Source organism: Paenibacillus xylanilyticus, assembly GCF_047246825.1.
In the GTDB taxonomy this organism is placed as follows: Bacteria; Bacillota; Bacilli; order Paenibacillales; family Paenibacillaceae; genus Paenibacillus; species Paenibacillus xylanilyticus_B.
On the sequence record NZ_JBFOLB010000001.1, the window covers coordinates 3,120,606 to 3,178,276 of the forward strand.

General features: G+C 46.7%; 46 protein-coding genes and 1 pseudogene (2 of these 47 cut by a window edge). 10 read left to right on the top strand and 37 right to left on the bottom strand.

The window, feature by feature from the left end:
- On the bottom strand, positions 1-486 hold the 5' portion of the coding sequence (locus AB3N00_RS13910; protein ID WP_175397771.1) for an SDR family oxidoreductase. It extends 417 nt beyond the left edge of the window; 486 of the gene's 903 nt are visible here — the first part of the coding sequence; its start codon is at positions 484-486; its stop codon lies beyond the left edge, outside the window.
- 361 nt (positions 487-847) lie between these two features.
- Between AB3N00_RS13910 and AB3N00_RS13915 the strand changes: the two genes are divergently transcribed.
- Entirely contained in the window at positions 848-1,840 is a 993-nt protein-coding gene (locus tag AB3N00_RS13915) for a MerR family transcriptional regulator (RefSeq protein ID WP_413035046.1), read from the top strand.
- A gap of 26 nt (positions 1,841-1,866) precedes the next feature.
- Here the strand turns inward: AB3N00_RS13915 and AB3N00_RS13920 are convergent, their stop codons facing one another.
- The 4 genes from AB3N00_RS13920 to AB3N00_RS13935 form a co-directional block, all read right to left on the bottom strand.
- Positions 1,867-3,381: an alpha/beta hydrolase family protein gene (locus tag AB3N00_RS13920; RefSeq protein WP_413035047.1), complete on the bottom strand. Its 1,515-nt coding sequence runs from the start codon at positions 3,379-3,381 to the stop codon at positions 1,867-1,869.
- Positions 3,382-3,586: 205 nt separating this feature from the next.
- A complete protein-coding gene (locus AB3N00_RS13925; RefSeq protein ID WP_175397773.1) occupies positions 3,587-3,934 on the bottom strand; it encodes a hypothetical protein in 348 nt (115 codons plus the stop codon).
- A 15-nt stretch (positions 3,935-3,949) separates the two neighbouring features.
- Positions 3,950-4,369 (bottom strand): hypothetical protein, encoded by a 420-nt coding sequence (locus AB3N00_RS13930; protein WP_175397774.1) that lies wholly within the window; start codon positions 4,367-4,369, stop codon positions 3,950-3,952.
- 315 nt (positions 4,370-4,684) lie between these two features.
- Positions 4,685-6,064 (bottom strand): amino acid permease, encoded by a 1,380-nt coding sequence (locus AB3N00_RS13935; protein WP_413035048.1) that lies wholly within the window; start codon positions 6,062-6,064, stop codon positions 4,685-4,687.
- A 442-nt stretch (positions 6,065-6,506) separates the two neighbouring features.
- Between AB3N00_RS13935 and AB3N00_RS13940 the strand changes: the two genes are divergently transcribed.
- A complete protein-coding gene (locus tag AB3N00_RS13940) occupies positions 6,507-7,502 on the top strand; it encodes a DUF4003 family protein (protein ID WP_413035049.1) in 996 nt (331 codons plus the stop codon).
- A gap of 108 nt (positions 7,503-7,610) precedes the next feature.
- On the opposite strand, the gene AB3N00_RS13945 is transcribed toward AB3N00_RS13940, so the two are convergent.
- Positions 7,611-8,600 carry a phosphotransferase gene (locus tag AB3N00_RS13945; protein ID WP_413035050.1) on the bottom strand — a complete coding sequence of 330 codons (990 nt, stop codon included), beginning with the start codon at positions 8,598-8,600 and terminating at the stop codon, positions 7,611-7,613.
- Positions 8,601-8,787: 187 nt separating this feature from the next.
- Here AB3N00_RS13945 and AB3N00_RS13950 point away from each other — a divergent pair, with 187 nt between their 5' ends.
- Positions 8,788-9,711, top strand: coding sequence for an alpha/beta hydrolase (locus tag AB3N00_RS13950; protein ID WP_413035051.1), 924 nt, complete (start codon positions 8,788-8,790; stop codon positions 9,709-9,711).
- A gap of 45 nt (positions 9,712-9,756) precedes the next feature.
- Here the strand turns inward: AB3N00_RS13950 and AB3N00_RS13955 are convergent, their stop codons facing one another.
- The 7 genes from AB3N00_RS13955 to AB3N00_RS13985 all read right to left on the bottom strand — a co-directional run bounded on the left by AB3N00_RS13955 (position 9,757) and on the right by AB3N00_RS13985 (position 17,610).
- Positions 9,757-10,488 carry an SMI1/KNR4 family protein gene (locus tag AB3N00_RS13955; protein ID WP_413035052.1) on the bottom strand — a complete coding sequence of 244 codons (732 nt, stop codon included), beginning with the start codon at positions 10,486-10,488 and terminating at the stop codon, positions 9,757-9,759.
- A gap of 1 nt (position 10,489) precedes the next feature.
- A complete protein-coding gene (locus AB3N00_RS13960; protein ID WP_413035053.1) occupies positions 10,490-10,933 on the bottom strand; it encodes an NUDIX hydrolase in 444 nt (147 codons plus the stop codon).
- Positions 10,934-10,937: 4 nt separating this feature from the next.
- A complete protein-coding gene (locus tag AB3N00_RS13965) occupies positions 10,938-12,458 on the bottom strand; it encodes a serine hydrolase domain-containing protein (protein WP_413035054.1) in 1,521 nt (506 codons plus the stop codon).
- 18 nt (positions 12,459-12,476) lie between these two features.
- Positions 12,477-13,571, bottom strand: coding sequence for an ATP-binding protein (locus AB3N00_RS13970; protein ID WP_413035055.1), 1,095 nt, complete (start codon positions 13,569-13,571; stop codon positions 12,477-12,479).
- Positions 13,556-14,230, bottom strand: coding sequence for a response regulator transcription factor (locus AB3N00_RS13975; protein WP_413035056.1), 675 nt, complete (start codon positions 14,228-14,230; stop codon positions 13,556-13,558). Before AB3N00_RS13975 ends, AB3N00_RS13970 begins: the two co-directional genes overlap by 16 nt.
- A 166-nt stretch (positions 14,231-14,396) precedes the next feature.
- Positions 14,397-16,577 (bottom strand): 1,3-beta-galactosyl-N-acetylhexosamine phosphorylase, encoded by a 2,181-nt coding sequence (gnpA, locus tag AB3N00_RS13980; RefSeq protein ID WP_413035057.1) that lies wholly within the window; start codon positions 16,575-16,577, stop codon positions 14,397-14,399.
- Positions 16,578-16,590: 13 nt separating this feature from the next.
- Entirely contained in the window at positions 16,591-17,610 is a 1,020-nt protein-coding gene (locus AB3N00_RS13985; RefSeq protein ID WP_413035058.1) for a glycoside hydrolase family 88/105 protein, read from the bottom strand.
- 400 nt (positions 17,611-18,010) lie between these two features.
- Here AB3N00_RS13985 and AB3N00_RS13990 point away from each other — a divergent pair, with 400 nt between their 5' ends.
- Entirely contained in the window at positions 18,011-18,952 is a 942-nt protein-coding gene (locus tag AB3N00_RS13990) for a helix-turn-helix domain-containing protein (RefSeq protein ID WP_413035059.1), read from the top strand.
- Positions 18,953-19,056: 104 nt separating this feature from the next.
- Here the strand turns inward: AB3N00_RS13990 and AB3N00_RS13995 are convergent, their stop codons facing one another.
- The 16 genes from AB3N00_RS13995 to AB3N00_RS14070 all read right to left on the bottom strand — a co-directional run bounded on the left by AB3N00_RS13995 (position 19,057) and on the right by AB3N00_RS14070 (position 38,861).
- Positions 19,057-20,415: an LLM class flavin-dependent oxidoreductase gene (locus tag AB3N00_RS13995; protein ID WP_413035060.1), complete on the bottom strand. Its 1,359-nt coding sequence runs from the start codon at positions 20,413-20,415 to the stop codon at positions 19,057-19,059.
- Positions 20,416-20,684: 269 nt separating this feature from the next.
- On the bottom strand, positions 20,685-21,695 hold the full coding sequence (locus AB3N00_RS14000; RefSeq protein WP_413035061.1) for an ABC transporter substrate-binding protein: 1,011 nt from the start codon (positions 21,693-21,695) through the stop codon (positions 20,685-20,687).
- A gap of 97 nt (positions 21,696-21,792) precedes the next feature.
- On the bottom strand, positions 21,793-22,548 hold the full coding sequence (locus AB3N00_RS14005) for an ABC transporter permease (protein WP_413035062.1): 756 nt from the start codon (positions 22,546-22,548) through the stop codon (positions 21,793-21,795).
- A gap of 90 nt (positions 22,549-22,638) precedes the next feature.
- Positions 22,639-23,448 (bottom strand): ABC transporter ATP-binding protein, encoded by an 810-nt coding sequence (locus AB3N00_RS14010; RefSeq protein ID WP_413035063.1) that lies wholly within the window; start codon positions 23,446-23,448, stop codon positions 22,639-22,641.
- 307 nt (positions 23,449-23,755) lie between these two features.
- Positions 23,756-24,463: a DNA alkylation repair protein gene (locus tag AB3N00_RS14015; RefSeq protein WP_413035064.1), complete on the bottom strand. Its 708-nt coding sequence runs from the start codon at positions 24,461-24,463 to the stop codon at positions 23,756-23,758.
- Positions 24,464-24,884: 421 nt separating this feature from the next.
- On the bottom strand, positions 24,885-25,271 hold the full coding sequence (locus AB3N00_RS14020; RefSeq protein ID WP_413035065.1) for a hypothetical protein: 387 nt from the start codon (positions 25,269-25,271) through the stop codon (positions 24,885-24,887).
- A 75-nt stretch (positions 25,272-25,346) separates the two neighbouring features.
- Positions 25,347-26,525, bottom strand: coding sequence for a DUF4317 domain-containing protein (locus AB3N00_RS14025; RefSeq protein ID WP_175397790.1), 1,179 nt, complete (start codon positions 26,523-26,525; stop codon positions 25,347-25,349).
- A gap of 181 nt (positions 26,526-26,706) precedes the next feature.
- Positions 26,707-26,919 (bottom strand): hypothetical protein, encoded by a 213-nt coding sequence (locus AB3N00_RS14030; RefSeq protein ID WP_413035066.1) that lies wholly within the window; start codon positions 26,917-26,919, stop codon positions 26,707-26,709.
- Between the two features lie 130 nt (positions 26,920-27,049).
- The gene (locus tag AB3N00_RS14035; RefSeq protein WP_413035067.1) at positions 27,050-28,639 is read right to left on the bottom strand and encodes an ROK family protein; all 1,590 of its coding nucleotides are present in this window, start codon (positions 28,637-28,639) and stop codon (positions 27,050-27,052) included.
- Positions 28,636-29,751: a DUF917 domain-containing protein gene (locus tag AB3N00_RS14040; RefSeq protein ID WP_413035068.1), complete on the bottom strand. Its 1,116-nt coding sequence runs from the start codon at positions 29,749-29,751 to the stop codon at positions 28,636-28,638. The genes AB3N00_RS14035 and AB3N00_RS14040 overlap by 4 nt, the downstream gene beginning before the upstream one ends.
- A gap of 4 nt (positions 29,752-29,755) precedes the next feature.
- Positions 29,756-31,045, bottom strand: coding sequence for a cytosine permease (locus tag AB3N00_RS14045; protein WP_413035069.1), 1,290 nt, complete (start codon positions 31,043-31,045; stop codon positions 29,756-29,758).
- Between the two features lie 38 nt (positions 31,046-31,083).
- Positions 31,084-31,665, bottom strand: coding sequence for a TetR/AcrR family transcriptional regulator (locus AB3N00_RS14050; RefSeq protein ID WP_413035282.1), 582 nt, complete (start codon positions 31,663-31,665; stop codon positions 31,084-31,086).
- 262 nt (positions 31,666-31,927) lie between these two features.
- Positions 31,928-32,737: an AAA family ATPase gene (locus AB3N00_RS14055; RefSeq protein WP_413035070.1), complete on the bottom strand. Its 810-nt coding sequence runs from the start codon at positions 32,735-32,737 to the stop codon at positions 31,928-31,930.
- Between the two features lie 105 nt (positions 32,738-32,842).
- A complete protein-coding gene (locus AB3N00_RS14060; protein ID WP_413035071.1) occupies positions 32,843-36,214 on the bottom strand; it encodes a HEAT repeat domain-containing protein in 3,372 nt (1,123 codons plus the stop codon).
- Positions 36,215-36,556: 342 nt separating this feature from the next.
- Complete coding sequence (locus tag AB3N00_RS14065; protein WP_175397794.1) at positions 36,557-37,717, bottom strand: cobalamin-independent methionine synthase II family protein; 1,161 nt, start codon at positions 37,715-37,717, stop codon at positions 36,557-36,559.
- A 244-nt stretch (positions 37,718-37,961) separates the two neighbouring features.
- A complete protein-coding gene (locus AB3N00_RS14070) occupies positions 37,962-38,861 on the bottom strand; it encodes a DUF5655 domain-containing protein (protein ID WP_413035072.1) in 900 nt (299 codons plus the stop codon).
- Positions 38,862-38,941: 80 nt separating this feature from the next.
- Between AB3N00_RS14070 and AB3N00_RS14075 the strand changes: the two are divergent.
- A pseudogene (locus AB3N00_RS14075) lies at positions 38,942-39,013 on the top strand (putative holin-like toxin); the annotation flags it as partial.
- A 219-nt stretch (positions 39,014-39,232) separates the two neighbouring features.
- Here the strand turns inward: AB3N00_RS14075 and AB3N00_RS14080 are convergent.
- Positions 39,233-39,802 (bottom strand): hypothetical protein, encoded by a 570-nt coding sequence (locus AB3N00_RS14080; protein ID WP_413035073.1) that lies wholly within the window; start codon positions 39,800-39,802, stop codon positions 39,233-39,235.
- Between the two features lie 227 nt (positions 39,803-40,029).
- Here AB3N00_RS14080 and AB3N00_RS14085 point away from each other — a divergent pair, with 227 nt between their 5' ends.
- Positions 40,030-41,085, top strand: coding sequence for an ankyrin repeat domain-containing protein (locus AB3N00_RS14085; protein ID WP_413035074.1), 1,056 nt, complete (start codon positions 40,030-40,032; stop codon positions 41,083-41,085).
- 168 nt (positions 41,086-41,253) lie between these two features.
- Here AB3N00_RS14085 and AB3N00_RS14090 read toward each other — a convergent pair whose 3' ends face one another.
- Positions 41,254-42,243: a tRNA dihydrouridine synthase gene (locus AB3N00_RS14090; protein ID WP_413035075.1), complete on the bottom strand. Its 990-nt coding sequence runs from the start codon at positions 42,241-42,243 to the stop codon at positions 41,254-41,256.
- Between the two features lie 549 nt (positions 42,244-42,792).
- Between AB3N00_RS14090 and AB3N00_RS14095 the strand changes: the two genes are divergently transcribed.
- The gene (locus AB3N00_RS14095) at positions 42,793-42,999 is read left to right on the top strand and encodes a DUF2536 family protein (protein ID WP_413035076.1); all 207 of its coding nucleotides are present in this window, start codon (positions 42,793-42,795) and stop codon (positions 42,997-42,999) included.
- Positions 43,000-43,215: 216 nt separating this feature from the next.
- On the opposite strand, the gene AB3N00_RS14100 is transcribed toward AB3N00_RS14095, so the two are convergent.
- From AB3N00_RS14100 to AB3N00_RS14110, 3 genes are all read right to left on the bottom strand, one after another.
- Complete coding sequence (locus AB3N00_RS14100) at positions 43,216-44,889, bottom strand: GTP-binding protein (protein WP_413035077.1); 1,674 nt, start codon at positions 44,887-44,889, stop codon at positions 43,216-43,218.
- Position 44,890: 1 nt separating this feature from the next.
- Complete coding sequence (gene cysD, locus AB3N00_RS14105) at positions 44,891-45,790, bottom strand: sulfate adenylyltransferase subunit CysD (RefSeq protein ID WP_110755561.1); 900 nt, start codon at positions 45,788-45,790, stop codon at positions 44,891-44,893.
- Positions 45,791-46,122: 332 nt separating this feature from the next.
- Complete coding sequence (locus AB3N00_RS14110) at positions 46,123-50,103, bottom strand: endo-1,4-beta-xylanase (RefSeq protein WP_413035078.1); 3,981 nt, start codon at positions 50,101-50,103, stop codon at positions 46,123-46,125.
- A gap of 270 nt (positions 50,104-50,373) precedes the next feature.
- Between AB3N00_RS14110 and AB3N00_RS14115 the strand changes: the two genes are divergently transcribed.
- The 3 genes from AB3N00_RS14115 (at position 50,374) to AB3N00_RS14125 (ending at position 52,930) form a co-directional block, all read left to right on the top strand.
- Positions 50,374-50,616 carry a GNAT family N-acetyltransferase gene (locus AB3N00_RS14115; RefSeq protein WP_413035079.1) on the top strand — a complete coding sequence of 81 codons (243 nt, stop codon included), beginning with the start codon at positions 50,374-50,376 and terminating at the stop codon, positions 50,614-50,616.
- A 78-nt stretch (positions 50,617-50,694) separates the two neighbouring features.
- Positions 50,695-50,880, top strand: coding sequence for a hypothetical protein (locus AB3N00_RS14120; RefSeq protein ID WP_413035080.1), 186 nt, complete (start codon positions 50,695-50,697; stop codon positions 50,878-50,880).
- Between the two features lie 283 nt (positions 50,881-51,163).
- On the top strand, positions 51,164-52,930 hold the full coding sequence (locus AB3N00_RS14125; RefSeq protein WP_413035081.1) for a leucine-rich repeat domain-containing protein: 1,767 nt from the start codon (positions 51,164-51,166) through the stop codon (positions 52,928-52,930).
- Positions 52,931-54,039: 1,109 nt separating this feature from the next.
- On the opposite strand, the gene AB3N00_RS14130 is transcribed toward AB3N00_RS14125, so the two are convergent.
- The 3 genes from AB3N00_RS14130 to AB3N00_RS14140 form a co-directional block, all read right to left on the bottom strand.
- Positions 54,040-54,864 (bottom strand): hypothetical protein, encoded by an 825-nt coding sequence (locus AB3N00_RS14130; RefSeq protein WP_274359512.1) that lies wholly within the window; start codon positions 54,862-54,864, stop codon positions 54,040-54,042.
- A 70-nt stretch (positions 54,865-54,934) separates the two neighbouring features.
- Complete coding sequence (locus tag AB3N00_RS14135; protein WP_413035082.1) at positions 54,935-56,434, bottom strand: TnsD family Tn7-like transposition protein; 1,500 nt, start codon at positions 56,432-56,434, stop codon at positions 54,935-54,937.
- A protein-coding gene (locus tag AB3N00_RS14140; RefSeq protein WP_274359509.1) for an ATP-binding protein crosses the window boundary here: on the bottom strand, positions 56,431-57,671 show its 3' portion. 232 nt of this gene lie beyond the right edge of the window; 1,241 of the gene's 1,473 nt are visible here — the last part of the coding sequence; the start codon falls outside the window, past its right edge; its stop codon occupies positions 56,431-56,433. Before AB3N00_RS14140 ends, AB3N00_RS14135 begins: the two co-directional genes overlap by 4 nt.

Here is a 57,671-nt window from a genome sequence, read left to right on the forward strand (position 1 = left end):
TGTCGCATCGAATTGTTCTGTCGTCAGATCGGCGATCTGTTCAACAAACTGCTGTTTACCTGCCACGTTCGCAAGGATATCAATCCCGCCAAGCTCTTTTACGGCAGATTCAATGAGCTGCTCGCAATATTTCTCATCCTTCAGGTCACCTGGAATCGCAACAGCCTTGCGGCCTGCTTCTTCAATCAGCTGCACCACTTCTTTGGCGTCGGCTTCTTCCTCCGGAAGGTAGGACAGCACAACATCCGCGCCTTCACGGGCAAAAGCAATCGCTGCCGCACGGCCAATCCCGCTGTCCGCCCCGGTAACTACGGCTTTGCGTCCAGTCAGACGTCCGCTGCCTTTGTAGCTCTTTTCCCCTGCATCAGGTACAGGTGTCATCTCGCGCTGAAGTCCAGGCTCTTCCTGCTGCTGCTTCCACTCGGGTGTTGCCTTCGGATATTGTGTCGTCGGATCTTGTACAGTATGCTGGTCTTGATTAGCCATGTTCAATTCCTCCTCGGTCATTTACAGATGATCACTACGATCACAGAACAACCTTACGATCGCTGTTATCCCCAGATTTTTTTCTCTCCCTTTTATTAAGGGGAAAATCCAGGGATGGCGTATGCTTCCGATGCAGCTTTCTTGCAGAAAGCTTTTAAGCGAGCACTTCGTTTCTCCAGGTTATTTCTGTTCTCTTCGTGACCATGCAAATTTAAATTTATTTATTGTTGTTTTCATAAAAGTTGCACTCTTTTCTTTGTAACCGAGATGGGCCAAATTTAAACTGGGCCTGCTCAATTCCTTATAGCCATTGTTCCGCATTGAATCTCCAGTGACTGGAGGTTATATAATCAATCATGAGGTGATCTCATTGAATTTAAACCAAGATACATATTCGATCGGTGAAGCTGCCAAAATGATCGGTTCAACCGTTAAAACCATTCGTTATTACGACGAAATCGGACTGGTCCATCCCTCGCTTTATACGGAAGGCGGGCACCGTCTCTATACACCGCAGGACCTGTGGCGGCTGGAGCTTATCACTACGCTGCGCTATCTGAATTTCGGCATACCGGATATTCGCAGGCTCATGTCCGGTGAACTGGGCATGTCACAGGCGCTGGACCTGCAGATTGAAGCTCTGGAAACCCAGATCAGCACCATGAGCTCCATGCTCTCCATTTTGCAGCAAGCCAAACAGCATGAAGCGGAAGCTTCACTGAATTCCGGTCAGTCTCTCACCTATGTATCCAGCCTGGTGGATTCACTAACGGCCCATGCCAAGAAACGGAAGCAATTTGTCTCCGCCAAGATGGAAGAATCTCATCTCCTGGACGAGATCCCGCAGGAATGGAGAGTCTCGTTTTTGCACTTTTTTGATAAATACCTGATGAAAGATACGAAATTATCTGCCAAACAAACAATGGCCTGGAAGGAAATTCAGGAGATCATTAATGATCCGGCCTATATTGCCGATCTGGCCCGTCTCGAACTGCCCTTCTTCACCATGGCAAACCATCCACAGGTTGAGGCTGACGCCTGGGTGAGAAAAATGGAGGAAATCCGTATTCGTACCACCGAGGCTCTGACCAAGCAATGGCCACCAGACAGCCCTGCGGTTCAGGCTATGGTTTGGGATTTTGTAATGATGTACGCCAGCAATGAACATACCGGAGACCCAGAAGCCTTTTTTAGCAAACAAGCCCGGTACATGCTGGACTTCGTTACAGAGAGCATCCTTCGTTTTAATAGACTGTGTATGGTGCTGAACCCCGAATGGAGCGAAATTGTTAACGGTATTAACCTGCTTCAGGAAGGCATGAGGCTGCGGTTAAAACAAATGGAAGAAGACTGAACGTCAGTCTCCTTCCATTTTTCGTTTTAGCCCTTTTTTAACGAATAGGATGCATGTTCCCCCACTTCACTATCCATACGGAGCGATTGCCCTTTTAAATAGTGATTGAAGAAGTCGATCGTTGTATCGTTTATCAATTGTTGTGCCCCACGTGCGTCTACACCCTGTGACCATTCCAGAATGGGAGATATCAGATAAAGATCCGAGAAACTCAGATGTTTGGTGTTGCTCAGCTCCATCCAGAAGTTCCCTCCTGCGGTCACTGGCTCATATCGGGCATATACTTCCTCGTAGTATTTCTCGGCTTCCGGACGGGTCGTGCCCATGGCCGCGATCTCTTCGTTACTCATTACACTTGTACCTGCGACCGTTGTGTCCGCACTCATCATCAGAAACGGTTTGCCTACCCCTTCAGCGGGAATGCGCTTCTCTCCAAACAATACACCATCCATGTTCATCCCTGCTTTGACACGCGGATCATCCATTAACATCTGTACCGTTGTCGCCCCGCCAAATGAATGTCCAAACATGCCGATGTTGTCCAGATCCATATGTCCGGTAAAACGCCCGTTTGGATCTCCTGCGGCTAATTTCTCCACCTCATCCAGTACAAACTGCGCGTCCTTCACCCATGTCTCGTTGAGCTTGTCCATATAACTGAATTGCAGCTGTTCGAAACCTTCTTTCCCCTCCGATTCAAACTGGGCCACACGTCCATCCGGAAATACAGATACCAGACTGCTATACGTGTGATTAATGCCAACAACAATGTAACCTTGACTAACCAGCTGCTCCACCTGGAACGTATTCTGATTTTCATAGCCATGCAGACCATGAGAGAAAAGGATTACCGGGTATTGCGCTTCCGCATCTGATAATGAAGCTTCCTGAATCGCATGTGTTTTGACTTGGTCCAAACTTGAAAATAACAGCTTCGGCTGCTGCAGCACTTCATTGAAGGCTGCTGCATATACGGCTGGATCGTTTACATAAGGGGCTGTTGTTCCCTTGGCATCTGGATCTGTGGGATACCAGATCTGCACCATCAGTTCCCGTTTGTCCCCGGCTGTACTTGTCAGTAATTCCTCCCGACTATTGTCTGTCCAGTCATAGGATACTGTTCCGATTCCATAGGGACCTGTAAGCTTTTCAAATGAAAATACCGGAAAAAGCAGCGGTAGCCCAACGGTTACGGCAGCGTATACCAACACCAACATAGACGTTGCGATGATTCGAACACGTCCAGTTTTTTGTACTGCAGACGTGCTGGAAGACGATGCTGCAGCATGTTTGCCCACTGTCGTCACTGAGCGCTGCTGTCTTCTTGCTTCTGCCATTATCCCAATCAGTGGAACCAATGTGAGCAGGTACGCTGGAATCATCGGCCAACGCATGCCCTCTACCCATCCATGAATCAGCAGCAGCACACCCGATATGACGAGTCCTCCCCATACCCTTTTCTGCGGCTTATTCCGCCCTCCGATCAACCACACCAGCATTACGACGTTGAAAATAAGATAGATCCATTCTACTGTCCTCATGATACTAGTTCCCCCTTGTCTGTTTGCTGCGTTTCGAATTGCAAGCTGTACAGCAATTCTTCTAGTTGCAATCATAAAACCTCCAGTAACAGGAGATTCAAGGGGGATTTTTTAAGAAAACGAACCTAAACTACTTTAAAACAATAAAAAAAGAGAGGGATTCCCCTCTCCTTCCACATATCCTAATTTCGAAAACAACGTAAAATCACCATGATGTACGCGGTTTTTGAATTGCATCTGTTTCTTTTTCGATATCTGTCATCATATCTTTAATCCGATCCAATGCCAGTTGAAGCTGCTTTTGATGTGCATCGAGACGGTGGGCCATGGATCGAACCTGTTCTTGTGTAGGAGGCTGAGGCGCATGGGAGATTTCAATCAGTTCTTTTTCAATAGCATCTATGCCGTCCAATCCTGCACCCAGCATCTCAATGCCAAACTTGGCCTTGTCTGCGATATGATCTATTTTTAAAGCCGTTTCTTTTGCTTGTTTGTTGCCCCAGCCACCCGATATGTAGTTGGGTTGACCTACAGGTGGTGTGTAATCGCTCATAGAGACCGAACCTCCCTATTTCTGATACTTATCAGTAATTTCATCAATCTTGTCTGTCAACTTGTCGATCTCGTCAGTGAGACTATCAATTTCGTTTGTTAATTTGTCCACATCTTTAATGTTCTTCTGAACTTCGTCAATGTTGCCACTAGTAGCAATTACTTTGGACATCACTTCTTGTGCAATCGATGTCACAAGTACTTGTACATGATCGGGAGCGTCTTGTCCAACCTGTGCAACCAGTCTGTCAATCAGAGGTTTGATCTGAGATAGCGTAGTAGCTGCATTGGCAAGCTCACGACCACAAGAGTTCAATTCGGAATCAATCTTGTCCGACACCCGGTCAATTTTAGATTGAGTGATTTGGTCGATTTCTCGGATAACCTTGTCGATATCATTGGACATCTCACGTACTGCGCCTTTTCCTACTAACATTAGCAAACTCCCCCAGTATGTTTTACAAATTCTTCAATCCTCTTGATTATAAGGTAAGCCACCATGCTGAGCAATAAATTACGTTGTTATTTCGACGCTTTTTTACAAATAAAAGGGCATTACTGCAATTTCCGCTTCTCTCTTCTACGGATGCTGCATAGTTTGAGGGAAGTATGCTCGCACATAGCACGTTTTGCTTCTGTAAGACAAATAAAAATGCACTCCCTGAATGACATGTGACCCCCTTAAAGGTTCTCCGATGTATTCAAGGAATGCATGAAATGGAAGTTTAAATTCAGAAATTCATATAAAAGACTACTGCCCTTCTTCGCCATCTACCCGCTGTCTCTTGCCTATGCCAAATACGAAATATCCGATCACCACGATCGCCATAAACGTGGCACCAACAATCAGGGGTAAGCGCGTATCCGGGTTAAACGCCATGCCGATGATGACGAGGATCAGATACACGATGATAATGTAGTTGCTGATCGGGAACCATTTGGACTTGAAATTATGATCGGCCATCTCACTACCCCAACGCTTTCTGAATCGGAACTGACTGAATGCCAGTGCGAACCACGGTACCATCCCCGGAAGAACACTCGCGCTGTAGATATACAGGAACAGTTTGGAGTCCGGCATCAGGTAGTTCAGTATAACGCCAATCAATAGCAAGGAAATGGTGACAATGATACTGTTGCGAGGAACTCCGCCTTTGGACAGCTTTTTGAAAAAGGCAGGTGCCTGTCCATTCTCCGCAAGCGTGTATAACATACGGCCCGCACTATAGATTCCGCTGTTACATCCCGACATTGCCGCCGTGAGCACCACGAAGTTGATAATCCCCGCAGCAGCTACGATACCAACCTTCGCAAACGTCAGTACAAACGGGCTTCCCGTCTGTCCGACTTCATTCCAAGGGTACAGCGTTACGATAACAAAGATGGCACCTACGTAAAAGATCAGGATACGCCATACGATATTTTTGATTGCTTTACGCAGCGTCTGCTTCGGATTCTCTGCTTCCCCTGCCGTAATGCCGACCATTTCAACACCCTGATAGGCAGCCGTTACAATACATAGGGCGAATAAAAATCCTTTGATCCCACCAGGGAAAAAGCCCCCATGACTCACCAGATTCGATAGTCCAATCGGCTCTCCGCCGTTACCAAGACCGAAGAAGATTAATCCGGTTCCGATCACGATCATGAAGACAATGGCCGTTACCTTAATCATGGCAAACCAGAATTCGAACTCACCGTAAAACTTAACCGCAGCCAGATTCGCTGCCGCAATAATGAGTACTCCAGCGAGTGCAGGCAGCCACTGTGGAATATCCGGAAACCAATAACCGACATAAATGCCGATTGCCGTGACTTCCGCCATCCCAACCGTTACCCAGAGGAACCAGTAACTCCAGGCAGTCAGGAACCCGGCAAGCGGACTGATATATTTGTGAGCAAATGTGGCAAATGAACCGGTGACAGGCTCCTGAATCAACATTTCACCCATAATACGCATGACAAAAAAGATAATGATTCCGGCCAGCAAATAGGCCAGCAGTACCGAAGGACCTGCCCATTTGATCGTACTTGCCGATCCCATGAACAATCCGACGCCGATTGTACCCCCGAGTGCAATCAGCTCTACATGGCGGGGCTTAAGCCCTCTAGATAGTTGCTTCGATTCCAAACGATTCTCCCCTTTTCTTGTGTGCAGCTTCGTGTTGTAACTTACATTGTTATACTCACATTAACGCAATGCAGAATTGCTTCACCAAATTGTACGAGATGTGCCGCAGAAATACAACAAGGAATGTAAGGAAGCGTTTGAATTGAGAATTATTATCATTTATAATGAACACCAAAAATCACTTTTCTGGCTTTTACTTTGGATATGACGGGTTTAGTCCCCTCCAAAAAAGAATCTCTTAAATCAGAGAGAAGGACTTTTGTTACCTCTACCCTTAGTTTACTGGAACTACCTCAGGACTATTCCCGTATTGTATCAGAAGATCACATATGGGGTACTGGTTATATTTCCTATATTTTCTTATTCATTTGATATTATAAACGAGATCGGTCGATGTTAGACCACGACCCAAACCATGTAATAACATCCGGGAGGTCTGCATATGGAGCAGCAACACGCAGTACGAGTTGAATTATTCGTTTCCAACACCCAAATCATCAAGAAGTCGTTCAAGTGGCAAAATCCGATGATGCACCGCCTGAGTGCCCTTCTCTATGCGGCGGAAAATAAAATAGCCGATGGCGAGACAATTCGCCAGAGTCATGAGTTGATTAAGCAAAACACAAACCTCTTTTCCGCATTCAGGGGCAATTCGGCCGTCAGTATCGCCGCCATGCTCTCCCTTACTACGGATCAGGAAACGAAGCTGGCGGATACCTTTCATGTCTACGACCTGATGAAGCAGATCAAGTTCCGCACTTCCGATTTCCTGGCCGTTGCCGCCTATCAGATTGCTGTGCAGGCAGCACCTGATCAATTCCAGCATGTCGTAGAGCGTGCCAAAGCCTTTTACGATCAGATGAAAGCAAACCACCGCTTCCTTACCGCACAGGATGACTATATTTTTGCAGCCATGCTGGCTCTCTCCGATCTGGATGTGGATTCTGGTGTGGCCCGCATGGAACAGCTCTATCGTGAATTGAAGCCGGAGTTCTCTTCAGGCAACAGCGTACAGGCATTAACACAAGTATTGGTTCTTGGGGACGACAGTCCGGAATCGAGTCATCGCGTGTTGAGATTACAAGAGGCGTTCCGCAAACGCAGCATCCGACTGGATAAGACGTATACCTTATCTTCCCTGGGTGTACTCTCTTTATTGCCTGTGGACCAGGAAACACTTGTGGATCAGGTCCAGGAAACGTATGACTGGCTGCGTGATCAAAAGGGCTTCGGGGCATGGTCGATCACCAAACAAGAATTGCTGCTATTCTCATCTGCTCTTGTGGCAGTTCAGCATGTTGAGAATTTAAGAAATGACGTTCTGACCACAACTCTCTCAACAAGTATCACTAACATTATCATCGCACAGCAAGCTGCCATGGCCTCTGCTGCCGCGGCATCGGCTGCTGTTGCCGCTTCATCATCTTCATCAAGCTAACGTTTGCCAAGGCAGATTTATTACGAGACAAAAAGACCCATCTGAATCACTCAGATGGGTCTTAGATTTATTTAATTCAGTATCAAAAAAATAAATCTTTTTCCGAAACTATACGATTCCCGTTTCACGGAACTCCTCCATAAAACTGTCCAGCCAATCGTCGCCATAATCCAGCGCACCCATATCACTTTCGATAAATGCAGCATCCAGACCCATGACCCAAAATCTGCGAGCAATCATAAACAAATCCACTGCTTGCTCGTCCTCTGGAGAGAAGCTTCGTATCGAACGATAACCCGCCATGAGTGCCTTCCATAATGCTTCTTTTTGCTCACCAGACTGTCTCTTCCTAGCTTTCACCTGAGCCAAATCATATGCACGCCAGCCATTAGCCGTCCACTCAAAGTCATAGTGTGTAAACGAGTTTTCCTGCTGAAAAGCATTATTGTTTCCATGCATATCGCCATGGCACAATCCCCATTCCAGACCATCGCTGGATGCGGTAATACGCTTTTTCAACTCCTGTGTAAACGTATGCAAAAATGGCACTGCTTCATGCGATTCCCCGATATACGCCACAATCCGTTCCAACGGCTGATCAATTAGAAATGGTGTATTCAGCTCATATCTGGGCTGCTCCAGCACCACCTGATCCATAGCTTCGTGCAGCTCAGCCGCAGACTGGCCAAAAGCATAACAGGACTCTTCATCCTCCAGGTTGTTCTCTATCCCATCAATATAGCGGAACATCACAGCCACCCGTTTGCCTTCCGGCGCATCCAGATCGGTATATCCACTGTTGTCTTTCTTATTGAGATGCTCTCCAACATCAGCGCGCGCTGAAGAATTCAATATTGCTTTCAATTGAGATAATACGGACAATTCCGTGATTACTTCGGCCTCTCTGATCTCTGTTCGGTATAGCCGAAGGATATACAAGCCTGTGGACGTTTTTACCCTATATGTATCATTTAATCCTCGCAGCCAAAACAAACATTCTTTCCATTGCCCGATGTCATATTGATTACTTAGAGCAAATTCCAAATATTTCGGATTCAAAACGGAACGCAAAGCTGTTGGTTGATCAAATTTCAGCATGGATATGCTCCTTCAGTTTATTTTTTCCAGAATCTATATAGTTCGTGATCAAGTCCCTGACTCCTTTTTAGAGTAGTTTAGAGAAGTTTACAAATGTCTCTTGCTGTTGGAATTCATCCTTGACCTTGAAGTACACTTCAACCTTTATACTGTAGATATCATAATCAAGGCGAGAGGCGGAACACAGATGAGTATGACTATTTATAACAAAAGACGCTCTCTAATGAGCTATCTATTTGAAAAATTTATTCTTTTATCAGGTACCAAGAAGAATTTCTCCACGAGGGAAAACACCCGGAAGCACATTGACCAAGTGGGTCTTGAAAATATTAAGCCTTATCAGGTGGGAAAGGTAAAACTCACATCTTCTCGATCCGAACGTTCCTTTGAAGACATGCAGGTATTTACATTGAACGACCAGAACTCTGCCGATCAAAAAGTCATTCTATATATACACGGCGGCGCTCATACGCACCAGCCACTGAGCATGCATTGGAGATTCATGGACACCATGGCCCAGGCACTGAACGCCAAAGTGATTGCACCCATTTATCCCAAAGTGCCTCATTTCAACTATCAGCATACTTATACAAGACTCTTAAACTTATACCGTGAAATCGTTGAATCGATAGAGAGTTCCACAGAACTGACCATTATGGGAGATTCAGCGGGCGGGAATATTTCGCTAAGTCTGGCACATTACATTCAGATGAATCATCTTCCGCAGCCCAAAGACATCATTTTGCTGTCTCCATGCGTGGATATGGTTCTGGACAACCCGGTCATATTCGACTATGAAACCCGAGATCCCATGCTCGCTGTGGAAGGGTATGATGTGATTCGGCGGATCTGGGCGGCTGATAAATCTCTGGATGATCCGCTGATTAGTCCGATTTACGGAGACTTCGAAGGACTTGGGAAAATCACCATGTTTATCGGAACACATGAAGGCTTATTCCCCGACATTATGAGGCTCGACAAAATGCTTACGGACCAAGCCATTGACCATAATACCTTTGTTTATCCCAAGATGAATCATGTATTTGTACTGTATCCCATCCCTGAAGCCAAGGATGCGCAGCGCAAAATGATCGACATCATTAAGGGCTAAAAAGCTTCAGCTTCTCCTGACTCTATGAATCATAAATGATTATAACTACGCACCAAGATTGGTTCTGAAGTCAGGCAGCTGCTGTGCCTCCGTTGTACGTTCCAGCAGGCTCGCTATACTCTCTCGATCGAAAGAAGCTAAATATACAGCTAAAATATCATCTTCATTTTCCCCTATGGCCATTTCAAAGAGAAAGATGACACCCTCCCTACAAAAGATTCGCCAAGCCTGAAGAGAGGACGTTTCCTGGATCTCATACTGCTCGTCGCTCAATCCCCAATACGTTAGATAATCCGATAACCCCCACATGTTCTCATCAAAAATAACCCAGTAAGACAGCCTGTCCTCCACCCCCAGCTGAATGAATGCTTTGCTTACCAAGAAGTTGGTAAGTGATTCGTTCTCCAGCGACCAGTCGGGATTGTTCCATGCGCACAGATAAACAGGCGGGTCTTCCTTCGTCAGATCACTGAAACGAACGCCGCAATAGATCACGGATTCTTCACATTGATAGAACACCAGAAACTCCTTGTCCGTTGTAAAGAACTCCGAATCAGGTACAAAGATATCCTCCAAAAGTATCGGCTCATACTGATTGTTGCAATGCTGCGTAATATATTGGGACCGCCCAAACCTCTTATAGTATTCACGTAGAGCGGCTGGAAACGGCTTGCCGATACGACGCTCCTGCTCCTGAATGTCCTCCTCCGAAATGGCATCACTTACTTCATCATGACCTTGCAAAAACTCCGTCAATAATTTGAATTCCGCATTCAAGTTAACCTATTCCCCTCTCGAGAACGTATTTTTCAAAGAACAAACGAGCCTCGGGAAATAACAATGGAGCAACACAGTCTATGGATACCCAGCGAATATCATCAATCTCATCATCATGCGGCTCCAGGTCTGTTCCATCTCCCGTGTATTGAACCAGAAACATCGTCGTCTCCTGCCCCTTATATCCCAATCTCTCCTGCGTTACGGCATCGAAATCAAAAACGATTGTCTCCCCAATCTGCTTCGTAATCGTATACCTTGTTGATCCGGTTTCTTCCTCTAATTCCCTGAGCAGTGCCGCCTCCATGCTCTTGTCCTGTGCTTCCATGCCACCTTTGGGGAAATCCCATGTTCCTTTGATTCTCCCCTGTGCTCCCTTTACCTTATGAACCAACAGTAATTCGTCACCCTTTTGGATGACCGCGCCCACAGCCATACGTATCATCTATTCACCTCATGGATTTGGATATCCGGCCTTTCTTTGTATTCTGAACATAAATGGAATAATAACAAGCCAAATGCCCTAAATTGACAAGCGACCATACTACAAGCCATATGATTGGAGACGATAGTGTAGTCCAGATGCCGAACCAAGGCAGCACGCGCCCTCCGCCAATAAACGTCATTAAGGGAGACAGGGACAAGAGAATCAGGATTGGGATCAGCCTGCCGACCGTGATCAGAATCAATCTGTTGATCGTTAGACGTTGGTTCTTCCGACGGATGCGAAAATAGGCATAGACGCCCCATACAAACGTAGCTAGGATGAGCGCAATCATGATCATTTCCATGTTTCGGCCGTTCACAAAAGAGGTTTCGGGCTTCTCCCCCCTCATAATATCCGCGATTCCATCGATAAAAGCCGAGTAGTTCACAAAAGCATTGATACCGGAATTAAACATCACCGCGATGCCCAACTGCTCATTCAAATACACCGTTTCTTCCGACTTGTACGTCCAGAAAATACCGCTATGAGAGATCGTTCGACCCCCGGATTCATCTTGGGGATCTGCAAGCCATCCCATGCCGTACGGCCCGATGGCTCCGGCTGCATGATATTGTTTCATCAGATCGGGGGAAAGGAGGCTGCCGTGATATTGGGCAAGCATCCACAGGGACATGTCCTCTGCTGTTGAAACGATGCCTGCGGGGCCCTCAATAAACCACAGCGGTTCCGATTGACTTACAGAACGTCCCAAACTCAAGTAATGCCCTGACGGAACAGCTTCATTTCCATCGATTTGCAGCGTCGTGCTGACACTGTAAGTATGGTTCATTCCTAGCGGTTCAAAAATGTGACTTTTCAGGTAATCCGAAAAGCGCTCTCCGCTGACGCTCTCCACAAGGTTCGCCAGCAGCACATAATTGGGATTATGATAGCTGTAGGCGGTTCCGGGGCTATGGGCCAATTGAACCTCGGATATTAACCGGCTTGCCTCGTCCAGGGATTGGAATTGCGGAGTCCTCGTCATATCGGGATTTATTTTATCATTGAGACCACTGGTCTGATTCAATAGATGGCGGACCGTAATATCACGAAAGCGAGAGTCCCGTGGGGAAAGCTCGGGAAAATAGGAAACGTAAGCCGCATCCAGATCAATCTGACCGTTGTCCGCCAGCTGCAGAACAGCCAATGCGGTAAAGGACTTGCTTAACGAAGCAATGGGAAAAGGAGTTCCCCCCGTTACGCTTTGACCATTTTCAAATGTTCCGTAGCCTTTTGCGTAGAAGACCTCATCGTTATTGGCGATTGCCAGTGATGCAGCCTTGATATGATTGGCTTTCATACTCCGAGTCATAAATTCGTCGATGTCCCTCATGACTTCTGTCTTGTCTCGGGCTTCCGTGGCGGACACGGGGTTCACCCACATGGAACATAACAACAGTAAGCAGCTTATTGCGAAAAAAGTACTTTTTTTCAGTTTTGGCATCATAGCACTCCTTAAATCAAGATAAGGAAATGCTATCATGTCATTTTCAACTATTTATCAACTCGGGTCCCCAAACCCCAAACTTGCTGTCACAGTTCCGCCACCGCGAGGTCCGTTTTCAACATGCAGGCTCCCTCCATGTTTCTTGCAAAAAACTTTGCAAACGTAAAGGCCCAGCCCGCGATGTTCGGTAGCATCCCACACCTCACCGCGGTAAAAAGGGAGATCGGCCTTGTGCAAGGCCTCGTCCGAGAAGCCCGGCCCGTCGTCTGAGACGGTAATCTTAATAGAGCCTTCCTGTACGACGTAACGAACGTTCACTTGACTGACTGCGTATCGCACCCCATTGGCCACCACATTCTCGAAAATCTGCATGATGATATAGGGATCCACGTTAATTGCAGTATGATCACATTCCATGGAAGAGACGAAGCGTTTGCCGAATTTCCTTGCGATTTGTTCGCCGCTATCATTCAGCAAAGTCGTCAATGAGATTACATCCATCGACTGGCGATGCACCGGGACATCCTCCAGCTTCTGTATCGAGTTCATCGCCTCCACATAGCTCTCCAGACGTACAATGTGGAGGTTCATGGTATGGATCAGGTCCAGCACCTTTTCTTCCGACAATTTCTTCTCCGGCAGATAGGTGGCGAGAAGCTCGGCGTTTCCCTTCAACACCGCCAGCGGTGTTCTAAGGTCATGGGCAAAAATTGCATTGAGCTGCTTGCGCTCCTCTACCGAACGCCAGAGTGTCTTTACGTTTTTCTCCAACTGTGTGCGCATGCTTTCAAAGGCCCTGACCAGCTCTCCCATTTCGTCATGGCTGTCATAGGAGATACGGAAGCCCAGATCGTTGGCCGAAATGTTCTCGGATGCTCGCTTTAACAGCTCCAACGGACGTTTTAGTTTCAATCTGTAAAATAAAACGGCCATGGTGACAATCCCGGCGGCCACGGTTAGCAGCACCGCCGCGACGAGGGAAGGCAGTACCCAATCCGTTTCTCCATAACGCAGCCGCAGGTTCTCCGCCCAAGCGAACTCCAGGGTTATGACGGCCAGCACGGCAATGAGCGTGACCACGCATAACAGGATAAAAGATTGCAGCAAGGTAAACGGCTTCAGCAGCAGCCTGTTCATAAACTTGGCCATTTATATCCTACTCCCCAAACGGTCTCGATTCGGTTAGAGCAACCAAACTCCTTAAATTTGGAGCGAATTCGCCGGATATGCTCCGCCATCACACTGCTGTCACCTTCATTGTCCAAGCCCCATATCTTTTCGTATATGCGCTCCTTTTCGAACACCATACCTGGATGCATTGACAGCAGTTCAATAATAGCGAACTCTTTTTTGGCCAGAGGAATTCGCTCATCCCGGTAGTAGAGCTCCCGGGCCGTATAATCAATGACCAGATCATCGTTAAACCTCACCGAGGATTTAGTCTGGATTCGCCGTTCCCTGCGCAAATGCGCTTCGACCCTTGCCCCCAGCTCATGAATGCTGAAAGGTTTCAGAATGTAGTCATCGCCTCCAGCCTGAAATCCGGCTATTTTATCAGCATCTTCGATTCGAGCCGTTAAAAATACAATCGGGCAAGAGACAAAGTCTCGGATTTGCTCGCATAATTGAAGACCGTTCTGCTCAGGCATGTTGATATCTAGCAAAACGAGATCGGGTTGTTGTTCCACTTTCCGTAGCGCCTCCCGGCTGTTCTTGGCCGTCATAACGGTATATCCATTGATTTCAAAATAATCAGTCAGCAGCTTGAGCAGATCCGCTTCATCGTCAACGATCAGTATTTTAGGCATCCATGCTCTCTCCCGTATCCAGATATTTGGATTTAGCATAGCAAAAATGAGCTGGCTCATAAAGAAGGGAAGGGAATCCAAACAAAACATATTCATGGAGAGCATCCTTTTCATCTAAAATAGACCGCTCTCCGGTTTAGAGAATGCGGTCTATTAAGTCCATATTTTATGAGGATACCGATTTGGCTGCACCAATCTTGGTGATAACCGTATCATACGGGGCCAGTTCCAGCGTTTGTTTTCCATACTCTGTATCGATCGTTGTTTCTTGTACCTGGTCGCTATTGTTGATCACAACCAATATGTTACTTTCCGGATAGTAAGCACACTCGGTATACAGGTTATCCGGGATATACTTGGTTTCTTCGTACTCATGGCCGGCATAGCGAATCAGATTCAACAGCAATCTGGTATTCGCCCAATTGAACTCGAATGCAGAGAGATAGATCCCTGTTCCTTTGCCGAAGGCATGCGCAGATAGCGTAATGTGACCATCCGTTTCGTGCAGCACCTCAGCAGTTCCATCCGTAAGGTAGATGCCTTTCTTCGGCGATACGCTGGCCTCGTCCGGTACCAGACCATACTCATCCTGGGCCTCATACGACCATTTTCCGTGAACGACTCTTGCCCCTGTATCCTCATCCACCCCAAGAACATGTGCCATTCTGAAAAAGTTGTCGTATCCCTCGATCGCCGAAGGCTGATTGATGCCGATAAAGGTACCACCCTCATGCACCCATTGCGTGAGTAAATCCACACATTTGTGATCATTCCAGTGGTCTCCACCGCTCCATGCGGAACCGGCAGAACCGGCATTGATCACGACATCGCAATCTTGCAGTACGCCCTGACGAATGTCTTCAAAATCAATGAACCGCACTTCAACTGGCAATCCGGATAAGGCTTCATTGACATGAATCAAGTCATGCATATAGGTTTCATGGAAATGCCCGGACAACGTCCACGATCTCAGCTTGCCCCAGCTATGCAGAACAGCTACCTTGGTCTTGATCTGATAAGGCTTGCCAGCCTGGTGCAGCTCTTTCATTTCCCTGAATTCATTCGCAATCTTTTCAATGTAATCCACAAAATCCGGGTAAGGCTCGACCAGGTGCAGATAACCGCCCAGTCCGATCCGGTCAATCGGCTCCCTGAGCAGGGCACGCCGGATATTAATCCAGTATTTCTTGGCATCCAGCGTAGGGTCGCCGCCCTCCTTGAAAGTAGGGAGTCCGCCTAAACCAACCGGGAACAGGTATGGATGCAGCCGGATTTCATGTGTGTCCACGTCGATCCCCGAACACATCCTTGCCTCATACCCGGAGAATACACATTTGATCATGCCATCGAACCCAAATTCCTGGAAGCGGTCATTATAAGGCTCCATGCCGACCCAACTGTCATCGTAGAAAACATAGGCCAGCTTGTCATGTTTGTGTACAATATCAATCAGCTTTTTGCCGAATTCAATCACAAAATCATTGATGAATGCCATCCAGTCCAACTTGCGCTGGTCCGCAGGAATATGACTGACCCGATATTTCCCGCCATTCACGAAATCCTCGGCCGTGAGGGAATAGCCGACCTTTTTGGCAAACAGATCAAGTGCTCTTGAACTTACCGTAAAATCGTATGAACCCCAGTCCGAGAACAGATGGCGGTTGCGCTCACTGCTGCCCCAGATCCAGGCGAAATTATAGAACAGGGAGGTAAACCGAACAACGGTCGTTTCCTTGTGCTCCTGACACCAATTTTCCATCCAGTTCAGCAAGTATGCTTGTGTCTCAGGATAGATGGGATCAATCTGCATCAGGTGTTCTTTGTCCCAGTCATTGGTCGTGTGGTTGTACATGGAGATCTCTTCCCATATCCGGTAGACCATGAAGCTGACGGTGTATTTATGCCACGGAACAATGCCGGTAATGACCACATTGCCGGATTCCCGCTCATAATTCCACTGTTCTCTCGGCACTTCTTCCCCGGTCGTCCGGTCATAGACCTGCCAATACTTGAACGCTTCCCGGGAGTCGTTAACCCGGAATTGTTCAGCGAAGAAATCCTCCATCAGGTAGATGGACAGGTAATCCTGCACGGCCACCTTGGGGTTCGTAATCAGGAAACACTGCTGCAGTTTATCCGTATTGCGGGACGCCCACTCATTATGATCCCGGATAATACAGATCGTCGAATAAATGCCGTAACCTGCATTGATAATCTCATCCGACAATTTGGTACCGTCACTGTCACGAATGACATCGGCACCCCACCGTTCAGCAAGTTCCAATGTCAGCGCCTCATAACCCGATTCTCCGGGCAGGGTAAAGGCTCCGGTTGATTTTTTGGACAAATTGGATCTCCTCCTATCTCAACATGTCGGACAGAAAAGCGAGTGCCAGGCCCTGACCCCAGCCCTGAATCCAGTCTTTGGGGATATTACGATATCCTTCACGATCCTTCATGACAGCCGTGCCGCCGGATACACCCAGTACGCGCCCGTCTTCGGTGATGTTTTTCAGAACGCCATCCAAAGCCTTTTGCACATATTTGGTATGCAGCGGATTGCCGTTATTGATCATGGCTGCCGCAATACCGCAGGATGCCGATACTTCTTCATAGGATTCCTCGTCGTCCAGAACCGTCCGCCACAGGCCGTTCTCCGTCTGTACCAGCTTCAGTGCTGCCAGTTGATCCCGAAGTGAGCACTCGACGTCCATGCATTGCGGATACAAATACCAGTCCTTCAATTGCGGTTTCACCTGTGACATCGTATAGGCGCCCCAGGCATTCGCTCTGCCCCAGTAAAATCCGGACATGTGGTCCTTGTTGACGTTGTTATAGCCGTGATACCAGAGACTCGTGCTCGGGTCCTGCAGGTATTTGATATGCCAGTAATACTGATTCAAGGCATCTTGAATCATGGCCTCATCTTTTAGTTTGCTGCCCACGCGCAGCAGGAAAAATGCAGCCATAAACAAGGTATCCGCCCAAGCCTGTTCCGGAAAATCATTGGCAACGGATACGGTATGCTGCAGCACGTTGTCACCGAAGCGGAGCGCATGGTTCTGGAGATAGTCCACCTTGCTCAAGGCAATATCCCAATACTTTTGATCCCCTGTCTCTTCATACAAGGTGATCAGCATATGCCCCATGGCACAGGTGTTTACCGTCCAGCTTGGCAGACCCAGCTCTATGTACTCATCCGCCCACTGAACCAGCCTGTCCAAAACCTCCTTGTTCCCCGTCGTTTGATAAGCTCTGGTTACACCATAATAGGCTACGCCGCAAGGCCAATCCCATGTTAGATCCATGGCCAGCGTTTTTTGGGTGACGTTATCGATGACCTTTAAAATCTCTTCCCTGTCATATTTCACTTGAAGCATTGGTATTCCCCTCTCCTGCGCACACGCCCCCAAGTGCGCCCTGAGAGGTGTCCGTCCATTATTGTAAACGCTTTACTTATCTCATTCTACGCAGTAAAATAGTGTCAATCTAAGCATATTCACAACAAAACTGCGCAATTTCAACCATTTATGAATAATATCAAAGGTTTACACTAAGTCACTCCGCTGTCAGAACAATCTTCCGATCGCTGTTATCCCCAGATTTTTTTGATTCCTTTTCTATGGGGAAAATCAGGTGATAAAGGCGAACGCTTTGCTTCTCCAGATTTGTTCTGCCCTCTCCGTTACCGTGTAATTGTAGAAGTATCCTTTTTAAAGGTTACCTTTACTGTAGTTTCTAATTAAAATGGACTCCAATTAACAAATAGGGGGATCGTATATGCCTAAAAAAAAGAAGCCTGTCATTGAATATCGTCATTACAGCCTGCCCATTCACTTTCCCGTCCTGCTGTTAAGCGGTGAACGTTGGAAAATATCCGATATCAAGAGCGAGCATCTTCATTTTCATAACCATCTGGAGATTGGCATCTGTTATTCAGATAGCGGCATCATGGAAATCAAGGGAGAATCCGTTCCCTTTCAGGCCGGCGATGTGACCTTCATTCCCAGATATCTCCCTCATACAACTTACAGCACGCCTGGTACGGCCAGTTTGTGGGCTTATATTTTCTTCTCGCCAGAGGACCTTTTTCAGCACTCATTGAAAAGTACATACCGTGACTTTGAGCCGAATTTATGGGCAGTGCAGGGAACGAACTGTGTGCTAAGCAAGGAGCAGCATCCCAAGGTGTATACCCTTGCCACGTCGATCGTTGAGGAATTAAAACAGCAGAATCCCTACTATCAGGAAAGTGCCTACGGCCTAATGTTATCCTTATATATCGAACTCCTACGAATTCATTCCCGGAATCAGCCCCTGGCAGAACAGGGCCAAGACCATAGTCTGAAAGGCGATCTTGTTATTTCACCGGTGCTGGAGTACATCACCAAAAATTACATGACCCCCATTACCATCGATTATTTGGCCGATCTGTGCCACTTGAGCACAACGCATTTCCGCAGAAAATTTCACGAAATTATGGGGACGACGCCTCTCGAATTCATCAACAGCACCCGGATTGAAGAGGCCTGCAAGCAGCTGAAAAGTACGGATCATTCCATTCTGTCGATCTCGGAACAAGTCGGTTTTCATTCCATCTCCAGCTTCAACCGCTGCTTCTCCAAGCTGATGGGACAGTCCCCCACAGCATGGCGCAAAGGTGCAAAATCCGAAGTGCAGTCCGCAAAAGCATCCATACTGGAATTTACAGGTTGGGTGTAATTATTAAGCAGGAAGGTGGCTGGGTATCCTCCTCTAAATGGATAAACTCCAGTTCCCTAACGCAAAAAAACGCAACCCCGAAAGGTTGCGTTAACGTTCATCCCTTACACGTTCTCTCCAGTGTTCGCGCCGGTTAATGCCTTTTCGCGTGTTTTTACCGCAGGCACAGATAACCCCAGATTCCCTCGAAGGGTACTGCTCTCATATTCTGTACGGAATAAGCCCCTACGCTGCAATTCCGGTATCACCAATTCAACGATATCATTAAAACCCTCCGGGAAATGGGGTGGCATAATATTAAAGCCATCTGCCCCTTCATTCAAGAACCATTCTTCCAATTGATCCGCGATTTGTTCCGGGGTACCGACAATTTCCCGATGGCCGCGCGCTCCTGCAATTCGTTCATAGATGGCACGTATCGATTGCAGATTCTCCCGTTTCGCTATTTCGCGAATGATGTTGTAGCGGATTCGCGGATTCGTCTCATCTTCAATGGAACTCGCTTCCGGCAGTGGTTCATCAACATCATACCCTGACAGATCAATGTTTGTGAAAGCGGACAAATACGCTAATCCTACTTCAGGCAAGATATAGCTGTTTAATTGCTGCTGTTTCAATAAGGCTTCTGCCTCTGTTTTGGCCACCGTAATAAACACGCCAGGCATAATTTTCAGATCATCCGGCTTACGCCCGTACTTAGCCAGTCGCCCTTTAACATCTCGATAAAAGACTTGTGCTTCTTCAAGGGTTTGCCATGCTGTAAAAATAACTTCAGCCGTCTTCGCTGCTAACTCTTTTCCGGATTCAGAAGATCCGGCCTGAACAATTACGGGATGCCCTTGCGGTGTGGTTGGGGAATCAAGCGAGCCCTGCACCTTAAACCAGGCACCCTCATGGTTAACGGGATGTACCTTCTCTACATCTAAATACCGTGCTTTTTCCTTGTCGATGACAAGCGCCTCATCTTCTATGGACAACCAGAGTTGTTTGACAACATCCACGAACTCCTCAGCACGTTCATAACGGAGTGCATGCTGCAAATGCTTATCTTTACCAAACAGGAGAGCTTCTCCATCGTTGGCGGATGTGACCACATTCCAGGCGGCACGTCCCTTGGACAGATGATCAATAGCTGCGAATTTACGGGCTACATGGTATGGATCGTTATAGGTCGTGGTCAGCGTGGCCGTTAACCCAATATTTTTTGTCACGGCCGCGAGGGCCGAAATAATAATAACCGGATCCAGCTTCAGTGAGGATTGTGCATTCCCGGAAAGCCTCTGACCCAATACATCGGCAAAAAACACCATATCGAATTTGCCGCGCTCGGCTGTCTGTGCGATTTCCGTTAAATAGTCCAAATCAAATGCGCGGCCTGCACCTGAAGAAGGATGACGCCAGCTTGCTACATGATGTCCCGGCAGATTAATGAAAGCCCCCAATTTCATTTGTTTTCTTGTCATACGAACCACTCCCTTATCTCATATTAAAAACTAATCTATATAAACCGAACTACTCAATCACACAAGGACACTGCAAGTACAGTACCATCTTCCGATCGCTGTTATCCCCAGATTTTTTGGTTCCCCTTTTCTAAGGGGAAAATCCGGTGATAAGCCTATGCTTCCGATGCAGCTTTCATTCAGAAAGCTTTCAGGCGAGCGCTTCGCTTCTCCAGATTGGTACTGCCTTTCCGTTAACGTGTGTATGTTTTTGCGGTTTATATAAAAGATTATTTAGCAAATGGATTATATTCGTTCGTATATAAATCTTCCGGCTTCACCTGACCTTCTTTTAGCTCGCCATTAGCCACAAGCCAATCGATCCAAACCCCATATTCCGATGGGGTAATCACGCCTCCCTTTTCCGAAATGCCCGTACTCTTCCAATATTTCAGATTTTCTGTCGTTTCCTTTCGTTCACGCTTATTCACAATGTCCTCAAACCGCTTGATGACTTCTTCCCTAGGTGTCGTTTGGGCCCAATCGATGGCCTTGGCAACCCCGTCTACAAATTGCTTCACCGTGTTCGGATTCTCCCGGATATACGCTTCACTGAAGAAATAATCGCCCGCAGTAAACTCCGTTCCAAACACATCGATATCTCTAAAAATTTCAGTGATTCCGCCTGTTGCCAAAGCCCGGTCCCGGCCGATTCCGCTTAGTAACACCACATCGATCTGTTGATTCCGCAGAACCTGTTCCGCACTTGAACTTGGGACGGTCACCAAAGTGACCTGTTCAATCTCTTTTTCCGTCAAGTTTCCTTGTCGTAAATAGTCTTTGAGTACAAACTCCAGATGGGCACCGAGAATATTCACCCCTACCTTTTTCCCGATAAAGTCTTTAGCGGACTTGATTGGCGCCCCTTCGAGTGCATATGCCCCGATGTACGTATGTTCATCACTGCCGTATGAACCGATGACGGACTTTATTTTCACGTTTTGGGAGTAGGATTTGATAATGGCCCCATTAAATGCTGAACCAAAGTCAATTTGTTTTGTCGCGGTTAATTGAATACTTTCCGGTCCCCCAACACTGTCCCCTATAGATTCCAACTTCAAATCCCCTAAATAACCCAAATCCGCAGCCAGTTCCGGAAAAGAAACACTTCCAGGTGAAGACTGATATTGCAGAACTTGATCTTCTTCACCGCTCTTCGCGGAGGTCTTGGGATCTGAGCAGCCTGATAAAACACCACTTACCAAGCCTACAAGTACAAGGATTCCTAATGTTCGCTTCATCTCGTTTCTCCTCCTCCAAACGATTTCTTTCCATAACTCATTAATTACATCGATTTAGTAAGAATTAGCCTTAAAAAAAATCAATTCATAATCCGTACTATTCATTCACTTGCTGCTTCCATTTGGAAAATTTACGTTCAAGCATACTCAAGCCTTGGTTGATGATTAAGCCCAGCAAGGCAATGGTTAATATGCCAGCATACATTTGCGGGATCTGAAAGTTATATTGGGAATACGTAATCAGATAACCCAAGCCTTCTTTGGCTCCTACCATTTCTGCAGCAATTAACACTAATATCGCCCCTGTGCCTGCCATGCGAATACCGGTAAAAATGGTTGGTACGGATGCTGGTAGGATCACCTTCAGGAATAATGTAAACGACTTAATATTCATGGATCTTGCTGCCTTAATAAGCAAAGGATCCACGTTACCAACCGCTGCGATCGTATTGAGAAGAATAGGCCATGTGCAGGCAAACAGAACGATGGCAATCTTGGATGTTTCCCCGATTCCGAGCAGCAGCATGAATACCGGAAGCAGTGCTAATGCGGCAGTATTTCGAAACAATTCCAACACGGGATTTAACAACTGTCTGGCTAATGGATACCAGCCAATCAGTAATCCCAACGGGATCGCAATCAATAAGGCTAAGGCAAAGCCACTGAATGAACGAATAATGCTCGCCAGAAAGTGAGTGAAAAGTTCACCTGAGATGATCAAACTCCACAACGCTCTGATGACCTCGGAAAAGGCAGGGAAAAAAGCTGCATCTACCAAGCCCGTCCTTGGTGCGATTTCCCATAGCAAGATCAATGCAATTAACACGATAGACTGTTTGAACAACTTAAGCACACCGGAAAAGGCAACAGGGCTTCGTTTACCAAGCTGTAGGGTTGAACGAGCCGTCTTTACGGTTTCGATAGGAATACACTCCTTTATCCATTAGATATAAGCACCGCGATATTCGGGTTCGTGCAGTAGACTCCATACTTCATGGCGAGCCTTCACAAAGTCGGGATGGGAGCGAATATCCGCATCTTCCAATCGCGATTGGAGTGGAATATCCACAATTTGTCTCACCATACCGGGCCCTGGCGTCAATACGACGACCCGCTCTCCAAGATAAACGGCCTCATCAATACCATGCGTAATAAAAATGATGGTCTTTTGCGTTTTCTGCCAAATACGCAAAAGTTCACTTTGCAAGGATTCTCGTGTTTGAGCGTCCAATGCGGCAAAAGGCTCATCCATTAACAAGACATCCGGATTAAAGGCAAGGCTTCTGGCAATCGCCACACGCTGCTTCATCCCCCCGGACAGCTCGTGCGGATAACGGTCTCCGAAATGAGTAAGCCCAACTAACGCAAGATAATGCTCCACTTGCTCTCTACGCTCCTGCTTCGGGATGCCCTTGGCTTCCAATCCAAATTCAATATTTCCGCGCGCAGTCTTCCATGGAAATAATGCGTACTGCTGAAAGACAATGCCCCGATCAAGCCCTGGGCCAGTAATGGTTTGGCCATCGATTAAAATGCGTCCGTGTGTCGGTGAGGATAAACCGCTAATCATATCCAGCAAGGTTGATTTTCCGCAGCCACTCGGACCCACAATAGTTATGAATTCGCCTTTTCTTACCGAAAAGTCCAAGTCTTTTACCGCTGTAAAGGCTTGTGTTGCCTCCTTTTGCTTAGGATCGCGCACACTGAACGTTTTGGTGACACTCTCAAATCTGATTTTTTCAGCAGCAACCATTGACTTCACCTCTTCAATTATATTGGGAGAGTAACAAAAAAGGCTCAGGCGACAACGACAAGCGTTGCCCCCTGAGCCTCTGGATGAACCAGTCAGCTTACATTCAATTAACTAAAACTTAAATATTTCAAAACTTCATTAATCTGATGTGTTTACTATATTTTAGTCACACAGGATTGTCAACAACTACTTCAAAATAATGTAATTTCATCATGAGAACTCCATTCCACTTCAGTCAAAGGCAATACACATAAGGGCTAAACCTTGGATAACATTACGGTTTACTCACAACCCGTGCTGCCTTCCTTTAACATCTTACATACTTACGTTTGAAACCAATCCGATTTTTATCTACGGCATTTTGAATGGTTTCGGAAGCATTCAGGAACTTGCTCTTGGTTTTCTCCTTTTGAACTTCGACGGGACCAATGGCCTTCGCTGTTTCAACGGCCTTGTCATGCAGCGGAACGTAGGACACACCCACGGTGTATACGAAACTGTTCATCGAATATTGGGTTCGTTCGGGAGATTGGTGGATCCTCGCTTGCACGTCTTCCAACATCTTGCTCAGCTTCTCCTCAGAGAACTCGGAATCCTTTCGATTGCCAAGCAGCCAACAGTAACAGCTCCAGCCTGCCGACATTTTCAGCTCTTCGCCGCTGGCGATCCATTTATCTGCCACCTGCTGGGCGATATCCGTCTCGGACAACGTGACGGCAACGATGAAGTCGGAGATCATGTAAAAATAGGCGTCCTCAATCCATCGGTCGAAATCCGCTTCGGTCATCGCTTTCGGATCAGCAATGACCCCTGCAAAATACATCGCATCGTAATTCCTGGTGGCATATAGCTGCTCGGCCAAAGCCTGATCCTTTTTGATTTTGCGGGCGATCGGCTTCATTGCTCCTGTAGCCACACCGAAGAGTGGCTCGTGTGCACCATTCGACATATATATCTTTTTCGTGCGTTCCTTGCCGAGCGCCTCAAGCTCCTGCATCACTTCTTCCAGATTCATTTCGCAACACTCCCTCATGTATATTGAAATCTGATTTGTGTTCTCGCCATCTTATAAGGTTCATTGAACTATCCAAGCTGCTTGTATCACACCTTGTATTCTCTTCTTTTCACAATTCTATTCTATACTTTTTAGCGATTCAATCATATTGATCTTCGTGACTTTTATTCTAAGCATCAGGTTGCACAGAATGGTCAGTACAAACGCCAGAAGAACCGATATCAGCATGACGGAAAGATTCAACCGATCCGGAATTTGTTGATGGGTACTCGACAGCGCCTGTACGACCAGGGCATAAAAATGAATGCCTGCTGGAATCGTTACAACTACTCACTTTGGCTGGCTTTGAATTGCTTGGACGCAATAAAAACAAACAGACCACCATCCGACTGAGGGATTGTGGTCTGTTCCATTCTTCCAGCTATTCCAAAACATCATTGAAGAGTTGTCCATCACCATCGACATCAATGATTTTAAGGCGATTCGTGTTTTTGATAAAAATGGTCTTGTATTTCTCCTCACCATCTTGGTTCGCGAGTAGAAGGATGCGTTCGTTTTCGTTATCGGTTACCGTTCGAAAGGTATAATCCTGCGAATCAATAGTGCGAACAATCACATCATATTCGGGAAGTGAAGACCACTCACCGTGGTCTGGACTTTCCTCCACTGGTTCGTTATCTTGCTGCGCCGTCTCGTCCGGTGCGGATTGCTCATTACTGCCGATATCGTTGACGGGATTGGTCTCGTTCGAATTGCAGGCCGTCAGCATCGTTGCGGCTGCAATCAAGATCAAAAGCATTTTGTTCACCCTAAGTCATCTCCTGTTGCATAGTGCTTTTTATGGGTACGGTACCTGATCGTTGTCCTTCAAATTAAACGTGATTTAATTTATGAGCGTCTCAGAAGCTAGCGTAAAGCCCTCGATTGCGACATCTTCGTCGACTTCGATCATGATGCAGCGTTTACCTTGAAAATTAACCTGTTTTACGTACCTCAAATCCTGCGGGCTAACCGAAATTGTAGCTACCTTGGTTTCAATCTTAATGGATTTGGAAGTAAACTTTGGCATGACGCTGGTCGCTTTCATCTCATAGTTCTTGTTATCCACGATCGTTTCAAATGCCCGTTCTACCTTCTCGGTCGTCACGTCTTCCACGCCGCTTGCGTTCAGCACGCGCTCCAGATCTTTATAATCCAGCTTCGGAGGTTCTTCCTCCTTCGTCTCTTCGTTGATTTCGATTACCCGGTTAATTTCCTCATAAACCTGTGCAATCGTGGCTGAATCGAGCTCTTCGCCGGCCACTTCCTTGACGATATCTTCGAAGATCGCTCGTTCTTCCAGTGCCGTCACGGATCTTTCTCCGTTTAGGACCTGTTCGACAAAATGCGGATCCGGGAAATTCGATTTTCCCGTACAATACAAAATGCGATTCACATCGGAATAGTTGTCCGTCACACTCGGGTACAGGAATCCTTGCTCCGGCGTGCTTAATTTGATAATCGGATCGACAATGACATTGTATTTGAACTCCCGCTCCACATAATCGAACAAGAGAGTTTTCCGTTGTTTTTCCGTAGAATTCACGCTGCATAGAATGAACGGATGGGCGAAAACCTCGTTCTTCTCGCTCTCTTCCGCTTCATCATTTCTCGCCTTGGTCGGCAAATAATACTGTCCTCGAACGAACGTGACCACCATATCCCGCTCATACTTGGCATCTGCCAGCATTCGATCCACGAGCACCAGCATCAAGTCCTGCCATTCTTCCGGATCACCTGACACCAAAGCTTGGTGAAGCAGTACCTGCGCCGGTTCCTCCGCTTGCTCCTGAAACTTCAACTCGAACAATTTTTGATCCAGTTCGCCGGTCAGCAGTTTTTTGAAATTCCCCATGTATAACTCCTGCTTCTCCCGATCCACCAGTTCAAACGGATGGCGTTCCCAGTGATAGACTTCATTCGTTTCCTTCGTAATATAGACATTGAGGATATCGTAAATGTTCAGTAAATCGTGATCCATTTTAAATTGCTTGCGTATATTGGCGACTTCTTTTTTGTTCATATCGGATTCGGCAGCTCCTTAGATATATTCTGGCTTATTTAGTATAAATTATTGAACGCAAATTTGTTAGCAATCTTGCAGCTTGCAATGCTGTGCCTAGGGTTAATTCTCCTGTGCCCTGATCCTCTATTGTGGCATATTTGAATACCTGAGTCGAGGACATTTCTATGAAAAAAACATCTTACTTCACTGTGTGAATTTCCCTTTTTCTCGGACCCGCACCGTTGAAGTTATTATAAAAGGAGGCCCTGCCAGAAGGTGCTTCTTCGATCATTTCCATTGCACCATAAAAAAAAGGCGCTCCTGCTCGTCTTGATCCAAGCTCGGCAGGAAAGCCCTGTTCGCAGCATGAAAAATGGCAGTACGGGAAGCATTCCGTACTGCCATTTTTCATCCTCATTTGTTGCCGCGTCATTCGCCGCCGAGCTCCGTTATGCGTATGCTCGCTGTCCATGCACTCGAGTATCATTGGCTAATCGCGCTCGGGGATCGATACGGCCATTGCCAATCAAAACCTATCGCTGTTACAGCTTACCCGCAGCTTTCACTTTTACAAGCAGTGCATTGCCTGGCAGATACGCAATCGGAATGTCCTCGACGGACACAATCTGTACCGTCTCCGGGTTCGCGCCAGCAGCTGCTGCCTCGTTCATGGCGCTCTGCTTCGCATCGCGGATGACGTCGTCATAACTCCAGTCGTCCAGCGAATAGATCCGCTCTGACTCGCCGCTAACCTCTCCCAGCGCAGCGCCGATCGCGTTAGCTGCATCATAATTGTCCGGCCGGATAATTCGGCTTGCCCCTGCCAGCGTATCCGGCACCAACAGGCTGCCGCCTCCGACCAGTATGACATCGACCGGGTCGGCACTTGTCTTCATCCGGTCGATGGCATCTTCCAAACTCTGCTGCATGACCGCATCTACCTTCTGGCATACAGCTTCGTCCACCGCATCCGCGTTTGTGCCTGGCCATGCGGCCCGGCCCAACTTCACAGCCACGTCCGTCGTCGTCAGCGTATCGCCGCCGAATATAAGGGCACGTTTCGTCAACTCATAGCCCACGCTGTCCGGGCCAACCGTTACGCCACCCTCTTCGTCAAGACGGACGATTGTACCCCCGCCAAGGCCAATAGACAAAATGTCCGGCATCCGGAAATTCGTGCGAATACCGCCGATATCCACTGCTGCTGATGACTGGCGCGGGAAGCCTTGTACGAGCACACCGATATCCGTCGTCGTGCCGCCGATATCAACGACCAGTGCATCGCTCAGCCCGGACAAGTGTGCAGCACCCCGAATCGAATTCGTTGGCCCGCAGGCAATCGTCAAAATTGGGTAACGAAGCGCATATTCACTCTTCATCAACGTGCCGTCATTCTGGCAAATGTACAACTGTGCATTGATGCCGAAGCCGTTCAGCGCTTCTTCGAAACCACGCACCACGCCCGCAATGACTTGCAGCAGCGCTGCGTTCAGTACGGAGGCGTTCTCCCGCTCGAGCAGTCCAATGCTGCCAATCTCGCTGGAAAACGTGACCGGCATGTCCGAACCCAACACTTCGCGTACGATGTCGCCAACCCGCTTCTCCTGCTCACGATTCACAGGAGCAAATACGCCGCACACCGCCACAGCGTCAACTTCACCGCTCATCCCTCGGCACAGTTCGGCGATCTCCTCTTCGTCCAGATTCGCGATCTTGCGACCGTCATACTCATATCCGCCAGAGGCGATATAGCTATGAGGCCCAACCGCAGCGCGCAGCGATTCGTCCCAGCCAGCGAGCGGGGGAACAGCCGTCGTTGCCGGAGCACCGATGCGAATCAGTCCGACCCGGCCAAGATGCTTCCGCTCCACGATAGCATTGGTACAATGCGTGGTACCAAGCATTGCATAGCGGATGTCTGCTCCATTCACGCCGCTTTCCTGCAGCAGCCTACGAACAGCCTCCACAATACCCTCGTTTACGTCGGCAGTCGTGTGTACCTTCACCTTGTGTACGCAGCGCAAGTCGGAATCCAGCAGTGCGGCATCCGTATTCGTCCCCCCCACATCAATGCCGATGCGGTAAGTTTGGTTTGCGTCTGCCGTAGAAACATTGTTCAAGTTGTCCTTCATTTCGCAGCACCTCTCTTCGAAGCCAACGTCTCGATCGGCACATAATCAAAGTCATAACCGAAGTATCTCGGCCCGGCCGTCTCGATGCCTTTTGGCGTGCGCCATTTGTCATCGCATGGCAAGCCTGCTACCGTCACCCGGGCACCATACTTCAGGTTCTCCGTCGTTACCGGCATACCCGTATCCTGATCCAACAGTGTAATCAGATCAGGCGTAATCGCGAGTGGTTGATCATCAACAGTGGCGAGCAGGAACTCATTTTGGAAAAACAACCGCATCGTTTTTCCCTTATTCTCGCCTGTACCTTCAAACACCGCTTCGCCGCGCGTAAAACCGCCGTCCATACGGCGGCGGATATCTACGGCCTTGCCATGGAACAAGGCATGACCATTCAGCTTCGTAAGCAGTTCACGCACAGGATTCAGCTTCTCCTGCTTCGCTTCGAACAACGTCCGCCCGATCTCATAGGCGAGCGTCAGCGTACCGCCAATCGCGCTCTGCTTCGCCTGCGCGCCGGATACCGGATAATCGCAGATGGAGGCAGAACCACCCATCTCTACCGTCAGCGCACGCGCCATCCGTTCTTCCCACACCCCGTCAATGGTATGCATCAGCGCGCTATTGCCTCGCTCGTCCGCCATCGCCACCGGACTGCAAGGGATACCTTCCAGATGGAACGTGACCATCTGTGATTCGGGAAACGCACGCCCCATCGCATCGGCATCGACGAGCGGAATTCCGCGCTGCGCCGCCGCAATGACCGGAACGAGAGAGTTGCCACCGCCGACTTCGATCGGCATGACAGCATCCACCTTGCGGCCAAGTTCTCTTTCCATCAGATCAAGCGGTTTGGTCAGCTGTTCTGCGGAAGGTATTTTCTCCAACATCACCGTTGGCGCTCCAATCATCGATACCGGCACGATAAGCCCTTCATCATCGAGCTCATCAAGCTGCGCGATTCGGACTGGGCCATACTTGCGGATCGCCTCCATGGCCATCAATTTTCCGACATGAGGGTCGCCACCGCCGCCCGTGCCCAGCACCGCAGCTCCTATCGCGATATATTCAATCGCCTGTTCATCCAATGTAGTTAATCTGGTTGCCTTGTTCATGCTTTCATCCCTTCTTTACTACCCATTTGCCTATGACTGCTTGTACGATAAATGCCACCAAGAAGCTGTCCAGTGCCGGAACCTGCGTAACCTGGAACCAACCAAGTCCATCTGGGGCCATCGTTGTCATCAACCCGAAGAACGTAGCAATAATCCAAACAATGATGGAGCGGGGAATCCAGCTCCGGTTGCTGTCCAGCCCGTCAAACGAGAATCTCTTTTTGTTTACCAGCAAATACTCAGCCGTGTATATTCCGCCCAGCGGTGCGACAAGCATCGTAATGTACGTCAGGAACGTCGTGAAACGGTCATATATGCCGAAGCAGGCAAGTGCAGTTGCAATCAAACCCGCAATTACGGTGATTACTGATTTAGGCACCCGTCTGAAAACGACAGCGAAACCCAGTCCTGCGGAATACAAATTGTTCGTATTGGTCGTCCACTGTGCCAGTGTCAGCACAATAATGGCGGGAATGCCGAGTCCGAGCGTCAGAAAAATACCCGTCAAATCGTCGGAATCCATTGAACGCGACAAAAAGATCGCAATGATCGTCATGAAGCTGTTGCCGACAAAGAAACCGATAAACGCCGCCGTAATGGCATGCTTTGGCGTCTTAGCCCAGCGCGCGATGTCAGGGGACAACGCTGTTCCAAGAATGAAGATACCGATGACCAGCGAAATTGCCGTGCCCATCGGCAACGCCTCTCCCTCGAACGGTGACCAGACGGTGCTGCCACCTTCGCCGTTAAGCGCCATGACCAGCGCGATAATGATAAACACCACGAGCAGTGGTACCGACCAGACGCTTAATTTTTCAATCGCCCGGTAGCCCCAGATTGCCGTGGACATCATGAGCAGTCCACCAATGATGGACAGTACCCAGAGCGACCAATGCCAACCCCATAGCTCGCTTAACGCAGTCTGAAAGTTGGAGGCGAAGAAGCCGACCTGTACGCCGAACCAGCCCAGCGAAGAAATACCGAGAATGACGGAGACGATCAGCGCCCCTTTATTCCCGAACAGAAACCGGCTGATCATCGCCGTCGACAGACCGGTTTTGGCCCCGACATAGGCGCAGACAGCCCCAATGATGCCCAAGATCAATGAACCGACGATGACTGCGGTAAGCGAATCACCGATGCTCATCCCCGCGCCAAGCTGCGCTCCCAGGAACATCGCCGACAAATCAATGCCGATCGCGATCCAGACCAGCGCCATGGATAACCACGATTTCCGCAAATGCTGAGGCACGGGTTCCCGTTCGTAATCTTCTATTTTCGTATCGTTGCTCATGTTCCACCCTCTGCTTTCTGTCCAGTCTTGTTGTTTGCCTAAGCTTTGACAGATCTCCAGAACATCTCAAATGCGTGCTGCAGTTTCCGTTCAAACAGCTCCGGCGATTTATAGTAGTAATATTGCATGCCCAGTCCGTCCATCAAGGTGAGGAATGAATCCACCATCGTCTCCATCGGAACGGCGGCCAATTCGCCGCGATCCAGACCTTCCTGCATGATCTCGCCGATAATGCTGCTCAGCAGCGTATCGAAACGCCCGAATGCAACTTGCATCCGATCGAGCAAAAAGTCCGGCGGGAAAATCAAATAGCGGAAGGCAAATGTGGCAAGCTCCGTTTTATTCCGATGAAAATCGTATTGACGAAGCAGCAGCGCATGCAGCTTTTTCTCTGTGCTCATTCCTTTGCTGGTTTCCGCCATCGCTTGGATATATTCGTTATAGGCGCTCATCGATTCTTCGAAGACCGTCATGAACAGATCTTCCTTGCTCTCAAAAAAGGCGTAAATTGCCGGTGTTTTGACCCCGACCTCCTTCGCGATCTCCGATAATGCCGTCCCGTCGTAGCCCTTCTGTCCGAATAATCTCAGCGCGGCTTCCTTCAGCTTCGTTCTGGTCATGGTCATCCCCTTTTCTCCAATCTAATTAACGTTAATTAAGTAGATTATACAATTATCTGCATAAAAATCAATGGATTTGTCAGGTATGTTGCATAATCTTTCAATCCTTATACGTTTCAAACCTCAAGCAGGGCTATTCTATAAGGTCGTTAATGATCAATCCTATGAATTAAAAAGGGTGCCACGGTGAGGTCGATAAGATGCCAATACGAAAAAGAGATATCCTTAAGCCAAGGATACCTCTTCTGGAGCTCGAACCTATTCATTCAAACAACCTTTGATGTTTATGAAAGAATTGATAAAAGAATCGTACATTGTCCAGTTCAAACCATTCTGCCGTTTGCAAAATATTGGCATCGAGATTGTAGATCTTCGCATGAAGCGTACCAAGAACGAAGGGAGAGTGTGTAGCAATAATGAATTGACTGTCAAAATAACGCGCCAGATCGTTCATTTGTTCAGCCAGCTTGATTTGATTCGCCGGAGACAGGGACGTTTCCGGTTCATCCAATAAGTACAGCTGCCCGGGAAGCAAATGTTCCTCAAAAAACTGCATCGAGCTTTCCCCGTTCGAATACTTCTCCTGAGAGTATTGGATGATATCCATCTTCTTTTTGAATTCATGCGACTGCTCCAGCTTTTCTACCTCAGCCTTGCTCTTCCCCTGCACAAATTGCTCATGGAGCAGTCCTTCGCGAAGCACGCTTTCCTGCTGTATTTTCTTGATTTCATACAACAGATCCTCTGACTTGATGTACCGGCTCCCATCGGGAAGCTTATATATCGGACGCTCCTGATCATCATGCCCGAGTTGATAGCTGCTTTCCTCGATAAACCGCTGAACATAGATGCTGTGACCATAGGTTGCCATTCGCTCAGCGCCCGCCATTCCCAATTTGTTGGCGATTAGATTCAGCAAAGTGGATTTCCCCGAACCGTTACTGCCGTATAGTACCGTAATTCGATCAAACAGCAGAACCTCCCCTGCAATGTGCCTGAACACATGATCCGGGTATATATTCGGGTTGCTGGAAATGGCAGAAGAGAGTTTGAAGTTACTTAGATATAGCATCGTCTCGCTCCCCTCTTGGAACATGAAATATGCGTGTTTTAAATTCATACCTGATATTTATACCTTGCCACTCTATGAATGCATGCATACGATACAAAAAGCTTTCTACTCAAGCACGGTCCAAATATCCAGTGCCGCCACACGAATTCCCTCATGCTCATGATTCCGGTATGCTCTCAAACGGTCGGTACAAGCCTGGTTCCACAGTAAGGATGTTCCCGCAATCTTCAGAAGAGAAAGTCCAAGATATTGGGCTGTAAACGACTGCCGACCTCTCAAATGATCCACCAGATCCAGAATCGCCTCTGGTCTCCAATATTCCTGACTGGAATTGGCTACACGGGCGACCTGTCTGTAGGCATAATCCAATAGATACGGATGCGTGTCCACCATTTGAATCACAGGGTCCAATTGCAGAGCGGCCTGATCTGCCTGGTTCCATTCAACAACCGCCAAATATAGCCTGATCACGACTGGTTTCAGGGTTTCTTGGGATTGAAGGACATTGATCATGCCCGTATATAAAGGAACGAGTAACCGCTTTGCATGTGGAGGCAGTGAGATTAGCTTGTCAATCAATTCCACCAGACGCTGCCGCACTGGTAGGTCTCTCTCCGGGGCAGCATTCCATTCGGCCTTCGTCTCCGTTTCGGCCAATTGTGTGCACACGCTGATGACCCGATCATTCACCTTTCCATCACGACAAGCCACAATGAGCGTATTCAACGCGCTCCTCCATCTGGCGTTGTCCTCCAGATCCAGAATCGTTTTGCTGGCAGAAGCGGCCACCTTCTCCTCACTTCCATTCACCCACAGGCTCATCGCTTGGAAAGCCTCTCTTGCCACAACCGGATCGGCATGCCCTGCAATCTCGATAATCAAGTCCAAATACCTTGGCCGGGAATCCACGGGAATCCCACCAGAATATTGGTTAAGCAGGCTTCTTGCGATATCGCGCTGCGGGGAAGCAGCCATGGCACGCATCATGGCCCAGCTGCGTTCATCATCAAGCCATTGTCTGGCAGCATGGCCAATGGCAATCATCACATCTTTGTGTACATTCGGTTTCTCGAATTCACGGATGAGAAGCGCCATGCTCTCCTCGCTTTTATAAGCCCCAAGTAGGCGGATGGCCTCTTTTCTGACCGTGATCTTCAGTTTCTCCCGATCTAACAGATCTGAAAGCATGGATGTCAACATCACCGGACTCACCCTGCGCATGCATCTGGGGATCGAGTACATTGCTACCCGAGCACGGTCTCCATCCAGGTTGTTAAGCAATACAGGAAGTGCCTTCTCCGGTTCTTCCCATAACGAATATGCGTAAAGTGCTGCCTCCACGACATGCACTTCCTCGTTCTGGAGCAGGACCTTCAGTTGATCGGAGCAATAATCCGGCGTGCTGGCCAAGCTTCGCATCACCGATGCACGTTCATGGAAACCTCGTTTGCCATCCAATGCCACTCGTTCCAGCAGGGATGCATACGCCTTTTGCTGACGCGGCAGCCACCGATGAAATCCGTTATGCGCAGGCACAACATAAATTGTTTTTCCTGATAAATGCTTGCCTTTGATGACTTTTCCTGAGATGAACGGGTCAAGCCACTCTTGGCGTTTCAGGTGCAGATGCATAAATACGTCGTGGAACGAGATGAAGGATGGGTCTGTGTCCAGCAATTCTCTAACCCTTGCATCCCGGGTTTCATACGGTGCGAGCCAATAATGGACCGCCTGTGGGGATACTGTTTTGGCCTGCAGCAGTTCCTTCAGCAGAAGCTGGAGCTTCGGCAGCCGATCCACCGATTTTCCGAACAGATCCGCCATGCGCAGGACCACACTCGTGTTTTCGCGCTTGTTCGCTTCTACAGCAAAGGCATAGATCTCATCGAATAACGCTTCCAGTGCAGAACTCGGTATGCTATCCCAATCCATCGAGTACAATGCAAACTGTCCGTCCCGCATCGTCAGTCTTCCAAACGTTCTCAAAGCAAACTTGAACAGATCTCCCTCCGGCTTCAAGGCATGTTCTCGCAGTATGGCAAAAGCCAGCTGCTCCGTGGCGGACCTTGTCCCATATGACGTGTCTCTGGCTTCAATCACGCTATCCACCAGCACAGTCAGATCGTCCATGTGCTCTTTCTTGAACATGGGAGCAGGACAGTTGGAGAGCTCAGCCATAACCACGAAGCGTATCGGATCCTGGTCGTTCTTGATTCGGGTCAGGAAGCGCAGCGTCTCATCCATTCCACGGCGAGAAAGTGCTGTACTTCGAACGAGGTGAGCATAGGCCGCAGCACGTTCATCGCTATTAGACACCTGAGCGGCTTTCTCCAGCTGCTCTCTGGCATTCACAATGAAGCGGCGGGCTGTCGTTTCGAGCTTGTTGTCCCGGTGATCACGAATGTCGCGCAGTTCCAGCATGCGGGCCGCTTCCTTGTCACGCAGTCGGTGTGGCAGCACATCCAGCAGCGGCATAGGGAAAATGCGCGTCTTCCGCTCATCTTCCTTATAAGCCGCATCAAAGATCGCTTCGCGGTTCGACGGCGCAAGGGTATCCAGCACCTTGGCTAGGTGCACTGGCTGATCTGCGAGCAGAGCAGCCAAGGTCGTCCACTGCGCTGTGGTGAACCATTTTCGCTTTTTCAACCCACCTGCCGGAACGCCATGATTCAAAAGATATCCCCGTGTCTCCTCACGTGTCAGCAGCTCAAATACATCCTCTGGGCTGGCCTGAATCAGAATCCCTAATTGCTGCTTGAGTACAGGATGAATCGTATCCGTTGGACCAAACTTCAACGCACATTCCAGAACAGTTGCTGGCCTTGAAACACTCAGTATTTCAACCGCGGATGAGAGCGTCCACCATACATTGGTCTTTTCCCGATGCGTTGCATGCTGCAAAGCATTCTTGAAGTACGCTCCCACCAGATCGGGGTGGTACTTCGTTAAGAGCCGCCAATTAAGTAACGCATATCCCAGCTCTGGAAGCCTGAGGCGTACCGTCTCTTCGCTGCACACAGCCAGTAATAAGGAAGCTTCTTGTGCGCCCCAGCGGTTAAGCACGAGCGGCAGCAGCCGTTCCGCCCAATCCTGATGATATGTATTCACGATGCTCCGCAGCAATTGGCGGCGGCAATGGTATGACATCAGAGCGATTTCGGATTCAATCGAAAAGTCCGGCTCGGTCACTACTTCTGGGAGCAGCCGAGCCGCCCGGCCCCTAACTCCTGCCTTGGGATGCTGCAGGGCGAGTGTAACCGCACGAGCATCATTCACTACACCCGCACCAGTCAAAGCCAGATGCGCCTCATAGGCGGTGCCGCTTTCCAGTAAGGATACAAGCAGCGCGGAATAATTCGCATCTCCTGTATGCTGGCGTCCCAGAAGTGCCATCCGCTTCATCCTGTCCGAGTAACCCAGCGAATCCAGCTCCACGAGCAACTGCTCTTTATTTATCAGATCCTTGCTATCTGCCATCATTCCCTCTCCCCTCATGTCTCTAATAAGCTCTTTATACCGATCAAAACAAATCCACAACCATACTTCACAGGGTAATCCTGGAATAGTATAACTTCTGGATCAGCATTGGCTTCTCCTGTTTAATCCCACATTTCTAGACCAAATTAGAGCACGGAGTTTATCCTCCCTAGCCTTGAGTGATATATGACGGAAGCTGGACCAAAAGCTACATACACCTTAATGTGCCGGGGTTTCTGCGTTGACCTAGCAGCAGGCTGCACACAAAAAGGGATGACTCGCCGGGCACCATAAACGGCCCTTTGAGTCATCCCTTTTATCTAAAATAATACTTATCTGAATTTAGTTATTCCAGTATTGCTTCGCAATCTGTTGACCTTGGTCGATTTTCGCCCATTGCTCGGCTTCGCTTAGCTCGTTACCGCCATCACAGGAGGCAAATCCGCATTGATGCGAGAGCAGCAGACGATCCTTATCAATGATTTTGGATGCTTCGTCAAGAAGACGGATTACCCGTGCTTCATCATCCAGCGTATTTGTTTTGGAAGACAGCAAGCCCAGAACAATCTCCGTTTCCGGTCTGTCCTTGAATACCTCCAGTGCTTCAATCGAACCTGCACGATCATCATCCCACTCCAGGAAGAAGCGGTCATATTTCAACTGTTTCAGGAACAGGTTGGCGATTTTTGCATAAGAGCCGCCGCCCATGTTGCGGGAATCGTAGTTGCCGCGGCAGTTATGTGTCCACATTTTTAAACCCAGGCTATGACCGAAGTCAATCACCGTATTGTTAATATCAATAAATTCGGTGGCAAGACCCGCTACTTCTGCTTGATCAATATGCTCGCCGGTAAACGGAGAGTTCGGGTTGTCGTCTGCAAACAGTTCCCAGAGGCAGTCATCGAATTGCAGAATTTTGCCGCCAGCCGCAGCGAACTCCGCTACAAATTCTTTATACGCCTTCACAAGACCCGCTTTGAGCTCCTGTTTGTTCTGATAAACGGCATCCTTCCCGCCAATGTTATCCGACCAGGAAAGCTCACCGAAGATATGGGAAGGAGACGGTACGCAAAGTTTCGTCTGCTGATCGCCTGCCGTATCTTGCAGCTGTTTGAACAGCGTAATAAAGTGGTGATTCTTACCGCTCAGTTCGCCCGTAATGCGCAATCCAATATCTTTGCGAGTTTCATATTTCGATGTTCCGTCCACATCCCGGAAAAAGTAGCCGTGGTCCGCGATATAACGCTCCACTCCGTCAAAGCCCCAGACAAAATCCAGATGCCACATCGACTTGGAGAACTCGCCGTCCGTAACAACTGACAGGTTATGCTCGATTTCCTTTTTAACAACCTGTTTGATTGCCTCAGTCTCGCACTCGGCATACCCTTCGAAGTTTTCATAGAATGGATATTGGATATCATCACGATGTTCAATTTGTGTTTTATATTTCAGCAGCTCTTCGGGCCGCAACAAACTTCCTACGATCTGGAACTTATCAGTCATGTAAATAACCCCCTCGTTGTATACGAGTATCATAGCACGCCGAGTGGAGTTCGAAGAATAATCAAAAGAAGATAACTAGTTATAGCTAAAAGCTATATCAAGAAATAAAAGTGGATTATCAAAATGATTCCCCTTAACGGGGTTAACTGGGTTTATCTGCTTTCACAATCTTATGATTAGATATTTCATTTTATCATTTCCCACCTTTTCTATCGTTGGCTAAAGCGCTAGTTGTTTATCTATGCTAGTTTAAATTATAAGCTTTATCAATTAATGGTTCTGCTCTTTTAAAATCTTCAGGGGATTTAATAATAATTTGCAAATCACCAGTCCCAAAATGCCCTACATTACGCATATCTCTAGTAAATCCATCCTCTAGTTCAATGTCACTAGGATTTAATCTCATGTGCAGTAGTATCTGCTTCTGGTAAACTTCTGCACAAATGATATTTTTCATTTTTTTGAACGCTGTATACAACTTGAGCTGATTTTCTGTAACGTCATCACCGAGTGCAAGTATATAGGCTCTAATGGAATAATACAGTTCTCTGAGCGCTGGCGTTGTTGACTGAAGTTGTTCTTGGAAAGTCTTGTCTGATGATGGCTTAGTCCATTTATCTCCCTGTTCCTGAATATTGTAGGGTCTCACCGTACTTGAATTTACTAGCTCCATCATAAGTAAATCTGCTCCAAACTTTTTGTAACGAACAAGATCAATGTTTCTATTGATCTGTTTAACTGCATATTTATCATATTTTGTGAAATCTCCTGCTACACAAATAAGTCTGGGCATACTCCAATCTAACTTATCCGAACACTCTTTTCCTAGATTCTTCATCACTAACAACTCAAATTCTGCTTTATGATCAAGTAGCCAGTCGAGATAAAATAATCCTTGGTTGATCACGTTCTCGTTACTGGTTCTTTTATATTCAAAAATGACAGGACAGTTGTTTTCATCTAGCCCTAAACTGTCAATTCTACCACCGTTCGATGTCGTATATTCGCTTTTCAGAAAAGTTACTCCAAAAAAAACAGGCATATTCTTTTCAATTAATACTTGTAATTCTCTCTCAAGTAGAACAGAACTGGCTGGCAACTCTTTAACTTCTCCCGTTATATGAAACAGCTTAGTATCGGACATGTATGTCTCACTTTCTAAAACTTGATCACCAGAAGACTTCTCTTCATAGTTTCAAGTAATTTTTATTATTTTCAAATGCATCGGTGTTTGAAGCAATTATACTTATCTTCGGTTCGCTGATTGTAGCGCTGCTGTCCAATAAACACAAGTAGACCGCCCCCCGAGCAAAGGTTGCGGTCTACTTGACGTATATCCTCTTGTTAAGCCCACCGCCCTTAAAAGCGGCTATTGCTCCGAGAGTCGTGTTGGCGCACGGCTCTCTTTGCATTATAAGCTGTTCATGCCCTTATTATAACATGACAAATGAGGAATTCAATTCAAGGCTTAACAAGCGTAGAATAAAAACGATAAACATCTAACTCTCAACTAATTCACAACGTCCTACGCCGAATTTCATAGAAATACTGCACGGCTGGGTGCTTTAACTTGATCTTCTCAGACATGTTCAAAATTCGCTTTTTGCCAACGCGTCTGTCTACCAAAGCCAGAATGTTCAGCAAAATATCCTGACTCTCCAGACTTTCCTCTATAGGTCTTGATAGAAACGTAGTCGCTGCAACCGTAAAATTGGATTTACTCAATGATGACTGAGCTGACAAAAGCTCCTTGGCCATTACAGAAATTTTTCTGCCTCTAGCAATGACTTGAAGACGATCCTCCGGAACGGTCCCTTTGGTCTCTTTTCGAATGACTTCAATCTCTTCGTTGTCTACAGGAATTTCAATCATCGGATCGTTCTTGATCTCCTGTTCCGTCTGATACCACCGGATGGGGGTTGTTGTGTCATTCATATTAAGCACGTTCTTTTTATCTACGGCAAGGTAACAGCTTCCTGATTTGTCAAGTGCATAACGGTAGCTGGTTGCGCGGTATTCAACTCTTCCGACTAATGCCGGGCTAAGGAAACTCTCCAGTTGCTGCTTCAATTTACTCCAGGACATAAATCCTCCTATTCTCAAAAGCCTGCTACCTTAATTATAACACAGCATATCGAATTGACATCTTGGGTTGATACAGGATGCGAAGCACTTCAGACGGGGGAATTCCTATTTTTGGATTTTAATTTCCCTATGTGATAAAATGGCTGGAAATTATCTGCTTTCTATTAAACTGTCATTGCCTATCATGGGATACTGCGTTGCTATTCACAAAGGAGAGGAAGACGTTAATGGCTAAGAAGAAAACAACATTACCCGCCCATATGGAGCAACTCATTAAAAATAATGATATCACTGCTGTAAAAGAGGTCTTTGAGCAATGCGAATGGGATGCCCGCGGGGGTTACAGCAAGGGTACGGCCCTCAGTTTCCGTCAGATTTCGGATGAAGTCGTTCGATGGCTGGTAGAGCAAGGAGCTGATATTAACGCTAGGGACAAGTACCAGCGTACGCCATTGCATGCCCATGCTGCGCACTGGTCAGGAAATGTAGCCTTGCTCCTCGAATTGGGTGCAGAGCTGGACGCGATTGATTATACCAATGAAACACCGCTGCATTCAGCAGTCAATTCGTATAGAACCACAGTGGTGCAAGAGTTGGTGACCCGAGGTGCTGATATCAACGCGGAGAATAAACAGGGGAACACCCCGCTCGCGAAAGGATTAGTCAATTGCCGGAATAGCGATATTGTCAGTATGTCTGAAATCTCCGCCATTTTGCTGGATGCCGGAGCATCGGTCACCCCTGCTATGAAAGAGTCGGTAAGGCGAATTGGCAAGGATTTTGAATTCGTCCGGGAAAAGTTCAATCAAGACAGCGTTGAAGAAGTGTCGGACGCGCTTCTCAAGCTGTATCGACTATTTGATGTCGAGCCTGTAGCGAATCGGATCATGCATGATGGAACTGCTCCCATTCAGGTAACGGCAACCACCTGGCCCAAGCAGCACCAAGAGCTGTGGGAATATCTCATTCCGCCCAAAGGCCATGCGCAAACGGTACAGGGAGAGGTCATCCGCATCACCGGGCGCGTGTCTCATGAAGTATTGGATAATGGCGGGGGAAACTGGGATGCCCAATACCTCAAGATGCTGGATGCGCTGGTTCGGTACCTGGGCACCGGTACGCCATTAGCTCCGACAACTCTGCAAGAGGCAACCGACTTGGCCGGCAGGCTTCGCAATGGATCGGATTATGATGCGCCTGCTAGATTATGCGAATTGGCGGTGTTATGGGTGCTTAACAATCCTCAACCCGTAACGATGGCACAACCGGAATATTCTCGTTAAATTTTCCTAGGATAGACGGCTTTGGAGTTCCTAAGTCCCGTTCGTAGAGCAATGAATGTTTTACGTCTAAAATAGAAGTACAGCAGCTAAAAAAAGAAGCGGAATATTTCCCGCTTCTTTTCTTGGTAACCCGCCAATACATCTCAACTATTAGCCGAACTTGGCAATTTAATTTCCGCGTTCCTCTGCCTCATCATGATTCTTGCTTCCAAACTCATCCAGCAATGTACGTACTTCACTTGTGGATTTGGCGTTCATTAAGCTGTTTCTGAGTTCACTTGCCCCGCGGAATCCACGAACATATATTTTGAAGAAGCGGGCAAGAGGACTAAACGAACGTGGTTCCTGTGCGGAATATTGATCATAGAGATCCAGATGAAGTCGCAGCAGACCAAGCAATTCTTCACTGGTGTGTTCCTTCGACTCTTTCTCAAAAGCAAACGGGTTCTGGAAAATGCCACGCCCAATCATAATGCCATCCACACCATATTGCTCAGCGAGCTTCAACCCAGTCTGACGGTCAGGGATATCTCCATTAATGGTCAGCAGCGTATTGGGTGCTACCTCATCCCGAAGTTTTTTAATCTCAGGAATCAGTTCCCAGTGAGCGTCCACTTTGCTCATTTCCTCTCTGGTCCGCAGATGAATGGACAGATTCACAATGTCTTGTTTCAAAATATGAGTCAACCAGTCGCGCCATTCGTCTACTTCAGTGAAACCAAGTCTTGTTTTTACACTTACGGGCAATCCACCAGCTTTCGCGGCCTGGATAATTTCCGCAGCCGTTTCGGGACGACAGATCAGCCCGCTTCCCTTCCCGTTCTCCGCTACATTGGCTACAGGACAACCCATATTAATGTCGATGCCTTTAAAGCCTTCTTTTGCCATACCGATACTCATTTCACGGAAGAATTCCGGCTTATCTCCCCAAATATGAGCCACCATGGGCTGTTCATCCTCTGTAAATGTCAAACGCCCACGTACACTTTTGTTCCCCTCCGGGTGACAGTAACTCTCAGTATTCGCAAACTCCGTAAAAAACACATCCGGTCTGGCCGCTGCACTCACAACATGGCGAAACACAACATCTGTTACATCTTCCATCGGTGCCAATATAAAAAATGGCCGTGGCAATTCACGCCAAAAATTGTCTTTCATCTTAAAAACTCCTCTATATATACCGGGACAGTTCGCTTTCCCGAAAATAGTAAAATAATTTGTTCGTCTGCTTGTATATCATTCGATATACATATCATTGCTACTTCTTCAGTTACACCATCTTCACTTATACCATGTTACCGCAGCATAGTTCAAACAGCAGTATATGTTAATGGCACATCAAAATAAATACCATTACAACCTGAACAGAAGCAGTGCTTTTCTATGGACTCACATAAAAAAGAGAGGCGATGCCCCTCTTGGCTATTTACCCAATGAATCCTGGATCAGGGTTTCCCCTTTCTCCATTCATCCTTCCTCAATTTTATCACGTCTTTATTCAATTTTCAGCACACGTTTATTTTGTGAGTATTCAAAGTATAACTTTACCTCCCCGTTTTGCTCGCCGAGAGTAGAAATCAGTCCGCTCCTATCGTTCTAATGATTCGCTTTGGTTGCTCTTGCCGAACCGAACAAGCTGCTCTACAATTAAAGCTCGGCAGGCTTTTGTACCTGCAAATCGTGACATGAAGGTGGCCTGAATCAAACATGGAAATTTCACTGGATATTATTAAAGATAAAGTCGAATGCCTGCAGGCTTATGACTTCAATGAACTGGAACGGGTGATTGAAGACCGAATCGGAATCAACAAAGCGCTGATGCTGCGAGTGAAGCAGGTTCAGCATCAAGTGACGTACCACCCCATTCACAACAAGATGTTATATAGTGCCGTTGTGCATTTTGCCGTTGATTGATGGAGTACAGGTAAATAAATGGGAACAGCGAAAACCGGATTGATCTATATTCAATCCGGTTTTTGCTTTGTTTTGTGATCATACTTTTTTCAAACTTGTGCTTTATATTTTTTCACACCTACTCTCACATAAGAATCCCCAAGACTTTTAACTGCTCATTAATCTTAAGCAAACAAGCGGCTGCCTGATCGGCAACCGCTGCATCTGACATGCTTATTAAATGTCGTAGTTATTCGAAGGACTGTGAGCGATAATGGATTGCACGACTCGTTTAACTACAGATTTCGCGGCATCCTGGGTGGAATTTCCGCTGATCTCGTCCTCGTTAACTTCGATAAACCCTTTGCCCCCAATGATCTCTCGGGCTGTCTCAAGTTCGCCCGCACTGATAGAATCATGGGATACCAGTGAGATCAGGCCGGCGTCGTTCAACACCTTTGCCATCTCCGCCGTACCGCGGAGCGTTTCTCCACTGACGCTCTCAAGCAGCATCGTATGGTAACCGGATGACACTAGTCGCTTCTCCACTTCCTTGGCGAGAGCTACCGTATCCGAGCCAGCAAACCAGACCGTGAGCGGAGATTGTCCTTTCTGCTGGGCGCGAACCTCTCTCGTGATCCCCGTATCCAGCGTGGCAAATCGGCTGTCTCCCTTCAGCGCCTGATCGATGACTCCGCAAGCGGACGTCATGTTGGTGACACGATCAATGAGGATGAAACCTCCGATGCTCTTATTGTGTTCAAAGGAATCGAAGACGATCTGATCCGACAGCGTGAATTCACACTTGGCCAATTCGTTCTTAACAATTTGATCCGCCGGAACGGTATGGCCCGTGTTAATGTCAATTTTATGGGTAATCGCCGTTACAGTGCCTGGAAGAGTCTTCGTTCCGACCTTAACCCAATAATGCTTGCCCGGAGTCAGGACGGAATCGTCCATCCACAGGATCGTTGAAGAGAAGCTGTCAGCTTCTTGGACTTGATTATCCACCGTGAGCACGCAGCCCCGCGAGACATCAACTTCGCGGTCCAGTTGTATCGTAACCGGTTGGCCAGCATAAGCCGAATCCTGAACTTGGTCCGTCACCAAAATCCGCTTAACCTTTGCTTTCTCCCGACTTGGCAGAGTCATGAGTTCGTCTCCGACCGAAATCTTTCCAGCCTCGATCTGGCCCTGGAACCCACGGAACGTATGGTCCGGTCTGCTTACACGCTGAACCGGCATCATGAAAGACTTCGTATCATCAGTAGTATGAACATCTATATTTTCCAAATACGGCAATAAAGCTAACCCTTCGTACCAAGGAGCATTCGGCGACTGGGTTGTGATGTTGTCCCCTTCCGTTGCGGACACGGGAATGACCTGAATGCTCTTGATTTGGAATTCGGCCGTCGTTTGGATAAACTCTTCCTTGATCGCCTCGAACGTCCTCTGATCGAAGCCGACCAGATCCATCTTGTTCACAGCCAATACGAGATGCTTGATCCCCATCAGGGCGCAGATCCGGGCATGGCGTTTGGTCTGGGTAATGATGCCTTTGGTAGCGTCCACCAGAATGATGGCTAGATCGGCAAAGGAAGCGCCTACAGCCATGTTGCGCGTATACTCTTCGTGTCCCGGTGTGTCCGCCACGATGAAGGAACGATGAGACGTCGTAAAATAACGATAAGCCACATCGATGGTAATCCCTTGTTCGCGTTCGGCCAGCAAACCATCGAGGAGCAGCGAGTAGTCGATCTTGCCGCCTCGGCTTCCCAATCGACTATCGAGCTCAAGCGCGCGTTCTTGATCGGCGAACAGCAGCTTGGCCTCATAGAGCATATGTCCGATCAGCGTGGACTTGCCGTCATCCACACTTCCGCAGGTAATGAATTTAAGTAGACTCTTCATGTTAGAAATAGCCCTCCCGTTTGCGTCGTTCCATGCTTCCCGCCGCTTCTTGATCGATAACCCGACTGGTCCGTTCGGAAGATAACGCACCCAATGTCTCCTCAATGATCTCGTCCAGCGTAACGGCATCGGACTCGACTCCGCCCGTGAGCGGGTAACAACCCAACGTACGGAAGCGAATCTTCTTCATCTCTACCTTCTCGCCAGGCTCAAGCTTCATCCGCTCGTCATCCACCATGATGATATGCCCGTCACGATTAACGATCGGTCTTACGTCCGCGGAGTAAAGCGGAACGATATCGATGTTCTCCCGACGAATGTATTGCCAGATATCCTTCTCAGTCCAGTTGGACAGCGGAAAGACTCGAATGCTCTCTCCCTTGTTGATTCGCGTGTTGAACAGCTTCCACATCTCCGGACGTTGGTTCTTCGGGTCCCACGAGTGGTTCTTGTTCCGGAACGAGAAAATCCGCTCCTTCGCACGCGACTTCTCCTCATCACGTCTTCCGCCACCGAACGCAACCGTGAATCCGTATTTGTCCAATCCCTGCTTCAGGGCTGTGGTTTTCATAATGTCGGTATATGCGGAACCATGGTCGAAGGGGTTGATTCCTTGTTGAATAGCCTCTTCATTAGAGTGCACGATCATCTCGATACCAAATTCCTTCGCCTTTCGGTCGCGAAACTCAATCATTTCCTTAAATTTCCAGGTTGTATCGATATGCATGAATGGGAACGGCGGCTTCTCGGGGTAGAAAGCTTTGAGGGCCAAGTGCAGCATGACCGAGCTGTCCTTGCCGATGGAATACAACATGACCGGTTTCTCGCACTCCGCTGCTACTTCTCTGATAATGTATATCGCTTCAGCCTCAAGTTGATCCAGATGTGTTAATTCTTGCATGGCAAGGCGGCCTCCTTTTAATCCTCACTAAAACCATCGTATTTATAAACTTATCCTATCAGATTCCATCTTTATTGCAAAGTGGAAAAAAGTAAAATTTATGATGTCTATGTATTGGATCGACAATATTCAGCATTGAGTAGCGGCTCCCTCCTATAATAAAATCGCCTAAACGAATGATTTTTGCTGAGCTGCAAATGGAATCGGTTGGTTAACGATCTATATTCCAATCATGATCGAGGGCCATGGAATTTGGAAAAGCTGCCGCCTGTAAAGTACAGACAGCAGCTTCAATGAATTGCCTAGTTTTTCAAAATGTCCTTTAAAATCACTTACATGTTCCAGATCCGGGACAGAATAACTGCTGCTTCAGCTCGGGTCAATGATTCAGTTGGTGCGATTTTGCCACCTTTTCCGTTGACGATTCCGCTTCCTACGAGGGAAGTTACACTATCCACCGCGTAAGCGGAAATACTTGCAGTATCGGAATAAGGAACCAGATTCCCTCTGCCGGCAGATGGCTTACCTGCTGCTTTCAGGGCTTTCGCTGTAAGAACCATCATGTCTTGACGGGAAATGCTGCTGCCTGGTTTGAACGTGTTGTCTTCAAATCCAGAGGCAATTCCCAGTTCCTTGGCAATGGCCACGGCCTGTGCATAGTAAGCAGTAGGCTGTACATCGCTGAAGGCCGCCGTGTTCGTGTCCTGGCCCTTCAATTCAAGGGCTCTCACCAGCAAGGTGATAAAGTCAGATCGTGTAATGGAAGCTGCAGGAGCGAAGCTCTCATCCGATATTCCTTTAATAATATCGCGTGCAGCCATTGCTTCAACGGCTTCCTTTGCCCACAGGACATGCTGTACATCGGCAAAAGACTTGGTTACGTAGGCTACGGCATACGTGCTGAATTCCGTTGTCTTAAACACAACCGATCCAGATTTAGCATCGTATTGTCCGTTCGGTACAACTGTTGCCTTTCCTTGAATGTCAATATTCAGGATCACCAGTTTATGTGCATTGGCAAGTTCTTGGCCAGCAGGTGTGTACGGAACAGATACCGTTACAGGCGCCGCTGGATTATTCCAGGCCAGCACACGGTCCCCAGCTTTGATGCTAAGGTCGATGACCGGACGGCTGCCCACTTTGGCGCGGACCTCTGCGTTCAAGCGATCTGCCAAGACTTTGCTAATCTGAATAGAGACTTGATCCGCTTGTTCCGTAATATTAGACAGCATGTTGGACGGAATTTGAAGTGCTGCATGGTCTGTCTTAAGTACAAACTCAACATTATTATTGCTCTGCAGGTTTGAAGTTGGCAGCTGCACCACATAGGATTGAGCATTCGCCTGCTTCGGCACTTCGATGGTAACCTGCTTCTTGCCATTTGCACCTGGAGAAGCCTGTTCAATCACTTTATTCAGGCTGTCGCTAGAAATGGTTGCTGTGGCTGTCCCATTTTCGACTTTAACTACCGGCACAATTGCCGAGTCGCTGCCTGGAAGCTGTGGTTGAGGCTGCGGAGTTGTTCCGGAGTTCGATCCGCCACTGCTGCCACCATTGTTCCCCCCGCTGTTGTTGCCTCCACCGTTGTTGCCGCCACCGTCGTTTCCTCCTGAAGAAGGTTTGCCCGTAAGCGTCAATTCACCGAATACGGACGTATCCTGGTAACCTTGACCGGATGGATCGTTCCATGCGTTCACGCTGATTCTGTTGCCGTCTTTGGCATCATTAATCTGCGCATCAAAGCCGATCTTGGCATTATTCGCAGGCTTCACCTTTTTGAATGGAATTTTCATCTCGACCGTGTAGTTGGTACCGGAAACAGAGACTTCGGATTCGAAACCTGCTGCGATTTCCGCAGGATTAAAGGTAGCAAGGTTCTCGAAGTTTACTCTGTACTGTCCATCATCATCCTGGAAGCTGGACGTTTTGCCGTTATTTTCATCGACGAATACCTCGACGGAATCCTGCTCCCATACATTCGGATTGGTCTTGTTCAGTTGATCGTCTCTGACTTGAACGAGCACATAGAGATTGTCATCATCCCACAGTACTCTTGCCGTTCCTGTTGCACCGGACCACGCCATTTGCTTCGTATCCAGTTTCAACTCAGGAGCTTTGCTCCATATGCTGTCTACAGAACCATCAAGCGACGGTGTCCCATAGTGCGCACTTGATTTCTTGTAATCAAGCTCTTCGGGTGGATTTTCTGCCAGGTACTTCTCCGGATCAACGACCCCGTAGAAGGCCTCTTTGGCTTGAAAATCCTTGTCGAACAAGGTTGGATTCTGCTCGGCTCTCCAGCTCGTGCTGTCATTCAATCCCCAGAAGGTCACACGCGGAATATGCTCGCTGTTCTTCTTATAGAGATCCATCAATGAGGCATACAGATAGGCCTGCTGCTTCGCTTCTTTTTCAGTGATTGCAGAGTTGGTGCCTGCCATAATGTCCAATTCGGTGACACTGACCTCCACACCCAAGGAAATGAATCGTTCGAGTGACATCTTCACATTGTCCAATCTCGTACCCAGATTGTAGTGAGCTTGCATGCCGATGCCATCAATCAGTTTCTCGCCGGGGTGATCTGCGGCGTAATTCTCATTGATCTCTTTCACCATGCTGTAGATCGCTGTAGATTTATTCTGGTTGTCATCGTTGTAATCATTGTAGTAAAGCTTGATATCCCAGCCATTCTCGTCAATGACTTCTTTGGCTGCAAGGTATGCCTCCTCAAGAAAGTCAGGGCCGATGGCCTGTAACCAGCCGGAATTACGCAATGCATTTTCCCAGTCTTGGGGATTAGCCGGGTTGTCGTTCATGGCTTCGTTGACAACGTCCCAGGAAATAACCTGGTCACCAAAGTGTTCAACGACCGTTTTAACATGTGTTCTCAGGTTCGTCAGAGCTTCTTCACGGCTCAAAGGTTCGCCGTTTGCTGCCGTATGCAGCCATGTAGGAGACTGCGCATGCCATACGAGCACGTGCCCATGCAGATCAAGGCCTGCATCCTGTACTCTTTGGACAAGGGCATCTTCTGCAGTGAAATCAAATTGTCTGTCCGTGTTGTATGCATAATCCGGCTTCATATCATTCTCAAACGTGACGACATTGTGATGCTTCGTCAGCAGCTTGAGCCGGGTCTCGTCAAAGGTCGCCGGATTAACAATGTTACCGATCAGGAAATCATCCTTGTAAACCTCCTTCAGATCAGGAAGGTTTTCTTGAATCGGAGGCGCTGCAGTTACAGGACCCACATATTTTAGAGCAAAATCATCCAGGAAAAAGGTACGGTTCCCTCTATCGTCATCTGCCGTTTCAATATACGCATTGAGTATGCTTGGAGTCGTCGTGAGTGTATACTTCCCTGTTAGATGTACCCACTCTTGATCCGTAACGGTTGCATTTTGTGAAACGTTCGCATAGCCACTGTCCGCATATTGAACACTAATGCGAAGTGTTGTAGACGCTTCGCCAGGTGCCATTTTCACCCACGCAGACAGCTCATATTCGTGATTCTTCGCCATTTTGCCTGCAGCATCAACCAAGGCTGCATCATATTGCGCCGTAGTCGTTACAAGCAAGCTTTGCTTGCCGTCAGATGTATGATTATCTTCTTGGGAGAGGACTACCGTTTCGCGGCCATTGCGTGCTTTGAATCCATCCAGACCGCTCTCAAAGTCTGCAGTGATTCCTGTTTTATCCACAATCTCTGGTTCGGTTTCACCAGGGGTTTCTTCCTGGGTGATCGTGATATCCCCGATATAGAATTGCACACCTTTCCCTGCATCATCGGATTTAATCCGCAGAGCTGTCTTATCCACACTGGTCACGGAGAGAGGGGCAGAAAGCGTAATGCCTTGGCCCGCAATAAAGTCGGAAGAGCTAATTGCCGAATATCCTTCTAAGTCAGACACGCCCTTATTGGTTACAACCTCCAGGACGGCTTTCCCGGTTGCAGATGGATTAATATCCGTATCGACATAAACGGAAGCGCTTACAGAATACTCTTGGCCATCGGTCAAACCAATATCAGTGAATGCAAGATCCACGCCATCCCAGTTATTGGATCGGTAACTGACTTTCAGCGCTGCTCCATCATCATTGCCCTCAAACGGCTTACCTGTGACAGCTTCCAGCTGGGCACCGCCGGATTGAGTTGCTTTGCCCTTACCATTCTGGAATGTTTCCTGATAGACAATCTGTGAATTAGATGCTGCTGGATCTGCTGCACTTACTGTCGAAGCCGTCAAGCCGCCCGGAAGAAGCAGAGCCACTGCGAGTAACCCGGAAACGACCTGCTTAAATGATTTCCTCATTCGAAGCCTTCCCCCCATACCAAATTTTTTATAAACCATGTAAAGCGCTTACATAATTTACTGTAACCAGCCTCCTTTCACACCAGATAATACCACTTCATGGAAGAGAATTCTTACTCCAAATTAAAGGTGAATCCTAGATTATTTCAGGACTATATCAAGTCTGATAAGGTAGGAATTTATATTTAAGAAGGATTATAAAAACAATGAAGTCCTTCGAAAGAGTTTTTTCGAACTTGCTGCTAACACTTTTGATTTAAAATCTGAAAATTGGTACAACCAAGGATTTGGGGAGAACGATACATACCTTTTTCATTTGTAGATGGAGACCAGGTTATTGCCAACGCTTCTGTAAACATCCATGAGCTCATCATTCACGGGGAGAAGAAGAAAGCGATTCAAATCGGCACGGTGATGACACATCCCGATTATCGAGGGAAAGGATTTTCCACTCGTTTAATGAACAAGATTTTAGAGGATACGACAAGATTTTTACCCCAAGTTTGGGTTTAAACCGGTGGAAGAACATCTTTTTTCAATGGATTATATAATATTGACCTCTTCGATGTTATTGGTTTAAACGAAATCCATATGACAGATATATTACATCAGATTGCAGAAGAGGATACGGAGAAAATAACCTTCCATTTCACGCCAGGTGCAACAGAACATCTCGTTCTAAAAAGTACCCTCATCAATGACGGCTTATTTGTAAGAACCACTGGTGATCTTCTCTACCCTGTGCAAGTTAAACATCCGATTACTTCGATCGCTTAATGACTTATGTAATAATCCCCACCTCTAGCTACACTTTAAAAAAATCAAAGAGGAGCAGAATTTCCCTGCTCCTTCGCTATGCGAAACTTCTTTCTCTCATCAAACGTAAATTCACAAGGTATAATGCAATTAGCTGCCCGTTCAGCATGATCTTATGACCATAATAATGAAGGAGGGGACATTCGTGGCTTTTATCCCGTTAAACTGTCCCAATTGCAACGGAAGAATTGAATACAAAGAGGGTGAGATTTTAAAGTGTCCCTATTGTGAAACAGAGCTTTTATTGAAGCAAAATCATGTCTATTACGTGGACCAGACCATTAATCACTACCACGGAACGCCCCCAAAAACAGCACCGAAGCTGAACGTCTCTGTAAGGCTGGTGCTGATATTGATGCTGCTGCTAACCGGGGCCATCGGCACTTATTTTTATTACAGCGTCAGCTCCACTCAACCCCAAGTAGAAGCCAATCTGCCTGTAAGGAAGATGCCTGAAAGCGAGGTTCTGCTCTCCTTTTTGCGGGATATCTTCGATAAAGGCTCTGCCCTGCCTACCGAGGAGGAATTGGCTCGTATTCGCTATTTGACCGTGGATTATTTGGATAATGACCAGTGGCAGTTTACATACAGCTTCTCCGATCCCTTCAGCGATGAACAGGCCGACAAGATCACGTATGTTACTCAGGACAAGAAACTGAATACTCAGGAGATCGATCAGCGAGATTTTGAAGCCTTTACGGGACTGACAGCGTTGGACTTGACGGGAACCTACGAAATTGCCCAGTCGAACCAAACCACGTTTGCTCATATGTCCGGATTAAAAAGCTATGGTGGCGCTTTTAACGAATCTTTCAGCACGTTTTCGGACTTCTTTGGTGACAAGTCCAAAGTTACGGAGCTTTCCACTCAGCTTCGCAGCAATCAGGAATTGGCCCTACTGCTGGAATTCCCTAATCTGAACTCGTTATCCATTACCTATGTGGATGAATCGGTAACGGATTTTTCTTTGTTGAACAAACTGCCGCTCAAGTCCCTGTCGCTCACCTATATCAATGAACTGGGATGGTTGTCGTCTATGACCGGGCTGACTTCCCTGTCCATCGATTACAGTGAAGCCACAGACCTGCAGCCGCTGTACGCCTTAACTCAGCTTCAAGAGCTCCGGCTTTCTTATTTAACCAACGTAAAGTCCATCGACTTTGTGCAAAATATGCCTGCTTTACAATCACTGGATATTGAAAATTTAAATTTCTCCAGTCTGGAGCGTCTGACCGACAAGACTTCCATCACGAAACTACGCCTGGCTTCTTTAAGCAAGCTCAGCTCGGTCAAACCCATCAACAGCCTCTCATCGCTGCGAGATTTAACACTGTCCGGTTATTATGAGAATGCAGAAGTCCTGACACTGCCTAAAGTAGAGCGAGTGGAAATTCCGAGCACCTTTCTCCCCGGGCTGAAAGCGCCCGCCGCAACCAGCCTGACGCTCCGTGGCGGAAGTGGAGAGTTGAATTTGGCGACGCTGGGGAAATTTCCGAAACTTAAGCAACTCTCACTCTCGGAGGTCAGTGAAGTAACCCGCCTTGGCGCCCTGGACGGCTTGTCCAGCCTAGAGGCCCTAAACATTTACGACTCGTCACTATATAAGGAGAGCGATGCTTTATTTCGTTTGAAGCAGGTCAAATCTCTGATGTGCTCCGAGTGCAGGTTGAACTTTGAACAACAGGCGGCTGTGGAGAACAGCGTGCTTGAACATTTGACCTTAGAGCAGCCGTATTTCAGCATAAACAACACCTCTGTTAATGAAGTTGACCAAATGATGCCTTACTTTGCCAAAATGTCCGCTCTGCGTTCCTTCACTCTGCAAGACAGCAATTTGGCTTCTCTCGAATTTATGAGTAACTGGCAGGCCATAGAAGAGCTTCATCTCGAGAACAATGCCATTTCCAATATCGAGACCCTAAGCCAGCTGCCTAATCTGCAAAAGGTATATCTATCCGGTAATTCCGTACAAAACAAATCTGTGCTTGGTACGGGTGTGCACGTATATTAATTACCGCCTGGGACGATGGGGAGTTTTAGACTACTATAATTAATGAACTCACTCCAGAATTACTCACAAATTAATGGATGGTATTAAAACAAAGACAAGAAGGGGTTCGAGAATCATATATGAATTCTCGAACCCCTTATGTTTATGTTTAGCCTGTTCAGTATGAATAAACTCCTGCCAAATAACAGCCCTCAAACCCGCATTCCACCGTTGCCCTCATAAATAAAGTCATTCTACAAAACCGTGTTTTCCTCCACTTTTGACTCAACTTTTTGTATCACAACTTTATTATAATCTGAATAATGTCTTGATAGAAAAACAGGGGAAAGGCAAGGGAAAAAGATAGGGATTAGGAACAGTTCAAGGACCACTGCAAGCAGGAAACAAAGCCAGGTAATGAGTGATTATAGATCGGAGAGAGTTCTGGGAAGCACTTAAAGCGAGAGAAAAAAAACGAGGAGACGCCTGAGAAATGCAGGTCTGATGCGGCATTGCAGTTATTTTATACGCAGGAAGAAGAGCCTGAAGAAAGGATTAGATGGCATCTGAGGCTTCGTAGAAAGCGAGCCTGGGGAAAAGAAAAGCCGAGCGAGGATCAGGTGGAATGCCTGAAGATCGGTCGGCTTTTTGTGGGTAATTAGAGGCATGAATTGTTGCTAACACTTGCTTCCATTAACGAGTTATCACGTCTTTATTCAATTTTTAGCAGGGGTTTATTTGGAATGTCATGTGTATATTAGGGGGTTACATAGCTGTTCATAATTAATAAACCCCTGCTAAAAAACAGCCCTCAAACCCGCATTCCACCGTTGCCCTCATAAATAAAGTCATGCTACAAAACCGTGTTTTCCTCCACTTTTGACTCAACTTTTTGTATCACAACTTTATTATAATCTGAATAATGTCTTGATAGAAAAACAGGGGAAAGGCTTGATGGATCTGGGTTTTTCCCCTTCTCCACTCTTCCTCTCCCCGATTTTATCACGTCTTTATTCGATTTTTAGCACAGGTTTATTATGAATAGCAGGTATTTATTAGTTTTCTACATAGTAGGGATATAGGTTTGGGGAAATAGGATTTATAAGATTTCGCAAACATAATCCACAAATTTATAGAGATACTACTTGAGATAATTCAGTCTTCATAACATTTTTCAACTTTTCTTTCTCTTGTTTCATTTCCTCCCTAACATTAGAACCACCGAGTATTTCCTCATATGAGCAACCGTATATCTCCTCCAAATCAAGGTATTCCCATAACTTATTAAGAACCTTTCTTGCTTGCTCAGAAACGGATTCTGAGAGATATAATTCGTTGAAAATTAAAGTATCGTTCGCATCAGACCAACTTTCATAAGCTGAATTGATTTTTATTCTCCTTCTCACCGAATTAATTCGCATGACGGCATCTGCATTGGGTTCACCGTCTACCCAAAGATCCATTATTTCTTGCATATCTTTTTTTGTTACACCTTCCATCTCTAAATAAGCTTTAACATCGTCTTTATTTACATTCTCAAAGGACAAGTCCCTATATTTACCGTGCAACGATAAAATAGCCCCATATGCAATTTCAATACTTTTATACACCTCTGGATACCTTTCATGTTTTTTGGATATATAAAGCTCGAAGTCCTTAAATGCTCTTTGTTGTTCGTGTTTGAGTTTTTCAATTTCTGCATTAAGCTCATTTCTAAATTTATCATTTACTTTAGCTAATTCACTTTTCTTTTGTTCAGTTTCGGCATTAATCATTTTTGTTAGCTCAGCTTTATGGCTCTCAAGATTTTTATTAAAACTTGAAGTTATCATTGAATTGGTAGTAGTTTTCAAAATAAGAAATATAGCCCCCATTACTAATGCTGTGATACTTATACCTCCTATATACTTCAAGAAATCATCAATTAGAAATTCAATTGTATCTTGACCCCACATGTACTCTCTCTCCCTTTTATATCATTTCCTTCTTTATTGGAGTCATATCCAAAATCAATCTGCTTTAGAACTACAAAAATTGCTCTATAGTTAATTTAATTTCTTTATTATTGCCTCCAAACCCTGCATACAACTGAACTTGATAAACCGTTGCCTTCCCTTGCTTCTCCATTAATTCTGCTATCGCCCATTTAATTTTTCTGATTCTATAGCTGTTTATATCCTCTGTGACTGCCAACAAATACTCCCATGTCTTGCTTAACTTTTTGTGAAGAAACCATCTCTTAACCCCTGCGGCTCTTCTAATGCTTGCTGGAACAATCCTAATTGGTTTGCCATCATTATTTAGAAGTGTCTTAACCGCCTCTTTTGCAAGCCTCAAGCACTCTTCATCCCTTTGGTTCCAATCAATTACTGCTTTTTTATTCTCTCTCTTTCGAATCTCGGGTGTTACTTCTTCATACCAAATTCTATCATGAGCAATAATCCATGTATGAAGCCCCTTCCCGATTACTTTTAACTCAGCTCTCGTAGCCCCCTGATTATCTTGTATTAGCTTTATCCATTTACTCCTTCGTTCACTTAACTCATAAATGGGTTTTCGATTTGACTTGGATGGAATTCTTCCTACTGTTGAACTACAATTGAATAAGTCTGCGACTTCTAAGCCAAGAAACTCTAACAGTAAAAGATGTCTTAGTGGACTTCTATTCTTATTGTTATTTCTTACAAAAAGCCTCAACCAGTTTGTTTCGTTAGTAATATCTATAGCACTTTGCATAAGATTTAAATACTCAATTGGGTAATAATTCACGAACGCTGTTACCAAATCTTTAATATACAAGTTCCCACTTTTTGAGGCGAGGTTTTTCTCGCGTAATCGGTCTATATAGTAATTGTTAATAAAGGAAAGGTCTTTTCTTTCCTCATTAACGTTTAGTAAATAGAAAACATTACGAAGGTATTTCAGATTTAGCCGCTTTATTTCTTCAGAGTAGTTAGTTATTAAGATATTTTCCAAATCACAGACATCCTCATCCGCACAAATAAAATCAACAATATTATCTGAACATCCTACCTTACTGTTTACTAAAGGAACTTCATGCTTTAAACAAAACAATGCCCCAACAATTTGATGGGATCTCCTCCAGTAACTTTCTCCTAAGTGTTCGTTATCCTCTATGAGACACTTAGGACAGACCTTCAGATAATCATTTAATTTCACTTTGCTTCCTGCGATACCAACCAGGGCTTCAATTCCAGTTCCTTTTCCTTTGATCATTCCATCTACAACAGTTTTAGAATGCTGATTGGATAAAAAGGCAGTATAGAAATTTATAGGTGTGTGATTTCTGATAAGTTCGTGTACCTCTATTTTTGAATTACAGGGTAAGTTTTCTATCAGCTTGTTCAAATGTTGCGGAAACAACGTTGATTTGAATGCTGTTTTTCCGCCAAATACGTCCCGAATGAGAGCTGTTTTGCTTATCATCCCACACATTCTTTTATATCGTGCCACAACACTATAGAGCACTTCGTCTTCGTATAAGATCGGCAAAAAATTCATCATACAATTAGATCACCTTGCTTATATGTCATTTCATCAATATAGCCATGTTCTAACAATAGTTGGTATGCAGGTGTACCCGACTTATTAGCTTGGTCAAGGATTAATCTTATATCATTAGATTCATATTCCTGTTTCATTTTGTTCTTGAGCTTGTTTGAAGTTGCTACAGTTCTTTCCTTGGTTCTCGCTTCATTATAATTTTTCGTTGGCTGAGCTAACACCTCGCTTCTAATATTATTTTTCTGTTCACTTTTCCTCAAGTCCTCATATTTAGCGATTTTATAAGGGTTGCCTGATCGCAGTGCATCCAGCATTGGCTTCATCATTTTAAAATTGTCTCTAACCGTTCTTTTCACAATATCAACTGTTAACTCTTCTTTTCCACTGTGGATTGCCATATGTTGGACGTTGACAAATAACTTGATAATGAGATCCGATATCCCTTGAGTTTCTTCATAGAAAATCTGAATCAATTCATCATTTAGTTGTGTGAATTTTCGGTTCCATTGATATTTCCATATTGAATTCAAAAACAAACGAAACTCCTCGTCATTATTCATGTTATTCCAGATTACCTCGCCACTCCCCGTTACTCTTCTTGCAATCCTAAATTCATTTTGGAAAATTGGATACGATGCTGGTGTACCAATAAAAATTACGGGTACACCGAACGAATTCATAAGAGTAACAAAGTAATTCATCATCTGCTGTACACCACGGTTTTGCAAATGTTGAACTTCGTCAATCACCATCAAACCAAGACCGATATTTTGTGATACAATCCCCATTAGAGGGAGCATCGCATCAACACTTAGATTTCGTGATACATACTTTTTAAAATTATTAGTTCCAAGTATTTCATCTACTTTCATAAAAAACTGAAGTGAAAGTGCCTTTAGGCTTGCATTATGCGGCGTTTGTAAGGTTATATGAACCAATTGTGTTTGGTTAAAATGTTGACCATTATAAGTATCATGCACAATTACTGATGACACGTTACTTAGAATCTTATTAATTGTAGTTGTCTTTCCCATTCCCGAATAGCCAATCACAAGCCCACAACTTGCTGTTGTTCTAAAATCCGTTCTACTATTGATATCAAACGATCTATTAATAATTTGTTTACCCGTTGCATTCACATATCTGCGGTATTCCTTATTAAATGGATTTCTCGCCAAGTATCCCTGAGAAATAAGCGAGAATACCATATTCCAAATTTGGACATGTTGAGGTAAAG

Coding starts and splice junctions, on each gene's coding strand:
- AB3N00_RS13920 (WP_413035047.1), bottom strand. CDS start 3,381: ATGAGGACAGTAGAATGGATCTATCTTATTTTCAACGTCGTAATGCTG.
- AB3N00_RS13925 (WP_175397773.1), bottom strand. CDS start 3,934: ATGAGCGATTACACACCACCTGTAGGTCAACCCAACTACATATCGGGT.
- AB3N00_RS13930 (WP_175397774.1), bottom strand. CDS start 4,369: ATGTTAGTAGGAAAAGGCGCAGTACGTGAGATGTCCAATGATATCGAC.
- AB3N00_RS13940 (WP_413035049.1), top strand. CDS start 6,507: ATGGAGCAGCAACACGCAGTACGAGTTGAATTATTCGTTTCCAACACC.
- AB3N00_RS13945 (WP_413035050.1), bottom strand. CDS start 8,600: ATGCTGAAATTTGATCAACCAACAGCTTTGCGTTCCGTTTTGAATCCG.
- AB3N00_RS13950 (WP_413035051.1), top strand. CDS start 8,788: ATGAGTATGACTATTTATAACAAAAGACGCTCTCTAATGAGCTATCTA.
- AB3N00_RS13960 (WP_413035053.1), bottom strand. CDS start 10,933: ATGATACGTATGGCTGTGGGCGCGGTCATCCAAAAGGGTGACGAATTA.
- AB3N00_RS13965 (WP_413035054.1), bottom strand. CDS start 12,458: ATGATAGCATTTCCTTATCTTGATTTAAGGAGTGCTATGATGCCAAAA.
- AB3N00_RS13970 (WP_413035055.1), bottom strand. CDS start 13,571: ATGGCCAAGTTTATGAACAGGCTGCTGCTGAAGCCGTTTACCTTGCTG.
- AB3N00_RS13975 (WP_413035056.1), bottom strand. CDS start 14,230: ATGCCTAAAATACTGATCGTTGACGATGAAGCGGATCTGCTCAAGCTG.
- AB3N00_RS13985 (WP_413035058.1), bottom strand. CDS start 17,610: ATGCTTCAAGTGAAATATGACAGGGAAGAGATTTTAAAGGTCATCGAT.
- AB3N00_RS13990 (WP_413035059.1), top strand. CDS start 18,011: ATGCCTAAAAAAAAGAAGCCTGTCATTGAATATCGTCATTACAGCCTG.
- AB3N00_RS13995 (WP_413035060.1), bottom strand. CDS start 20,415: ATGACAAGAAAACAAATGAAATTGGGGGCTTTCATTAATCTGCCGGGA.
- AB3N00_RS14000 (WP_413035061.1), bottom strand. CDS start 21,695: ATGAAGCGAACATTAGGAATCCTTGTACTTGTAGGCTTGGTAAGTGGT.
- AB3N00_RS14010 (WP_413035063.1), bottom strand. CDS start 23,448: ATGGTTGCTGCTGAAAAAATCAGATTTGAGAGTGTCACCAAAACGTTC.
- AB3N00_RS14015 (WP_413035064.1), bottom strand. CDS start 24,463: ATGAATCTGGAAGAAGTGATGCAGGAGCTTGAGGCGCTCGGCAAGGAA.
- AB3N00_RS14025 (WP_175397790.1), bottom strand. CDS start 26,525: ATGAACAAAAAAGAAGTCGCCAATATACGCAAGCAATTTAAAATGGAT.
- AB3N00_RS14030 (WP_413035066.1), bottom strand. CDS start 26,919: ATGAAAAATGGCAGTACGGAATGCTTCCCGTACTGCCATTTTTCATGC.
- AB3N00_RS14035 (WP_413035067.1), bottom strand. CDS start 28,639: ATGAAGGACAACTTGAACAATGTTTCTACGGCAGACGCAAACCAAACT.
- AB3N00_RS14040 (WP_413035068.1), bottom strand. CDS start 29,751: ATGAACAAGGCAACCAGATTAACTACATTGGATGAACAGGCGATTGAA.
- AB3N00_RS14045 (WP_413035069.1), bottom strand. CDS start 31,045: ATGAGCAACGATACGAAAATAGAAGATTACGAACGGGAACCCGTGCCT.
- AB3N00_RS14050 (WP_413035282.1), bottom strand. CDS start 31,665: ATGACCAGAACGAAGCTGAAGGAAGCCGCGCTGAGATTATTCGGACAG.
- AB3N00_RS14055 (WP_413035070.1), bottom strand. CDS start 32,737: ATGCTATATCTAAGTAACTTCAAACTCTCTTCTGCCATTTCCAGCAAC.
- AB3N00_RS14060 (WP_413035071.1), bottom strand. CDS start 36,214: ATGGCAGATAGCAAGGATCTGATAAATAAAGAGCAGTTGCTCGTGGAG.
- AB3N00_RS14065 (WP_175397794.1), bottom strand. CDS start 37,717: ATGACTGATAAGTTCCAGATCGTAGGAAGTTTGTTGCGGCCCGAAGAG.
- AB3N00_RS14070 (WP_413035072.1), bottom strand. CDS start 38,861: ATGTCCGATACTAAGCTGTTTCATATAACGGGAGAAGTTAAAGAGTTG.
- AB3N00_RS14080 (WP_413035073.1), bottom strand. CDS start 39,802: ATGTCCTGGAGTAAATTGAAGCAGCAACTGGAGAGTTTCCTTAGCCCG.
- AB3N00_RS14085 (WP_413035074.1), top strand. CDS start 40,030: ATGGCTAAGAAGAAAACAACATTACCCGCCCATATGGAGCAACTCATT.
- AB3N00_RS14090 (WP_413035075.1), bottom strand. CDS start 42,243: ATGAAAGACAATTTTTGGCGTGAATTGCCACGGCCATTTTTTATATTG.
- AB3N00_RS14095 (WP_413035076.1), top strand. CDS start 42,793: ATGGAAATTTCACTGGATATTATTAAAGATAAAGTCGAATGCCTGCAG.
- AB3N00_RS14100 (WP_413035077.1), bottom strand. CDS start 44,889: ATGAAGAGTCTACTTAAATTCATTACCTGCGGAAGTGTGGATGACGGC.
- cysD (WP_110755561.1), bottom strand. CDS start 45,790: ATGCAAGAATTAACACATCTGGATCAACTTGAGGCTGAAGCGATATAC.
- AB3N00_RS14110 (WP_413035078.1), bottom strand. CDS start 50,103: ATGAGGAAATCATTTAAGCAGGTCGTTTCCGGGTTACTCGCAGTGGCT.
- AB3N00_RS14120 (WP_413035080.1), top strand. CDS start 50,695: ATGACAGATATATTACATCAGATTGCAGAAGAGGATACGGAGAAAATA.
- AB3N00_RS14130 (WP_274359512.1), bottom strand. CDS start 54,864: ATGTGGGGTCAAGATACAATTGAATTTCTAATTGATGATTTCTTGAAG.
- AB3N00_RS14135 (WP_413035082.1), bottom strand. CDS start 56,434: ATGATGAATTTTTTGCCGATCTTATACGAAGACGAAGTGCTCTATAGT.